The organism is Parapedobacter tibetensis, assembly GCF_024704835.1.
Taxonomy (GTDB): Bacteria; Bacteroidota; Bacteroidia; order Sphingobacteriales; family Sphingobacteriaceae; genus Parapedobacter; species Parapedobacter tibetensis.
In genome coordinates this window covers 57,672-115,342 of record NZ_JAMXBE010000014.1, presented here as the reverse complement: position 1 = coordinate 115,342, position 57,671 = coordinate 57,672, and the positions used below count along the sequence as shown (strand labels likewise).

Annotated in this window: 38 protein-coding genes (2 of these 38 cut by a window edge); 10 read left to right on the top strand and 28 right to left on the bottom strand. The window is 47.6% G+C overall.

Going from position 1 to position 57,671, the window contains the following annotated elements; all coding sequences use genetic code 11:
- The 5 genes from NF543_RS19680 to NF543_RS19660 all read right to left on the bottom strand — a co-directional run.
- Positions 1-154: the 5' portion of a ComEC/Rec2 family competence protein gene (locus NF543_RS19680; protein WP_257669880.1), read on the bottom strand. 1,964 nt of this gene lie to the left of the window's left edge; 154 of the gene's 2,118 nt are visible here — the first part of the coding sequence; its start codon is at positions 152-154; its stop codon lies beyond the left edge, outside the window.
- A gap of 92 nt (positions 155-246) precedes the next feature.
- Positions 247-2,253, bottom strand: coding sequence for a helix-hairpin-helix domain-containing protein (locus NF543_RS19675; RefSeq protein ID WP_257669881.1), 2,007 nt, complete (start codon positions 2,251-2,253; stop codon positions 247-249).
- Between the two features lie 31 nt (positions 2,254-2,284).
- The gene (locus tag NF543_RS19670; protein WP_257669882.1) at positions 2,285-3,079 is read right to left on the bottom strand and encodes a PorV/PorQ family protein; all 795 of its coding nucleotides are present in this window, start codon (positions 3,077-3,079) and stop codon (positions 2,285-2,287) included.
- A gap of 146 nt (positions 3,080-3,225) precedes the next feature.
- Positions 3,226-4,650: a Gfo/Idh/MocA family oxidoreductase gene (locus tag NF543_RS19665; protein WP_257669883.1), complete on the bottom strand. Its 1,425-nt coding sequence runs from the start codon at positions 4,648-4,650 to the stop codon at positions 3,226-3,228.
- A 49-nt stretch (positions 4,651-4,699) separates the two neighbouring features.
- A complete protein-coding gene (locus NF543_RS19660) occupies positions 4,700-5,560 on the bottom strand; it encodes a sugar phosphate isomerase/epimerase family protein (RefSeq protein WP_257669884.1) in 861 nt (286 codons plus the stop codon).
- 156 nt (positions 5,561-5,716) lie between these two features.
- Between NF543_RS19660 and NF543_RS19655 the strand changes: the two genes are divergently transcribed.
- Positions 5,717-6,724, top strand: coding sequence for a LacI family DNA-binding transcriptional regulator (locus tag NF543_RS19655; RefSeq protein ID WP_257669885.1), 1,008 nt, complete (start codon positions 5,717-5,719; stop codon positions 6,722-6,724).
- Positions 6,725-6,940: 216 nt separating this feature from the next.
- Here the strand turns inward: NF543_RS19655 and NF543_RS19650 are convergent, their stop codons facing one another.
- From NF543_RS19650 to NF543_RS19640, 3 genes are all read right to left on the bottom strand, one after another.
- Entirely contained in the window at positions 6,941-9,100 is a 2,160-nt protein-coding gene (locus NF543_RS19650; protein ID WP_257669886.1) for a c-type cytochrome domain-containing protein, read from the bottom strand.
- Positions 9,101-9,109: 9 nt separating this feature from the next.
- Positions 9,110-10,597 (bottom strand): DUF1501 domain-containing protein, encoded by a 1,488-nt coding sequence (locus tag NF543_RS19645; protein ID WP_257669887.1) that lies wholly within the window; start codon positions 10,595-10,597, stop codon positions 9,110-9,112.
- A gap of 69 nt (positions 10,598-10,666) precedes the next feature.
- Positions 10,667-13,015: a PSD1 and planctomycete cytochrome C domain-containing protein gene (locus NF543_RS19640; protein ID WP_257669888.1), complete on the bottom strand. Its 2,349-nt coding sequence runs from the start codon at positions 13,013-13,015 to the stop codon at positions 10,667-10,669.
- Between the two features lie 134 nt (positions 13,016-13,149).
- Between NF543_RS19640 and NF543_RS19635 the strand changes: the two genes are divergently transcribed.
- Genes NF543_RS19635 through NF543_RS19625 form a run of 3 tightly spaced genes read left to right on the top strand, consistent with a single transcriptional unit; the run spans position 13,150 to position 15,815 of the window.
- Positions 13,150-13,533: a RidA family protein gene (locus NF543_RS19635; RefSeq protein WP_257669889.1), complete on the top strand. Its 384-nt coding sequence runs from the start codon at positions 13,150-13,152 to the stop codon at positions 13,531-13,533.
- 15 nt (positions 13,534-13,548) lie between these two features.
- On the top strand, positions 13,549-14,628 hold the full coding sequence (locus NF543_RS19630; protein ID WP_257669890.1) for a dipeptidase: 1,080 nt from the start codon (positions 13,549-13,551) through the stop codon (positions 14,626-14,628).
- A gap of 44 nt (positions 14,629-14,672) precedes the next feature.
- Positions 14,673-15,815, top strand: a complete 1,143-nt coding sequence (locus NF543_RS19625) for a D-TA family PLP-dependent enzyme (protein WP_257669891.1) — start codon at positions 14,673-14,675, stop codon at positions 15,813-15,815.
- A 26-nt stretch (positions 15,816-15,841) separates the two neighbouring features.
- Here the strand turns inward: NF543_RS19625 and NF543_RS19620 are convergent, their stop codons facing one another.
- The 13 genes from NF543_RS19620 to NF543_RS19560 all read right to left on the bottom strand — a co-directional run bounded on the left by NF543_RS19620 (position 15,842) and on the right by NF543_RS19560 (position 40,332).
- Positions 15,842-18,358 carry a glycoside hydrolase family 88 protein gene (locus NF543_RS19620; protein WP_257669892.1) on the bottom strand — a complete coding sequence of 839 codons (2,517 nt, stop codon included), beginning with the start codon at positions 18,356-18,358 and terminating at the stop codon, positions 15,842-15,844.
- The gene (locus NF543_RS19615) at positions 18,355-19,794 is read right to left on the bottom strand and encodes a RagB/SusD family nutrient uptake outer membrane protein (RefSeq protein WP_257669893.1); all 1,440 of its coding nucleotides are present in this window, start codon (positions 19,792-19,794) and stop codon (positions 18,355-18,357) included. The genes NF543_RS19620 and NF543_RS19615 overlap by 4 nt, the downstream gene beginning before the upstream one ends.
- 11 nt (positions 19,795-19,805) lie before the next feature.
- Positions 19,806-23,186, bottom strand: a complete 3,381-nt coding sequence (locus tag NF543_RS19610) for a SusC/RagA family TonB-linked outer membrane protein (RefSeq protein ID WP_257669894.1) — start codon at positions 23,184-23,186, stop codon at positions 19,806-19,808.
- Positions 23,187-23,455: 269 nt separating this feature from the next.
- On the bottom strand, positions 23,456-24,646 hold the full coding sequence (locus NF543_RS19605) for a FecR family protein (protein WP_257669895.1): 1,191 nt from the start codon (positions 24,644-24,646) through the stop codon (positions 23,456-23,458).
- Between the two features lie 73 nt (positions 24,647-24,719).
- On the bottom strand, positions 24,720-25,256 hold the full coding sequence (locus NF543_RS19600) for an RNA polymerase sigma-70 factor (protein WP_257669896.1): 537 nt from the start codon (positions 25,254-25,256) through the stop codon (positions 24,720-24,722).
- Positions 25,257-25,392: 136 nt separating this feature from the next.
- On the bottom strand, positions 25,393-26,673 hold the full coding sequence (locus NF543_RS19595) for an SGNH/GDSL hydrolase family protein (protein ID WP_257669897.1): 1,281 nt from the start codon (positions 26,671-26,673) through the stop codon (positions 25,393-25,395).
- Position 26,674: 1 nt separating this feature from the next.
- A complete protein-coding gene (locus tag NF543_RS19590; RefSeq protein WP_257669898.1) occupies positions 26,675-28,423 on the bottom strand; it encodes a carbohydrate-binding protein in 1,749 nt (582 codons plus the stop codon).
- A gap of 26 nt (positions 28,424-28,449) precedes the next feature.
- A complete protein-coding gene (locus NF543_RS19585; protein WP_257669899.1) occupies positions 28,450-30,231 on the bottom strand; it encodes a carbohydrate-binding protein in 1,782 nt (593 codons plus the stop codon).
- Entirely contained in the window at positions 30,140-33,346 is a 3,207-nt protein-coding gene (locus tag NF543_RS19580) for a glycosyl hydrolase 2 galactose-binding domain-containing protein (RefSeq protein ID WP_257669900.1), read from the bottom strand. The genes NF543_RS19585 and NF543_RS19580 overlap by 92 nt, the downstream gene beginning before the upstream one ends.
- Positions 33,346-34,902: a RagB/SusD family nutrient uptake outer membrane protein gene (locus tag NF543_RS19575; RefSeq protein WP_257669901.1), complete on the bottom strand. Its 1,557-nt coding sequence runs from the start codon at positions 34,900-34,902 to the stop codon at positions 33,346-33,348. Before NF543_RS19575 ends, NF543_RS19580 begins: the two co-directional genes overlap by 1 nt.
- A gap of 22 nt (positions 34,903-34,924) precedes the next feature.
- A complete protein-coding gene (locus tag NF543_RS19570; protein WP_257669902.1) occupies positions 34,925-38,377 on the bottom strand; it encodes a TonB-dependent receptor in 3,453 nt (1,150 codons plus the stop codon).
- A 160-nt stretch (positions 38,378-38,537) separates the two neighbouring features.
- Complete coding sequence (locus NF543_RS19565) at positions 38,538-39,698, bottom strand: FecR domain-containing protein (RefSeq protein ID WP_257669903.1); 1,161 nt, start codon at positions 39,696-39,698, stop codon at positions 38,538-38,540.
- A 91-nt stretch (positions 39,699-39,789) separates the two neighbouring features.
- Positions 39,790-40,332, bottom strand: a complete 543-nt coding sequence (locus NF543_RS19560; protein WP_257669904.1) for an RNA polymerase sigma-70 factor — start codon at positions 40,330-40,332, stop codon at positions 39,790-39,792.
- A 368-nt stretch (positions 40,333-40,700) separates the two neighbouring features.
- Here NF543_RS19560 and NF543_RS19555 point away from each other — a divergent pair, with 368 nt between their 5' ends.
- The 6 genes from NF543_RS19555 (at position 40,701) to NF543_RS19530 (ending at position 47,761) form a co-directional block, all read left to right on the top strand.
- On the top strand, positions 40,701-43,190 hold the full coding sequence (locus tag NF543_RS19555) for a TonB-dependent siderophore receptor (protein WP_257669905.1): 2,490 nt from the start codon (positions 40,701-40,703) through the stop codon (positions 43,188-43,190).
- A gap of 31 nt (positions 43,191-43,221) precedes the next feature.
- Positions 43,222-43,548, top strand: coding sequence for a hypothetical protein (locus tag NF543_RS19550; RefSeq protein WP_257669906.1), 327 nt, complete (start codon positions 43,222-43,224; stop codon positions 43,546-43,548).
- Positions 43,549-43,553: 5 nt separating this feature from the next.
- The gene (locus NF543_RS19545) at positions 43,554-43,853 is read left to right on the top strand and encodes a hypothetical protein (protein WP_257669907.1); all 300 of its coding nucleotides are present in this window, start codon (positions 43,554-43,556) and stop codon (positions 43,851-43,853) included.
- A 5-nt stretch (positions 43,854-43,858) separates the two neighbouring features.
- The gene (locus NF543_RS19540; protein WP_257669908.1) at positions 43,859-45,475 is read left to right on the top strand and encodes a PepSY-associated TM helix domain-containing protein; all 1,617 of its coding nucleotides are present in this window, start codon (positions 43,859-43,861) and stop codon (positions 45,473-45,475) included.
- A 131-nt stretch (positions 45,476-45,606) separates the two neighbouring features.
- A complete protein-coding gene (locus NF543_RS19535) occupies positions 45,607-46,125 on the top strand; it encodes a DinB family protein (protein WP_257669909.1) in 519 nt (172 codons plus the stop codon).
- Positions 46,126-46,294: 169 nt separating this feature from the next.
- Positions 46,295-47,761: an MATE family efflux transporter gene (locus NF543_RS19530; RefSeq protein WP_257669910.1), complete on the top strand. Its 1,467-nt coding sequence runs from the start codon at positions 46,295-46,297 to the stop codon at positions 47,759-47,761.
- Positions 47,762-47,784: 23 nt separating this feature from the next.
- On the opposite strand, the gene NF543_RS19525 is transcribed toward NF543_RS19530, so the two are convergent.
- From NF543_RS19525 to NF543_RS19495, 7 genes are all read right to left on the bottom strand, one after another.
- Complete coding sequence (locus NF543_RS19525) at positions 47,785-48,198, bottom strand: DUF6157 family protein (RefSeq protein WP_257669911.1); 414 nt, start codon at positions 48,196-48,198, stop codon at positions 47,785-47,787.
- Between the two features lie 78 nt (positions 48,199-48,276).
- Positions 48,277-49,731, bottom strand: a complete 1,455-nt coding sequence (locus NF543_RS19520; RefSeq protein WP_257669912.1) for a carbon starvation CstA family protein — start codon at positions 49,729-49,731, stop codon at positions 48,277-48,279.
- Between the two features lie 81 nt (positions 49,732-49,812).
- Positions 49,813-51,459, bottom strand: a complete 1,647-nt coding sequence (locus NF543_RS19515; protein ID WP_257669913.1) for an FAD-dependent oxidoreductase — start codon at positions 51,457-51,459, stop codon at positions 49,813-49,815.
- 35 nt (positions 51,460-51,494) lie between these two features.
- A complete protein-coding gene (locus tag NF543_RS19510; protein ID WP_257669914.1) occupies positions 51,495-53,504 on the bottom strand; it encodes an FAD-dependent oxidoreductase in 2,010 nt (669 codons plus the stop codon).
- 2 nt (positions 53,505-53,506) lie between these two features.
- Positions 53,507-55,030 carry a sulfatase gene (locus NF543_RS19505; protein ID WP_257669915.1) on the bottom strand — a complete coding sequence of 508 codons (1,524 nt, stop codon included), beginning with the start codon at positions 55,028-55,030 and terminating at the stop codon, positions 53,507-53,509.
- A 20-nt stretch (positions 55,031-55,050) separates the two neighbouring features.
- Positions 55,051-56,505 carry a RagB/SusD family nutrient uptake outer membrane protein gene (locus NF543_RS19500; protein ID WP_257669916.1) on the bottom strand — a complete coding sequence of 485 codons (1,455 nt, stop codon included), beginning with the start codon at positions 56,503-56,505 and terminating at the stop codon, positions 55,051-55,053.
- A gap of 11 nt (positions 56,506-56,516) precedes the next feature.
- Positions 56,517-57,671, bottom strand: the final stretch of a protein-coding gene (locus NF543_RS19495) for a TonB-dependent receptor (RefSeq protein ID WP_257669917.1). 2,106 nt of this gene lie beyond the right edge of the window; only the last 1,155 of its 3,261 coding nucleotides appear in the window; its start codon lies beyond the right edge, outside the window; its stop codon occupies positions 56,517-56,519.

Genomic DNA, 57,671 nt, shown 5'->3' with positions numbered 1-57,671 from the left:
AGGCTACCAAAGCGGTTACCAGTATTACCCAAGCTAAGGTATACAATGACTGTTGCGGCACGAACGCATAGGCCGTTCCTATTCCCGTAGCCAATGCCAAGAGGAAACGTACGAAGGGTATATGGCCGCGGTAGATAGGATGCTGCTTTTTCACTGGGCTCGGTTGCTTTTAACCAACAGGTTACTGCAAATTCAATCAGTTCCAGCTAATTTAGGAATTATTTTATATAATCCAAACCTAATGAATTAAAACCGCCACCTCAATTGCACACGAACATCCGACCGCCGATTACCAGCGACGACATCCAATCCACTGCCCACCTCATCCACATCACGATAAACAAAAGTGGCATATCGCATCCAAACATCCGTCTTCCTCCCAAACCGATAACGTAAATTCAAATAAGTACGGATACCTTTATTGTGGTACACTGGAAACGAATATGCATACAACACATCATTCTCGTAGGCATACATGCGCGAATTATAGCTGGGCGTACCAAATATTGCTAAGCGAAAATTACCACTCAGCCTCCCACTCATTGGCTTGTAAATGACATCATGATAGGCCATCCACCCCATTTCCGTGGAATCCCCTTCCTTTTGGTAGTGCGACAATTCCATGCGGCTACGCATGCTCCACGCATCATTCAATTTATACTGCCCACTTACACGCACCTGCTGACGCAACACATCTACGAGGAGATGATGAGGCAGTTCCATTGAGGCGTTTTCCTGACGCTGGCGATAGCGATAGCGCATGGAAACATTAGCTTTCTTATACCAAGTGTATGTAAATTGCGTGAGCAAATCAAGGCCTTGTGAAGGCGCGTCCACCCGATACCGCAACCATGGGAAGCTAAAAAAATCGGCATAACCCACCCATTCTATCTTTCTGCTGGGGTGGTACACCAAGCCCGAGTAAAAACCACGCTCGTTAGATGAACTGCTACCCTCCGCCATGCCCTGATTAAAAAATGAATGGTAGTCGCGTTGATAATTGCGGTAATGTAGGGCCAGGGAAAGGTGAGGGTGCAATGCGGCAATCAATCCGTTGGCAAAGGCAAAGCCACTACCTAAACTATGTGCAGCCTCGCCAAAAAGGTATATCCCCCGCCATGAATGATTGTAGTAAAGACTGGCATTCCATAAGGCATCTCCGCGAAAAGCATATTGGTTGCGCAGCAGCGCTTGTGGGTCGATAGTCGCATCAAGACGAGTTTGATAAGCAGTGGCTCCCACTCGAAGTCGTCTGTATTGGTATTGTACATTGGTCCCATACACCCATTGTTGTACAGCACCTCGGTTGGCAGCCTCTGTAGAAGTACGATGCAGGCCCGTTTGGCCAATGGAGCCTACCACTGCCGTGCTGTCAACCGTATAGGACACCGAACCGTCGAGGCGACGCCAGGAAAGGAATGGTGTTACTGAGAAGTGCCCAAATTCAACAGTAGCCGCCCCACCTCGCAAAAATAACACCTCGTTGGAGGATGTATAAGGGCGCAAGCCGGTAGCCTGTTTGGCCACGTTTGGCACCATGGAGCCTTTGCCAAAGCCCAAACCATTCCACATGGCCAATCCCTGGCCAAACTGCAACGCATAATCGCCTACCACGAGATCCTTTAGCCTACCCTGATTGCGGATGTAAAGACTACCCGAGTAAAAATCAAAACCATATCGCTGTGCACCATCGAAAAACGCTTCACCGGCATCTTTTTTCATGTTAAGCGCCACCTGCAGGTCGCTACCGAAATGATACCGGTAACGGGCGAACAACTGGTGGGGGGTACCCAAGTACCGTGAGCGGGTGGTATCCGTAATAGCGTATCCCTGCCGCTGCTGCAAGGTGCGTCCGTATCGGACCATTAAATCGTGCTCCCCCTCTTCGAGCAATTGGCCTACACCTACATTGGTGAGCGAATGTGGAACGCCTATGGTAATATAAGGCAGAAGTAGTTGAAGTAAGTCCATATCCAGTCCGTCGACGACTTGCAGTTCATAAATCGCGACAAATTTTCCGGAACGATCACGGTGCTCCAGCAGGTTGTCGATAAACAATTGGGGGATGAACTGGAGTTCCTGTAATTCTCTGCCGTCTGTACGGTTGAGGTCTATAGGATGTCTTTGATAGAAATCCAACCGTTCGGCCAATTCCGAGAAATCAAAATCTTCCGCCAACTCTTCGGCTACAAGTTCTGTCAAACGCTCGACAAGCAAATCCGTTTCGGATTGTGCATGTACAGTATATGCCAATAGCAAACAAACCGCTAATATAACATACCGACTAAAATGCATAACATAAACCTATTTGTGGCGATGTACCCAAACGCGGGTGGAAGGTAGCTGCCGCATCAAACATAAAACGCTGCCAATAGATGCCAAAGCCAGCATGCTGCTGCATAGGATTAATGGATAGCCCACCACGTAGGCATACTAGATTAGCTATGCGATATTCTATACCGAAATGCCCGCCTAATGAACGTTCTAATCGATACACCACATCAGAAGAGACGATTACTTGAGCCAGCGGATAGCTGCCGCCGATTCGTATGTAAGTAGGAATGATGCCGTATATATCCTGACCATAATCTGCATTTCCAATATTGGTATATTGGAAACCAATGGTCGCGCCTCGTTCAAAATGATACTGCAATCCCATATCGACAGATAAGGAAGAAACGCTCAAATAATTCGGGATAAAAAGTTGGTGGTAGCCGGCTGACATACCCACGGAAAATCGCGTCCCAAATTGCTTTGCAAAGGAAAACCCTACCTTGGTTTCATCGTATGCCTCTTTCAATCCATACCGATTTGCGGCCAGCCCGAATATTCCCAATCGGGTAGGTACACCAAGTAAAGCGCTTTGCGAGGTGATGTCTGTCGTTAAAAAATGGTGTTGATAGGAAATATTGGCAGTAAGGTATTCTATCCCCGTTAGACCCGCTGGGTTCGCGGTCAGGCTGTAAATCCCCTGGAGGGCTGCACCCGTATACCCCATAGCTTCAAATCTTGGGCCTAGGTAGGTCTGGGCTAAGCTGTCATAGGAGATTAGGAGGAGTATGAGGCACCTTCCAATCATCGAGGTGAAGGTAGGAAAAAAATATAAATTCAAAAAATAAAAAGAACACAGATAACCCAGAATAGGCAGATTTACACTGATTTTTATTGCTTTTAATCCGTGAACATCCGTTTCATCGGTGTTATCTGTGTTCGACTAACCTTATACTATACCTGATAGTATTGCTCCCACCCTTTGCGCGGTGGGGGGCCTACTAGCAGTTCATTGGCCATTTTATTGTTGGTGATCACCTTCTTTTTCCGGTCAAACTCCAGTTTGGTATGGAGTTGTTGTGACAGTACCCCAAGCGAAAACACTTGGCTCAAGGGGCCGGATATTTCAAATGGCGACCTCGTCTTCTCTTCACCCTTACAGGCCTTTAAGAAGTTTGCAAAGTGATTGGAGGGGCTTTCGGGCACCACGGGCAACTTGGAAGCCATATCCAGGGCTTTCTCCTCTGGGATAATGGACAGCGTACTGCCGTGCGACCCACCTTTGAATGTCAGGTCTTTGCCATAGATGATTTTGCCCGGATTCAATTTTACCGGCTCCAACTCGCCCGTGCTCGGCGGGGGGATGTTGGGATCAAGTCCCGAAACGCCATAACCTTCTGGTATGGGGGGCAAGTTGTCCACTCCATCATACCACGTGATATCAAGCGCCGGCATGCCTCTCCGCTTCGGAAATTTAAACACGATAGTGGATGACATAGGGAAGAAAAAGTCGTTGTGTCCCGTGGCCTTCGTGCAATCTACCTCATAAGGTAACCCCAAATCCAAAAACTCATGGGCCGTATCGATGATATGCGCTCCCCAATCGCCCAAGGCTCCCATACCGAAGTCATACCAGCAGCGCCACTGCCCATTGATGAAATCTTTGTTATAACCATGTTGCTCAGCAATGGCGGAATGCCACAAATCCCAATCCAACGTGCCCGGAATCGGTTCCGCAGGCGGGAATGACTTGATATTGGGATCCCACCCATGCCAGCGCCGAGGGGAATTCATGTGCGCCGTAATGGCGGTCACATCCTTGATAATCCCCGCATTCTCCCAAGCCTTAAACTGGAAATAGTTGGCTTCTGAATGCCCTTGGTTCCCCATTTGCGTAACAACTTTCCTGTATTTACGGGCGGCTTTGATAAGCAACTCATTCTCTTGAAAAGTCCGGGCTAAAGGTTTTTCCACATACACATGCTTGCCCAAAGCCATCGCATGCATTGTGATGGGGAAATGTGAATGATCCGGCACACCGATGGAAACGGCATCAATTTCATTACCCATTTTGTCAAACATGGTACGGAAATCCTGGAATCGCGGTACGTCCGGGAATTGTTGCAGCGTTTTGAGGGTATGCTCAGCACCCATATCGACGTCGCAAAGCGCTACGATATTGGCTAACCCCGTAGCATATAAATCGCGGATAATTTCACCACCGCGATTGCCAATTCCTATACAAGCTAAATTAACACGTTCATTGGCAGCCGCCAATTTGGGTTTGGCCATTAACAAACCTGGGGCAACTGCTGCTGCAGCGGATGCCAACATGGCCTGCTTAAGAAAATTCCTTCTTGAATATTCGCTCTTGTTCATTTATAACTCATTTATTAGATTGAAACTAATTGACTAGCAAGATAACAACTTATGCCGAAGCATCCAACACTCCTCTGAAATATCCCGCGGATTCGGCCAATCCGGCCAATGGATCATTCATATCCTTCTCAAATTCGAGGCTGCACATACCGCCATAACCCACTTTCCGCAACATCTTCACAAAGGCCGGGATATCAATTACGCCTCGCCCCAATTCGCATGTACTTCCCTCCTTAGTGGCTGATGTCACATTTTTGAGGTGAATATCGAAAATCCGGGTATGATAGCGCTTTATGTCCGCCACTGGGTCTCGGCCATCGCGCATGTTGTGTCCCATATCAAAACATAATCCCATCCGCTCATCCAAACCTTTCACCAATTCATAAATACTGGTGGCATTAGGGTATAACTTATCTTCGGGACCATGGTTATGGATGGCATAACGGATGTCATATGTTTTTGTTTTATCGGCAATATATCCCAAGTCTTCTTTATTAGGTATTCCTACGATAAGTTTCACCCCTACTCGTTTGGCATATTCGAATGCGTTGTCTATTTCTTCTTTTGATTTTGTCATGTAAATCGGTCCAACGGCATATCCTTTCACATTCGATTGTGCAAGCTTTTCATGAAAAGCCGCTATTTCGGCAGCTGTACTTTTTAATGGCAAATGGAAGTCTTTGATACATAGGTAACGCACGTCCATACGCTTCATCATGGCCAGCGATTCATCCAAACCAAATTTCACAAAGCTATAACCGGCAACACCGAGATTAAATCGGTCGTCACGCTTCCCCTGTTTATGTCCGCGCTGCGGATCAGCCAAGGCAAAGCTATTGGGAACCCCTGCCAGTGTTGCAGCTGTTACTGCAAGTAAGCCTTGCTGTATAAATTTTCTTCTTGTATCCATATTTTTATTTTAGTATTCTGTAATCTATAATTGGCGGTCAGTGATTTCTCGACTCCTTTCACGCAAAGCCCACAAAGACGCTTGCGCTCCCGCCAAGTACGCTAAGGCTTTTCTCTCCGACTTTCTGACTTCCCGACTTTTCCCTATCTTAGCCCAATGGACCACAAGCGAGCAACCCTCAAGGATATTGCGTCGGAATTGAATCTTTCGCCTTCCACGGTTTCCAAGGCATTAAGGGATCACCCAAGTATCGGTGTCATCACCAAGGAACGTGTAAAGAAACTTGCCGAGCAGCTCAATTTTGTGCCCAACCAAACGGCCATCCGTTTCAAACAACAAAAATCCTATACCCTTGGAATCCTCATACCCAGCATGCTCGACCATTTCTATTCAGTAGCCGTAGAGGGCTTTGAAAAATTCGCCTATGGCGAAGGGTATAATGTGCTCATCGGCCAAAGCCACGAAAAGCTGCAACGGGAGAAAGAACTCCTACTCATCATGCAGAGCAACCGTATAGATGGTCTGGTTATCGCCATATCCCGGGAAACGATGGATACCTCGCACATTGATGCCTTTGTCAAATCGGGTATCCCCATCGTTTATTTCATGCGCAAGCCGATCAACGAAGAATTCCATTGCGTTTGCAGCGATGTATATACAGGCGCTATTGAGGCTATTGCCTATTTCGTATCTCGGGGGCACCAACGCATTGCTTTCATCAATGCCTCATCGTACTGGACCACCAGTCGCGATCGTTTCCTAGGGTACCGCGATGGGCTTATCCAACACCACATCCCCTTTGATAAAACCCTGGTACAGGAAAGCGATTTCACTCAAGAAAGCAATTTCCAAGCTACCCGCCAGTTGATGCAACTCGACTCACCTCCCACCGCTATCCTCGCATTTAAGGACCAAGTGATGCTTGATACGCTGAGTTGCTTGCGTCGTGAATTTGCATCAAAGGTCGATTCCGTCGAGTTAATTGGTTATGGCGTCATGCCCGTCATCCAATATTTGGAACGGCCCCCTCTTGCTTCACTCAAAGAACAACCCTATAACATCGGGCAAAAAGCTGGCTCGTTGCTATTAGACCTTATTAACCATCCCCAAGCTCCATATGAACCCCAACTTGTCAAACTCCCATGTAAATTGCAGGTGTTTTGAATGTTTGGTTTATTTTGGCCTTATCAACAATTTTAACACCATTCAACAACAAAGATAGAGAAAGCCCATTTCCGAATCTCCTTCTTTATCAAACTTTACCCCCCAAATAGGTTTACGGAGTAAAAAAATAGCGATTGCTACGTTTTCAAACGATGTACTTGATTTCTCTACACCTATTTTTTTGAACGCAACAGGTTCAGCAACTTGCTAAATTTTCTAGTGAATAATGATTTCATCCACAAAAATCCAACTCGGATGCCCCCCTCCAGGATAGCCATCGGGTATTGAACCAAAGGGTTCTGCCGTCACCCGTAGGTAGCTGACAGTCTTTCCGTCAAATGCAGCATGTATCATCCGTCGCGGTAAAACCTGATCCTGCTTAAGCAGCTCAGGATGGAAACGCCCGAGTAATCGTGCACTTACCGAATCTGCACCCCCCCATATCTCAATGGTTTTCGGTGGATAAATATGGCTACGATAATCTTGCTTGACACTAACCCCAACCGTATCAATACGGATGTCCGTGTCGAAATACATGGAGGTCCCCATTCGTTGGCCATGGAATCCCAGCCATTTGCCATCGGCATGATTGCTGCCTCCGCTCTCCAGATCAAACAATGTAAGTGTCTCCCGCCCCCGGTACTGCGGATGGGGCCGGTCCATCAGCGATACTTGGTGAGGGGTATATCCGGATCGATGGAATGAGCGAACGACCTTCGAACTGGAAAGCCACCCTGTTTTATAGGCCTTCACCTTGATATCAACAGCAGATTTCACCCGATAAGGTGTGTCATAAACCATCGAATGCAGGCTGTCCGGCTCACTTCCATCAACCGTATACCGAAGTTCAACACCTGGTATCGGGTGGCTCAACGCTATTTGTACCTCATCTCGGAAGAAACCACTAGCGGGTGTTATCAACGGCTCATTCAGTGGTAAGACGACATTCCCATCATCCACATAACCCCGTTCGATACGTACTTCCTGATGTTCCTGTTGCAGCCTTTCCAATACATCGGCACCAATACCTGTATTCCAAACATATACCGTACGGAGATCTGGGGCAGACAACAACCTGGTAAGGCCCGTTTCCGTAATGCTTGTGCTGCTTAAACTTATTTTATGCAATTTAAGGAGCTGGCCCAAGAGCTCCCCCCAGGTATCGTCCACAGGGGTATTGTTCAAAATCAGTTCACGTAAGTTGACAAAAGACGCCAGTGTTTCCCTATCTTCCGCAGATAGGGGCATCCCACTTAATGTCAATGAAACTATTTGTCTGTTAATTGGCGACAGTTCCTGCAATGATTGTTTGGTATAGAATGCTTTCCCATAGAATCCCACAGCCAGCGCTGGCGATGCATGTGAGAGGGGTTTAACCGTGCGGTATGGCGTGTTTAATGCCGCTATGGTTTTAGCATCGGCCGCTGGGAAGTCATAACTTTCTTTGGCAGCAGGGCCATAAACCGCTTCAGCAAGGTGGTAGAGCGTGTCGTCCAACGGCATGGCTGATAGTGGCCTATTGAAATCAGCCCCGGAAATAACCCATGCTTTGATCAACGCCAATTCCTCAGGTGTCAATTGTGGCTTCCCTTTTGGCGGCATCCGATGTTCATGGTCCAAATCGAGCAGCAACCGCTGGATGATGAGGCTTTCTTCCGCTGAACCTTTCACCAATAAAGGACCGTTCTCCCCACCTTTTAGTACAGCGCTGGTGTCGGCCAATATCAGTCCGCCTTTAGCCTTGTTCTTGCTATGGCATCCTAGACACTTCGCCTGAAGAATGGGGTATACCAAATCCGGAAACACGACAGCCGTTTCCACATTTAACGTTTTTTGCTCATTCCGACGCAAAGGTTCCAACAAGTAGTCTTCCCCATGGGTGAGGCTCGCACCAAAGTGTCCAACCAATATCAATGCAACCAAGGAGAGGTTTAGCCCCGCCAAAAACGTTCGATCGTACTTACTCTCTTTGTTCCTCATCTGCCAGTGGTACCACAGCAATGCCGTAACCATAAAGCATAGCGCTACGCCCATCCATTTGTGCCACAGGAAACCATTTCCCTCATATCCACCTTCCTTGGAAAGCAAAAGGCCTGCGACCACGGTTATTGCCGCACTCCATGCACTAGCAAAAAGCATAGCATGAACAAATCGCCAAGTGATGGCTTGTTGCAAATTCAATCGGTTACCAAAGCAGGCCAGCAACCAAGCCAATACCAACAGCACAATTGGAAAATGCAGTAATAAGGGATGCATACGCCCAACTAACTGAAATGCGACAGGCACGACTATTCGGCTTTCAAATAGCAAAAAAAAGAGAATAAATACATTAAGGCCTATCAGCAGATTAAGCAGCAGTGATTGGATTGATTTCATCTTAGCCTCTCACACAAGAATATCCTTCACAACTTCACCAAACACATCGGTTAACCTATAACGCCTACCTAAATGGCGGTAGGTGAGTTTTTCATGGTCCAGCCCCAATTGATGCAGGATGGTCGCATGGAAGTCATGTATATGTACAGGATTTTTTACGATGTTATAGCCGAATTCATCTGTTTCGCCGTACACCATGCCGGGTTTTATTCCCCCACCTGCCATCCATACACTGAAACAGCGTGGATGGTGATCCCGTCCATAATTATTATGTTCCAACTTCCCTTGGCAATAATTTGTGCGTCCGAATTCCCCGCCCCATATCACCAACGTTTCATCCAATAAGCCGCGTTGTTTGAGGTCGGTCACCAGTGCTGCTGAAGCCTGGTCTACATCTTTGGCCTGTCCTGCCATCTCCAGCGGGAGGTTGCCATGCTGATCCCAACCCTGATGGTAAAGTTGCACAAAGCGCACACCGTTTTCAGACAGTTTACGTGCAAGCAGGCAATTGGCGGCATAAGTGCCCGGCACGAGGCAATCTGCTCCATATAGTTTGACAATATGGTCTGGTTCTTTCGATAGATCCGTGACTTCAGGCACTGAAGTTTGCATCCGGTAGGCCATCTCATATTGCTGCACCCTTGCCGAGATTTCCGGGTCGCCAAAAGCATCGAATTGCAGCTGGTTTAATTCAGCTAGTTTATCGAGCAACGCCCGGCGACTCACCTTGTCGGTACCGGGCGGATTATTGAGGTATAAAACTGGATCTGGACCGCCCATAAACTGAACGCCTTGATGCACGGAATCCAAGAAACCATTGGTCCACAGCTTGGCGTACACACCTTGTCCGTTTCCCTTTCCTTTGGATACCAACACGCAAAAGGCAGGCAAATTTTGGTTATCGCTACCCAACCCATAACTCAGCCATGCCCCCATGCTCGGTCGGTTGCCCTGTTGGGCGCCGGTCTGGAAAAACGTAATGGCCGGATCGTGATTAATGGCATCGGTATGCAATGAGCGGATGATACAAAGGTCATCTGCAACTTTTCCCATGTATGGGAACAAATCACTTACCCAAGCTCCGCTTTTTCCATATTGGGCAAAATCATAATATGATCCCACCAACGGGAAGCTCGCTTGGCCCGACGTCATACCCGTAAGCCGTTGGCCACCACGGATGGATTCCGGTAAATCTTGGCCCATCATTTCGCGGAGTTTGGGTTTGGGATCAAAGGATTCCAATTGGGAAACGCCTCCGCTTTGGAACAGGTAAATCACCCGCTTTGCCTTCGGAGCGAAATGCGGAAGCCGGCCAGCCATTGCTTCTTTATCCGCCCCGCCACCAGAAAATAAGTCGGGTATCAATAGCGAACCCAAAGCCGCACTTCCAATACCTATACTGAGTCGTGACAAAAATTGCCGCCGGTTTTGGAATAAACGTGCCTGTTTGACTTCTTTCTCAATCAATTCGTCTTTCTTCATGTGCACTTTGCTCATTTGTTTATTTACCTATTTGCTCTTTGCGCAATGCCTTTTGCTGATTTGCTTATTCGCCCTTTACCCTCGTCATATCTTCGTTATGGTTTCCTCCAGATTATACAGCGTATGGACAACAGCCATTAGCGCTGCTTGTTCAACAACGGGCAATGTCTCTTCCTGTGGGGCCTCACCTACTTCCAAAAACGCTTTTGCTTTGGCCGGTGATTCTTTAAAGCGCTTCAATTCTGCCTTATGATACGTTTCTAGCAAGGTTAATTCCTGTTCACTGGCTTCTCGGCTCAAAATCCAGCGGAATGCCGATTCAATATGTTGTCGCGGCGCAGCTTCCGATGATTCCTTTAGTATCCGGCCGGACAGTACACGGGATGCTTCTAGAATCACGGGGTCGTTTAGCATAACCAACGCCTGCAAAGGCGTATTCGTGCGCTGCCGTGTCACCTCACATACGTCCCGGTTGCTGGCATCAAAAATGAGCATATTGGGTGGGGGTACCGTCAATTTAATAAACACATACATCCCTCTCCGGTATAATGCACCGTCATGGTCTTGCACATAGTTGGTCAAGGCACCGCGCCCCGAAGAAGTTACCTCCCAAATGCCATCAGGTTGATAAGGTTTCACGCTTGGACCGCCGATTTCCCGGTTCAGCAGCCCACTGCTGGCAAGTGCCAAATCGCGGATAGACTCCGCTTGTAAACGCAGCCGCTTAGTACGGGCCAAATACGTATTCTCAGGATCTTCTTGTAGGTGCCTTTTTGTGACCTGTGATGACTGGCGATAAGTGGCGCTGAGTACAAATTGTTTCAGCAGTCGTTGGATATTCCAGCCATTATCTCTAAAGTCGGCCGCTAGCCAATCCAACAACTCGGGATGGCTAGGAAGCTCTCCTTGATTACCGAAATCAGCCACGGTAGGTACCAGTCCACGACCAAAAACCATCGCCCATAGTTGGTTCACCAATACCCGAGCAGTAAGGGGATTTTCTTCATTAAAGGCCCACTCGGCTAACCCCAGCCTGTTGGGGGCAAATCGGGCACTGTCAAACGGCAGGATTGACGCTGGAGTACCGGGATACGCACGCTCAGTAGGGGCATCATACAATCCGCGATTCAGGATATATGTCGGTCGTGCCTCATCGCGCTCTCCCATTACCGATACCGATACTGCCGAGGTGTCGTCCCCTTTATTGATAAATTGCAGGATATTTTCTACATCGGTTTGCGTAATGGTAAGTCTCGGGGTCTTCGAGGGGCCCGAATTCACCAATCCTTCGAGCCCTTTCTCCAATGAGTTGTTAAAAAAGGCATACAACTCGAAGTAGTTTTTTTGCGAAAAGGGATCGTACTTATGGTCATGGCATTGTGCACATTCCATTGTGATGCCTAAAATACCTTTGCTGAATGTATTTGTCTTATCGATCGCGTAAGCCACACGATATTCTTCTTCAATTACCCCTCCCTCCTCTGTAATTTTATGATTTCTGTTGAATGCGGAGGCCAATATCTGCTCTTTGGTGGCTTCGGGCAGCATATCCCCTGCCAGTTGCCAAGTCACAAACTCATCATACGGCATGTTTTCATTGAAGGCATGGATAACCCAGTCACGCCATGGCCACTGGGTGCGGATATCATCGTCCTGATAACCATAGGAATCAGCATAACGTGCCACATCCAGCCAATGCATGGCCATGCGCTCGCCGTAGGCTGGAGAAGAAAGCAACTCGTCCACCATTCGTTCGTAAGCTTCTTCAGAATCGTCCGCAAGGAAACGGTCAAGCTGTTCTTCACTGGGAGGAAGCCCGGTAAGATCAAGGCATACCCGACGAAGCAAGTGGTGTTTTTCTGCTTTCGGATTAGGCTTAAAGTCCATCTCCTTCATCTTTGCCAGCACGAATTGATCCAGCTCGTTCACCGGCCAATCTGTACGCCCCACTTCGGGGATTTCAGGTTTCTCGGGAGGAATAAATGCCCAATGTGGTTTATATTCCGCGCCTTGCCGAATCCATCGTTCAATCAGCTTCACCTCATAATTCGTAAGCGTCAAGTTGGATGTTGCCGGGGGCATGCGTAACAATTCATCATCGCTGGTGATGCGCAAATAGACTTCGCTCTGATTCGGATGGCCGGGAACAATAGCATGCATTCCGGCTGTTTTCGACAAGGCCTTATAAGCACCCGCTTCTGTATCGAGCCGTAAATCTGCCTCACGGGAATTGTGGTCCGGCCCATGGCATGCAAAGCATTTATCAGATAATATGGGTCGAATATGGAAATTATAATCCACCATTGGAGGTAATGGCATGGATCCACCTAAGCCAGTCGTCTCGCTTTTTGTGAAAAAATAACCAGAAAGCAGGATGACAAATAAGCAAACCGCTATCAAGGTTAGCCACTTCGGTGAAAGAAGGCGCCTCATAGTTAATTTATAATGGTGTTTTCAAATTTAGTGAAAACATCCCAAATTATTAAACCCATTTAGCAATAGATTTTTGAAACCCGCCTGGTTTTTTTTAACTTTCACAATGTTTACATAATAAACAGTAAATCAACATGAAAAAAACAAAAATTGTCCATCCAGAGCGGGAACTAGGTTTCGTCACTGGGGCATATTCAGATGGTGTACTTATTGATGGTTTTTTATTCGTAAGCGGGCAAGTCGCCATTGATTTTAGGGAATCTAAGTTCGTTTTGGGCACCATTGAGGAAGAAACCCATCTCACCTTGAAAAACATCAAAGCCATATTGGAAGAAGCCGGAATGGCCATGGAGCACGTGGTGAAATGCACCGTTCATCTCAGTGACATCAATGATTTCGACCGCTTCAACAACGTATATAGCCAATATTTTACTGAGCTAAAACCCGCTCGAACAACCGTCCAATCCATATTGGGTAATGGCATTAAAGTGGAAATCGATTGTATCGCAAAAAAATAAACTAAAAGGTACGCCATGTTCATCATCGACGCACATCTGGACCTAGCCATGAATGCCCTGGAATGGAACCGTGATCTGAAAGCGGAGCTCAATACCCTCCGTGACCGTGAATCAAGGATGCATGATAAACCCGACCGCGGAAATGGTGTGGTATCACTACCCGAATTGCGCAAAGGAGGGGTCGGCCTCGTAGTAGCCACGCAGATTGCACGGGCAACGGAAGACCATAAGATATTGCCCGGCTGGTATTCGCCCGAGCAGGCCTGGGCGCAAACGCAAGGGCAACTGGCTTGGTACCAAGCCATGCAGGAGGCAGGTGAGATGCAGCAAATCGTCGATTTAAATTCATTGGAGCATCATATTGCCTTATGGCAAGATGAAACAAGGACGAATGCTTCCAAACCAGTCGGCTTTATCCTCAGCCTTGAAGGTGCTGATTCGCTGGTAAACCTTTCTTATCTTGAAAAAGCATACCAATATGGACTTCGCGCAATCGGCCCCGCACACTATGGCCCGGGAAGGTATGCGCCCGGCACAGGCATGGATGGCCCGCTTACCACACTGGGCATAGACCTGCTCAAGGAAATGGACCAATTGAATATGATATTGGACGTCACCCACCTTACGGATGTGGGATTCTGGCAAGCCATGGAACTATACAAAGGGCCGATATGGGCAAGTCATCACAATTGCCGTGCACTGGTAAATCACCAACGGCAACTTGCTGATGACCAGCTGAAAGCGCTAATCGAACGGGATGCCGTCATCGGCGGTGCATTGGACGCATGGATGCTATCGCCGCAATGGATACGGGGTGAATCAAAGCCTCCGCAACAAGGTGTAAACCTCGAAAGTCTGGTAGACCACTTCGACCATATCTGCCAATTGGCCGGCAATAGCAACCATGTGGCCATTGGAAGTGATTTGGATGGCATGTTTGGCACGGAACAATGTCCGTATGATTTGGAAACTATTGCCGACCTTCAAAAACTGGAGGGGATTTTACATCAAAGGGGGTATTCTGCCGCGGATATTGCCAATATCTTACACGGCAACTGGCTTCGGTTTATCCGGCGGGCATGGTCAAATAAATAATGTTCGACTAAACACCAAGATAGTGAAATTTGTATATTCGCCGTATGATCACTGATACGATGGCGAAAGACGACAAGCAGCATTGGTATACCATCAAAAATGTCGATAACATCGACTCTCCAGCACTCATCGTTTACCCTGATCGGGTAATCGATAACATCCATACACTCAAAACAATGGTTGGTAGTAATGTAGACCGCCTTCGCCCTCACGTCAAGACACATAAAACCACTGAAGCTACCTTGCTACTGATGGATGCTGGCATCTACCAGTTTAAATGTGCCACCATCGCCGAGGCGGAAATGTTGGCCATGTGTCGAGCTCCCGATGTGCTTCTCGCCTACCAACCTGTTGGCCCGAAACTCCACCGCTATATGGACTTGGTGAAAAAATATCCAGACACGGTGTTTTCCTGTTTGGTAGACAACGAGGATGCCGCGACAGCCTTGTCAACAGTGGCTGGAGAAAACGGAATAAACGCTAACGTATATGTAGACCTCAATGTAGGCATGGGTCGAACTGGGATTGCCCCGGGAATCAATGCCCTCCATTTGTGCCAGAAACTGCATCAATTGGATCATATCAAACTATTAGGCCTACATGCCTATGATGGCCACTTGCGCGATCAGGATTTGTCCGCGCGGCGGGCCCGCTGTCAAGAAGCTTTTGTTGCCGTATGGGAAATGGTTGCCGAATTGAAAAACCAAGGTTATCCCCGGCCCACCGTCATCGCTGGTGGTTCGCCCACCTTTCCCATCCATGCTGCTGACGATAGGGTTGTATGTAGTCCCGGCACGTTCATTTTTTGGGACAAGGGTTATGGCGATGGCTTGCCTGAGCAACAGTTCAGCCCTGCAGCACTGGTACTGACCAGGGTGGTTTCTTTGCCCTCCGACACATCCCTATGCCTCGACCTTGGCCATAAATCGATCGCTCCGGAAAACAGTCTTGACCGACGTGTACATTTCCTGAATGCCCCAGACATGAAACCCATTAGCCAAAGCGAAGAGCATCTGGTTGTGGAAGTGCCACAAGGCCATCAGTGGAAAGTGGGCGATGTACTTTATGGCCTGCCCTACCATATTTGCCCTACCGTGGCACTGTACGAGCGCGCAATAACTGTCGCTCATGGTGAGTTTGTCGCATATTGGCCTATTACTGCCCGAAACAGGAAGCTCAACATTTAGAGCTTATTAGCCTCCAGAAATTCGCTTTAATCGATCAATGCAAAAGCACACCAAATCACCGGTGCCTGGCCATGTAAATCCCCAACAATCCGCTTCCGGTCCAAATAGTATTGGCGGTCGCTTTTTGCATTGGTTCCTTCACACACCTCGGTAACCTCACCATTGGCATTGATATAAGAGACCAATTCCAACCACGCTTTTCGTGCTACTCGTCCGTATTCGTCTCCGTCAAGCCACCCTTTCTTCACGCCTGTGATCATCGCATAGGTAAACATAGCAGTCCCTGAAGTTTCGCCCCAAGCTTCCGGATCATCAATCAACTGGCGCCACATGCCATCCGGGGCTTGGTAAGTCTTCAGGGTGTGCATCATTTTGCGGTAGGCATCCATAATGCGGGATCTGTTGGGGTGGTCCTGGCTAAGTACACGCAACAATTCGGTCATGCCAACGGCCATCCATCCGTTTCCCCGACCCCAGAAATAAGGGACATCCGGCGCGTGGTAGAAAAGGCCATTGGGTTGTTGTATTTTATCCAGATACAATACCATTTCCTTTGCTGCACGATCGATGTATGCCGTCTTTCCGGTGGCAAGATAAGCTTGGGATTGTACTGCCGTAATCATAAACATATCGTCTATCCAGATACGTGTTTGCCAGGAAAACCCGCGCTCAGCCCAAACTTTTTCCTCGGGCTTTGCATCGGGAGGCAGTTCCCATTGGGTATCTGCATAAGATAGTCCTAAGTCAAGATAGGACTGCTTCTTCGTATGTTTATACAACTCAAGTGGAACAGCGCCGAACACATTGTTATCCACGTGGTTTTTTGCCGGCTGGAGATGTTTTTCTGTACTCAGCAACGGTATAAACCGCTTTTCCAGCGCATCCAGCAGATTGCCATCCTGAATGGCATTGGCAAACCATAGGCTGCCCAACCAAGTGCATACATCTGGGTAGGTGATTTGCACGGGTGGCTTCGCCGGATGTGGATTGCCATATTGCGAATGCCCGCCTGCAAGGAAGCGGCTGGTCAATAAATTACCAACGGCAGTGGGATCTGCAGATGCAGGGAAATGACTAAAATAGTCGATCTTATCTGCTATGGGCTCCGGATCAGTTTCCGCTCCTTCAAACTGACGGGGGAGTTTAAAAATCTGACCGGTATCGTTTAAAAAATAGAGATTGGAGACCGACTGTTTTCGGCCATGGCCATCTGCCCAAATGCCATAAAACGCAGCATGATGATTTATAGGACGCCTCACATAATTATGGTTCATTTTACTGTTTTGCGTAACTTGCTTAACCTTTCGCCACGACATGCCAGCACCGGCAGATTCCCACATCGCGATTTCCCCACCCGGATTATAGGCCTGTGGCCCACCCTCCGTTGGACCTACAACCCGTATCTTTCCTTGTCCTTCCAGATAGATGGAACCCATATCATAGTTGCTGTTGGATGAAGTGACCACCTCATTAGTCCATCGCTTACCGTCATGAGCAGACAGCACCCAATTCCGGGGATCGTTAGCGGGACCAGCCTGATAGCCTTTGCTGGTAATCGTTAGGATATAAGGGTTCCCATTTCGATCTAGGTCGATATCCAATAGGTAGCTATTTAGCCCGCGATCACTATAGTCATTCACTAATCCATCGTTCTGCTTATTGGTTAAGGGCAAAGTCACCTTTTTATCCGAAGCCGTCTGCCAAGTTTTACCCAAATCAGCCGTTTCGAGGTAGTACAGGTTTGTACGATAATTGAGGCCTTTTCCCGCAGGATGATAATCGAATGCGACACCTATTTTCCCATCCTTTTCGGCACTAACCTGATAATGCCCCTCTTCGATATGGGCAAGCACTTGCCATTCGTTCCAGTCCTTACCGTCGCGGCTGGTATTAAATCCAATTACACGTTGACCGTTTTTGTAACGGGTAAATAGCGCTATAAAGCCTTGGCTCCGAAGATGGTAAATCTGAAAATAGGAGAAGTTTTTGAATGCCCGCCGTTTACCGTCAACCATCTCCGTAGCCTCCACGGGCTCAAAAGTCGCTATGTTATAAGGTTCGGTAGACTTAGAGATATAGGATGGGCGGCTGGTACCATGGGAGGTGGAGAATATCCAGATAGATCCTTCGTCATCGATGGATATCACCGGATTATCATGTGCATCGGTGGTACCCTTATCCAGCACTATCGTTGGATTAGCCACCTTTCCAGACCGATGATCGTAGTAAGAAACATTGTGCAACAAAGTGCTATTCTTATCATCGGTTCCACCAAAACAGAAAAACGTCTTATCCACGGCTGGTGCATAAATTGCAAAGGGGCGATGATTAGCGGGATAAGTCCCTAAGCCTCCGCTGTATTTAAAGACATATTCGTCATTGGAGGGCTGGTTCATATACCAGACCCCCTTAAAACCATTCGCTTTTTGCAGCACATACGTCGCTTCGGCATATTTGATATCAGGATGTACTGTTTTTTGCTGAGTCCACGCATTGGTTATTGTAAATGCCAGCACGATCATGCATAAATTTATTCGCTTCATTGATATCCGGGATTTTGCTTTAACACATTGGGGTTAATATCGATTTGATTTTGCGGAATGGGAAATACCAGCCTATAGGGTTCAATGGATTCGCCCTTGGCCTGCAATACGTCAAGTGCGCGCCCAGTTCTGATCAGATCAAACCAACGGTGATTTTCAAAAGCCAGTTCTATACGCCGTTCCTGTTCGATAGCCAATCTAAAAGATGCTTGGCCAGGTAAATCACCGCTGCTTTTGGGTTCCAGCCCCGCCCGTCCCCTAATATCATTGAGCAAGTCGAATGCCTCACCATCGGCAACATATCCCGTTTCATTCAGCGCTTCGGCACGCATAAGCAGTACATCGGCATAACGGAGTATCGGCCAGTTGTTATCTGCATCGGACACAGCAAACAAATTGGGATCCAGGTACTTTTTAATGTACCGAACCGGTACAAATGTGCCGCCGTCCATGTAGCCTTCCGCCATTGACACCTCTTTTCGTCCATCATTAGGCTCATAGGAACTTGACATATCAGCAGTAGGTTGATTTTGCCCTTGTCCTGCACCGATGACAGACACAATTGATCCTGATCCCCTTGGGGCAAACCTGTTATTGAACGGCGACCCAGCGCCAAAGCCACCCTTTTTATACTGTATCTCAAAAAGCGATTCCTTATGATTCTTATTTCCGATATCGAAGATATCCGCATAATTGTTCAGCAATTCATACTGTCCGCTGGTAATCACTTCTTGGGCCTTTGCAGCCGATTCCTCCCATTGTTGTAAGGTCAAATAGACTTTAGCCAACAGTCCTTTCGCTGCGCCAAACGTTGCACGCCCCACGTCCGCATTTCCGTAGGTTGCGGGTAAAGCGACTTCGGCTTCAGATAAGTCTACTATGATCTGGTTATAAATATCAGCTATGGGCTTTCGGTCATAATCATATCCTTCTTGCACGTCCGTAATCTCCTTGGTGACCAATGGCACATCACCAAAGGTACGCACGAGATTAAAGTACTGCAATGCCCTTAAAAATTTAACTTCCGCTACATAACGGGATTTCAATGCCTCGTCCATGGTTACATTCCCTATCCGGTCGATCACTACATTACAGGCTAAGATTCCTTGGTAATGAGCGTTCCACATGGTACTTACGATTCCATTGTTAGTCAACGTCGTAAAATCATCTATCTGCGTGATATCAATTCCAGATTGTGCATCCAGAATCTCCGTATTATCCGAAGCTACCTCTCCAACAGCATATAACGCCTGACCGTATTCTCCATTGTGGCGCAGGGAGACGTAGGCAGCATTGACGGCATTCAGCATATCCTCCTGTGTCTTATAATAATTGGCATTATTGGTCTCAGAAATGGGTGCCAAATCAAGGAAGCCAGTTTTGCATGCTGCTATGCCCATTCCAACCATGATGTATATTATCAATCTTGTTTTCATCTTATCGTTTTTTAAAACCCAACATTCAATCCAAACGTAAACACTTTGGCAATGGGATAACCTCCATAATCCACGCCAGGTGTCAAGGGATCTATACCTCTTATGCTCGCTTCTGGGTTATAGCCTGAATAATCTGAGATGGTAAGCAAATTCTGGACATTCATATAAATCCGAACACTGGCCAAATGCCATCTATTGGCGCTTGCCGTAGGAACGTTATAGCCAAAAGAGATGCTCTTAAGACGGACAAACGAACCATCTTCAATGTGTGTAGAAGAAATGTTAGCGCTTGCATTGCTCGTACTGTATCGCGATAAATCCCTATTTACACGTGGCGTTTTACCATCTCCGGGGTCTTCCGCGGATCTCCAGCGGTTGTTCAATTCACGTAAGGCGTTTGCCGTACCGGCAAAATTCGCATAAAACCGCCGTCCAAGGTTCATGATTTCATTTCCATGTACCCCTTGAATCAAAAAGCTCAATTCAAAGCCTTTATATGCAAAATTGTTGGTGACGCCATAAATAAAATCAGGCTGCGTATTTCCGAGAATCGTTCGGTCATCGACACTAAGTTGGCCGTCACCGTTGACGTCCTCAAAGCGGAATTGCCCCGGCGCTGAGTTCGAGAAACTCGGGTATTGTGCTACTTCTTGGGGCGTTTGGAAAATACCTGCCACGTTATAACCATAGAAGCTGCCCAAAGGCTTTCCGATTGCCGTGATGTGGCTATTGGATAATTGGTAATTGCCAAATATCGGCTCTCCACTTGGACCAAGCTCCAATACAGCGTTCCGGTTTAAGGAGAAATTCAAATCGGTGTTCCAACTGAAAGCACCTGTGAAGTTCCGCGAGCTGACACCAAATTCCCAGCCTTGGTTGCGTACACGCCCGATATTCTGCCTTGCGGAGGTGTATCCCGTCAGCGATGGCACAGGCACATCTAATAATAAGTCAGATGTAATCTTATGATAGTAATCGGTTGTCAAGGAAAGCCTTCCATTCCATAACCCGACTTCAAGCCCTACGTCAAACTGCTTGTTTCTCTCCCACCCCAGTTCATCATTACCAATACTGCTTGGCGATATGGCGTTTACCAAATTGCCTCCGTTGCTTCCAAACACATAGTTTGCTATGGATAAACGGCCAATATGGTCATAATTTCCAATGAAGTTGTTGCCCGTATAGCCGAAACTGGCCCTGAGTTTGAGCTCATTGATGACCTCAATTCCTTGCATAAAAGATTCTTGGGAAATCCGCCAACCGCCGGAAACGGATGGAAATACCCCCCATTTGCGGTTAGCCCCAAAACGGGAGGAGCCGTCCTGACGAATGGTAGCCGTGAGCAGGTATTTATCGTTATAGCTATAGTTGACCCTGCCTAGAAGCGAAAGCAACGACCATTCCAAGGCGGAAGTGGATGCGGAGGATACCACACCGGCATTCAAGGTCCGCACCAAATCATTAGGAAAGTTAGTAGCCGCAATGGATGCCATGTCTGCACGAACTTTTTGTGCTGTGAAACCTCCCAAAACGTCGACACGGTGCTTTCCAAAGTCGTTGGTATAGTTCAACGTATGCTCGATCAACCAATTATATGACGCTTGTGAATTGTAGGTTGCATTAGGAATCACCGGTGGCGGATTTCCATCTGATCCAACGGTAGACGGATTGAAGGTATTGTTCTTTTCATTCTGTAGGTCTGTACCCACCAAAAGTTTGTATTTCAAATTATCCAGGAAAGCGTATTCTGCGAATGCTGTCCCCAGCAGCCTAAAATCGGTATTGTTATGTTCACGCTCAAGCGCAACCTTAACTGGATTTTCCAGGCTGCTAAAACCATTACCTAGACCTATTGCCGTATTATAGCCTCCATCTTCGTTATGAACCGGCATAACAGGCGGCATCATCACCGCTGTCAACACCACCGCTCCACCGCTGAAATGCCCTTCAGCGCTTACTGGATTGCGAACGGAATAGCTCGGCGAAAGATTTAATCCCACACGGAACTTATCCGATGCCTTTGCTTCCAGATTTACCCGGAAAGCGTATCGGCTGAAGTCCGAATTGATAATAATTCCATCCTGTTTATAATAACCTGCACTTGTCATGTAGTTTATTCGGTCATTGCCGCCGGAAAACGTAAGCTGTAAATTATGCGTTGGGGCCGTTCTGAATAGCTCTCGTTGCCAATTTGTGTTATGCGCAAGCGCTTCAGGATCTTGAAGTACCGGCAGGATTTGATAGATAGCGCCCCGTTCCGAATTTGGCGCACTAGGGTCGCCTCCGGTATCGATCCAAGCGTTGTTCCTAGAGTCAATGATATAACTGGCGTATTCTTGGGCATTCATCACATCCATGTACTTTGTAGTCTGTTGAAAGCCCGTAAACATGTCCAAATCGACCTTCATCTTTCCGGCCATACCGCTTTTGGTCGTTACGATAATAACCCCATTGCTGCCCCTGGAGCCATAAATCGCTGTGGCAGAAGCATCTTTTAATACTTCAATGGACTCGATATCGTTCGTATTGATGGAATTCAGCGGGTTACTTTCTTGGTTGTAGTTTGCTGTGATCGGAAAACCATCAATAACATAAAGCGGTTCATTTCCTGCACCAATGGAACCTGTGCCCCTTACCTTCACGGAAATCCCCCCTCCAGGTGCTCCTGTAGTTTGCGAAACCTGTACCCCCGGCATTCTCGCGGTCAACGCCCCGTCCAAACTTGGTGTGGGAGTATCCTTTATTTGTTTTGCATTTACCGATGAAATAGCACCGGTCAAATCTCTACGTCTTTGCGTGCCATAGCCAACTACCACCACCTCGTCCAAATCACTTACCATCGCTTTCATGGCCACATCAACGCGATTAGCATGGCCAATCGTTCGCTCCGTAGGTTCAAATCCGATGATGGTAAATGCAAGGATCATCCCGTCTTCCGGTACTTGGAGCCGGTACCGGCCATCTGTATTTGTTTTAGTCGCTGCCGGAGACTCTTTTACTATGACAGTGACTCCTTCCAACGGCTTACCATCCTCGTCCGTGACCCGTCCTTCAATGGTGCGTTGCTGGTTTACCTCCAAGCGAGGAGGTCTATTATTCCTAGTGACAGACTGAATAATGATAATATTGTCTTTCAACTTCCATTGCAGCGGTAAATCGCCTAGCAACAATTCCATCGCTTCTTCCAACGAAGCGTTCACCAGGTTCACATTCAACCGTACCTTGGCTTGCTCCTTCACACTAAAAAACACCTCATAACCACTTTGCTCGTGTACTTTTTCCATTGCCTTGGACAGCGTGATGCCACGTTCCTTAATGGTAATGTATTGAGCATAGCTTCCTGCTGTGGCGTTCAATATGGCCACCATGGTTAGTAATACTGCTAACTTCATTATCAGTATCCATCTATAGGTTAAAGGAAATCGCAAATAATATCCTTTAACACATGCCTTAAAATCCATATGTTTGCATTGTTTGGGTTAAATCATTTATGTTACTCAACTGCGTCAGCAGTACATATACGGAGTTGCCCAAGCATCAGCCGGGTAGTGTGACCGCACTATCCGGCTTTATCAGGAACCCCCTTTCGATTGTAAATTAGTCGGGTGGTTTCATCATAATTTATCTTTTAAATTGGTTAAATAATTTGGTTGTTTTGCCGTCATTCAGGCAATACGATTACCTTATGACCGATGCTCGTTTTCTCGAGTTTGAAATTCACTCCCCCTTCTTTCAACAGGTCCAATACGGTCGATAACGTCCGGTCTCGATTAATAATTCCATAAAAATATTTCTCTGGCATGGTATCCCTAAACTCGACCTCGATGTCATACCATCGACTCAATTGGTTCATCACTTCGCGCAACTCAGTTTCCTCAAACCGAAATTTTCCTGATTTCCATCCTGTGGCCAAGGCGACATCCACATGATGCGTTTCAAAGCCTGTTTGAGAAAGCACTGCTTCCTGACCGGGAGTTAACAACACTTCACGGTCAGCATCATGGGCAAATACATTCACTTTGCCACTGATCAAGGTAGTTTTTGTGGCCGAATCATCTGCATAGGCAGAAACATTGAATTTAGTTCCCAATACCGTGATATCCTGACCTCTGCTCTTCACGATAAATGGTATTCGTGAGCGTGTATTTTTGGATTTCTGGACATTCAGGCTTGCTAATTGCGCAACTTCGAAATAAGCCTCCCCCTCCAATGTCACGACACGTTTTTGATCGTCGAACCGCGCCGGATAACGCAATGTAGTGGCCGCATTGAGCCATACCTTGGTGCCATCGGACAACGTGACTTGGTAGGTTCCACCCTTAGGGGTGGATATAGATATGAGACTGTGTCCGACCACTGGCGGATGCGGGTCATCTTCCAGGTTTTCGGACTTGCTGACGTCCGGACTTAAAACGAAAGATCCATCTTGGTAAGTAATTCCATCCCCAAAGATGATACCCGATTGCTCCGTGCTTAAATCAATGCTCCGACCATCGGCTAGCGTCAATACCGCTTTCTGACCCCCAGGCAATACGTCATATTGATGCACGATGTTTTGTTGTGGACTAAAATTTAATACGTCTTTGACCACATACCACGTCACACTCGAAACAACAACTAATGCTGCAGCGGCCTTCCAAATGTGTTGGACATAACCTTTATGAGGTTTGGTTTGATTAATGACTGCTTGCTTAACCAGATTCAAATTTGCCTGCACTTCCTTGTCATCTAACTTGGTTTCCTGGCGCGAAACGTTATCTAAATACCAGCTTTCCAAGATAGCACGCTCATCATCGGAGAGTTTACCAACCCGATGTTTTTCCAAAAGTTTACGAACCTGTTCTTTATCCATATATCCTTAAGACGACCAAGGGTATTAAAGGGAGTACTAGAAAAATTACTTTTTTTAAATGACGCTTGCCTATCTAAAAGAAGAAGGACAAGCTTAACAATGAACCGATTTTCAGCCGGATTATGCGAAGCGCATTATGCACCTGCTTTTTCACCGTCTTTTCGGAAATGTTCAATTGTTGACCAATTTGTTTATAACTAAGATCAAGTTCACGATTGAGTTCATATACTTGTCTGACACGCGGGGAAAGTTTGGCTTTTTCAGATTCAATAATGGTCAATAGCTCTTTTTCACGGATATAATCTTCGGTGATCCATGCGCCCTGATTGACAAAATCGCGGATGGTATCCGCATACCGTTCAGCCACTTGCTGGTGGCTTATGTAATCCAGCACTTTATTTCTTACCGTTTTGTATAAGTATGCAGATAAAGAATCGGTAATCTCTAGGCTGTTTCGCCTATTCCATATCATCAAAAATACATCCTGTACCACATCATTACAAGCCTCCGTATCTCCCAACACCTTATGTGCATGACGATATAGCAACTCGGCGTAACGATCGTAAATTTCCGTAAACGCATCATGATCTCCCTTGTTCAATAAGGACATCAACGCCGAATCCTTATAAGCGTGATATAAACCAGTAATTTTCAATACATCGATATAATTGGATCTTCATACAATAGTAAAAAAAAAATCCGGTTCCAACCGCCTGTTAAGGAATTTTCATCGTTTAAGTTCTTGCCTATAAAGCTATTTCCCCAAGACAAAGCACATACCCAATATAACAATCATAACTCCGGTAACCGTCCCAATCAGCTATTTCATGATTGCCTTGTTTCAGGATATCCATTTTATCAAACCGCTCATCCGAGATACGGAAAGTCACCGTATGTTGTCCCGTCGACATATCCAATTTGTAAAAATATTGGGGACGATAATACGTGCAGTGTTTGTCAAATCGCTTTTTTTGTTCCGCCAATTGACCGTCAATATAAATATCAATCTGTCCCGTACCCGGCCCCACGATATCATAAAGGCCTACCAACCGGCCGACGAATTTCAACGTTATCGCAGGCCTATCTGCTGCCCTTCCCCTGAGCAACCCGGGGAATCCTTCCACCAAATAGGTTTTTAACACGGAATCCTTGGTGGTAACCATTTCCCATTTACGCTCCTTAATCAGGTCGTTTGCAGCAATCATTTTTGCGTCTTCCCAATTGGATGCATCGAACGCATCTCGCAATCGATCGGCTCCTAGATTCCCAACTGCTTGCATTGCCGTGAGCGCCTTCTTCAATACTTCGGCGTACAACCGATGGCCGGTTTCGGCATACGGGTGCACGCCATCTTTTGAAAACACGGTTTTTCCTGGATGTTCATCGGGAATACCCCGAAAAAGAAGTTCCTTTTGACTATACAACCGGATGACCTCTTCTCCCAAAAATACAGAGGGTATTCCGTAATGGTCGGCAATAGCTTCCATGGCTTGCATGGTTTTCGTCAATTTCCCCTCAACGAGCGCCGGGGCCATATCTGCCATCATCGTATATACAAAGCAGATGTCGGTTTGCGGATCGGCCTTCCAGATTTGCCTTACAATTCCTTCCATCGTACGGTGGACAGTTTCTGGTGCACGCCCATTGTCGTTTACGGCAAACTCCACGAATATCAGATCGGGATGATGCACCAGCACATCTTTCTTTAGGCGAAATACGCCCAAGTCGGAACCTGTACCTCCAATCCCTGCATTGACTTGGTCGATTTTGGTCCCTGTGAAATGTTGCTGCAACCACGCCATCGTCTGGTCTCGCCACCCACTACCCGCAGCCGTTATACTTCCCCCCAAAAAAGCAACGGTCACGGAATCTATTGCTTCAAGCTTGGCAAAAAAATTGGGTAATCCGGAACGGGATTCCTGTAATTTCAAAGGACCGTCTACTTCAATGGGTTTACCCACGCCCACCATAAAAAAACCATGGCAAATAAATAGAATAGCCCATTTTATTTTCAAGGAATGCTTCATATCAATGAAACCTAAAATAATCGACATTGCCCACGCCGGAGCCGCCAGCAAAAACGATATATACATCATGGATTCCTGTCACACTGCTCATCGGTGCTTGTTGCTCTTCCATGGCATCATAAGCCCCGGTACCCGTGGTTGTAAGCTCACTAATCAATGTTCCTATTGGACTGCCAAGGCGAACCTGAATCCGTTTACCAGCGTTGGCATCGGTAACACCGAACCGCACGGTAAACTGATCGAAACCAAAACCTAAATTTACGTTGGTAAACTTCACCCAATCGCCATTGTCGCAAGAACGAATATGCATACCATATTTGGTAATACCTTGCATATCCTGATGGCTCTCGGCATGGAGGTAGCGGTCATTTGAACCGGGCAGTAAGCAGGATGGCGACATCCCTGTTTCGGGAATATTAAATCCCGGAGGCCCCCAATTGCCAACAATGGGTTCAAAGCTGACAGGTGAAGCGTAAGCCATACTCGAATCGGCCATTGCATAAGTCCACCCACTTAATTTAGGATCGCCTTGCAACGGAAAAGCATCCTTAAGCTGGTAATGGTATCCGCCCGTATTAGCGATGCCACCTGCATAATTATAATACAGATTATGCTCGATCACCGGATTAACCACATCTCCCGTTTTGAGGTAGGCTCCTCCGGCGCTATCCACAGGGTAACTGGAGATAATAATGTTGTTCGTGAAGGCATTGCCGGTCATCGTTGCTGTCGCACGAATCGCATAATTTAAAACAGACAACTTACCTGTAGAACCCAAGTCGATGATATTATCGGTAATCTGATTATTGTATCCGCCATGTACCAGAATCGGTTGCCGCCCTGAACCAGCCAAAATATTACCTTTTACCGAGACATTCGAGGTATGGTCGTCGAGGTAAATCGCGCGCACATAATTTTCGAAGGGCCCATAATCACGTATAAAGTTGTTTTCGATAAAAATACTATCGGATAATATCGTCCGATCGTTGGTATAGATGGCTGCGCCATCACGTGCAGTGGTACACGTATTTAGTAGTACATTATTTTTCACAACGGTGCCTGAAATGTTATCACCGCTTTGCAAAGACCAAACCCCGATACCGTATCCGGTTGTATTGCGTATCACATTGTTCAATATCTTCGTGCCCGGCACGGTACCTTGCGTGTTGATGCCTGCGCGGTCCCACCCCGGTGTCGGCACATTGCCGTCTTCGACAATATTGTTTCGAATGGTGTTATACGCAGCGGGGCCGTAGGCTGTGTTAAAGTAGGGTGCGGCATTATTCCAGCCAGCCCCTCCGTGCACGCCAATTCCCCGGCTGGTATAGTTGCGCACTAGCAGGCCATCGATGGTAATGTGGTTACCCCCCAAAATATCGATGATATCTTGAATGCCTCCACCATCAATAATGGCCGAATTGATGGCATCACCGGGATAGGTTTGCCAAGTCTGGCCGTTGTCGTTCAAATCCAAAATGAACGTCTCCGTTCGAGCATATATTCCAGCCCTCAAATACGTTATTTTCTTCGATGAAACCCGCATGGTGTCCCGGGCGCGTTCCAATGTCTTAAATGGACACCTGATAGACCCGTCATGGTTATCATCACCGTCAGGTGACACGAAAAATGCATTTTTATTATGCGTCATCTTCGTACTATTCATCTCGAAATCGTCGGCATTAAGCAAAAGATGCTTTTCCGAACACGAATAGCCTATTAAGGCAAATGAAATTAGCATGAGTGTTTTCATAATTAGTTAATAATGGTTAGTTAGTATTAGTGGATTTTAAAATAATCGAAATTACCAATAGCCTTTCCGCCTTGGAAAACCATATACAGGTCATATATTCCCGGTTTAAGGTCTACCGTGGCCGCCTGCTCTTCATATTCCGTATAGCTCCCGGTAGGCTTGATTTTCAGCGTAGCCGCAACCTTTCCGTTGGGCTCATCGATCCTTAATGTGATGGTACCGTTTGCACCAGAAGCTGAAGCAAGCCTCACAGTGAATGTTTTGCCAGGATGATGGATGGCGACCTGACGGAAACCAACCCAGTCTCCATCATCACACGCGCTTACAGCCATTGCCGGAAATGCATCGAACCCATTTCCCAAATGAATATTTGAAAACTGATCTACGTTTTCCGCATCAGCGACAATGGCGGCTATTCCATTTTTGCTGACGCCCGATAAGGTATCACAGCTCTCTGCATGGAGATAAAGCGCATTATCGCCGAGCAATAAACAAGATGGCGCGGTACCCGCTTCGGGCAGCAGATAGCCCGGAGGGCCCCATTTGCGCTTCAACGGTTGGAATGCCGTGGGCTGCTTGTAAATCGCACTGGAATCCGCCACTTGGTAATCCCAGCCAGCGATCTGCGGATTTGCCGTAAGCGGATGCGTATCTTTGATGAGGTAATACTGCCCGCCCGTATTGACGACGCCCGTTGAATAGTTATAGTAGAGGTTGTTCTTAACTTCCGGATTGGTGATGTCGCCGAATTTGCGGTAAGCGCCGCCCGAACGGTCCTCCGGGTAGGATGAGAGGATAACGTTTCCGGTAAACCAATTATTTAGCATCGGACGGTTGCGATGAGCCGCATAATTCAATACGCATGGTTTTCCGCTGTTTCCCACATCGATGATGTTCCCCGTTACCACATTATTGCTGCCGCCATGGATGAGTACTGGCTGGGTTCCCTTACCGGTAAGGATGTTTCCACAGACTGTGGTGTTTGAAGCCCAATCATCCAAATAAACAGCGCGCAATTCATGTTCATAGTCGCCATAATCCCTCACAAAATTATTTTCCACCATGATGGCTTTAGAGGCTGCTGTCCGGTCACAGATGTAAATCGCCGCTCCGTCCTTTGCTCGAGTGCAGGTATTAAGCACCGCATTTCCGCTCACCAGCGTGCCCGAAATGTCATCGCCTTCCTGCAATGCCCATACGCCAATTCCGTAACCAGTCGTATTGCGCACCACATTATGGAGAATATGGCTGTTTGGTGTCGTGCCTTGGGTATTGATCGCCGCCCTGTCCCAGCCCGGCGACGGCACGTTCCCATTTTCAACGATGTTGTTCCGGATCACGTTGTGCGCGGCAGTGGGATAATCCTCATGGAAATGAGGTTTTGCGTTTTTCCAACCCTTTCCACCATGAACACCAATGCCTCTGCTGCTGTAATTGCGTATGGTAAGCCCTTCAACAGTAATATGGCTTCCGCCGAGTATCAACAGGATATCATCCAAACCACTTCCGTCCAGGATCGCTGAATTTACGGGGTCTGATGGATATATCTTCCAGGTGCTCCCGCTGTCTTCTTCGGTAAGGATAAAAGGCTCCTTACGTTGGTACACCCCCACGCGGAGATAAACCATACGGATTGAAGACCTGCGGATTGTCTGCCTCGCCCGTTCAAGTGTCTTGAAGGGCTTTCCTAACGTGCCGTCGTTCCTGTCATCTCCATCAGGTGATACAACAACCGCATCTTGGGCAACCAACCGATGTGGCAAATAAATGGCCGAGATCGACCAAAAAATCAATATAATAGTTTTCATATACGCTAATAGATTCCATTTTTATTTCAATAATTCGGCTGCTAACTGCCGGGTTGTCGCGAACCCTTCCATGCAGGGCTAACTGACATATCCGTATTTTTCCTTTTCCAAATGGCTGTTCAGCCACTGCCATTGCATGGTCAGGCGCTTTACCCCCACCCCAGGATGCATCTCCTGTTTTTAAAATCGCACTCCAACCTTCCGCCACCAGCATGGCTTCCAAGAATGGCCTGATTACTTTTTTATTGGCATCATACCAAAAGCGGAAATCCAGCGGCTGGTTTTGCTTCACCATGGGATGCCCAGTTTGCGGAGAAACAAAATAATAGCTACCCATGCTGCACGGCTTGATCCATATGGAATCCGCACCCACGTTATAGACTCCTTGCGGTATCGTTAAAAAAACCAGGCGCTTTCCCTTTATGACTTGGGCTTCTATACGATCCTTATCATTGATATAGTCGTTGATATCGTCGATGACCAATACATCGGCCTTTCCCATTTCGTTGACAACGGTGCAGTCCATCTCATCCGATAGCTGCATGCCAGTTCCATTCCGATTCGCCAACCATACTGCTGCTTTCGCGGGTGCAGCGGCAGGATACAGCGCGATCGTTTCCGAGCGCTCGTGAACGGGGTTGTCCGAATCGTCGAACAGTGCAATTCGCAACGTTGCCTCTTTTCGCCGTTTAACCGTTGGCAATGCAACCTGCCAATAGCCTTGGAAGCTGCTGGCGTTCGCCTGTATTTCGGCGGTGGATTGGGCGGCACTCAACACCTTGCCATCCAGTTCCAACTGATACCTGATGTTGTAACCGGCTGGCGCCTCGCCAAGGTCATTCACAATCCAAGCCTCCACGGGAATGGTATCGCCTGAAAATGCTTGGAACCGGTCGGTACGCAGCTGGACGGCCAGTGGTGTGAGCGCTTCCCGATAAGCATACCAAGCCTTTTTGGGTTTGCGGTCCACGTCCATGATGGCTTTCATCCATCCGGAAGGAAATGCGTCAATAAACAGATGAATCGCAAAGCTCACCATCCGATTATCGCGCCGAAATGCTTCCGTCGTCAGGCGGGAAATGGTTTCCTGATGGGATTGGCTGGCCTCCACCCAATCTGCTAGACCGGTGCCGGTATTGAACCACATGTAATGGAAACGTCCAGTCTGCGCAGCGGGGATTTTTGAAGGTGACCAATCCTTTTCTTCTTCTTCGGTTTGCGGCAACCAGGATGCCGGATAGTATTTCCGCATGGTTTCTACTGATTCGAGTCCCTCCGAGCCGAATTCGCCGCAGGCATAGTACCAATCGGGTTTGACGGGAATCCAATGTCCCTTGAAGAGTTCGCCCAATCCCAACCCGTGGCCGTTGTACCATCCGTTATAGCAGTGGTTATCCGGAAGCCCGGGCGATGGTGGATCATAATCCCCATCCCCAGCTTTGATTACACGATCTGGATTAGCCATCAGGACTGCCTCATCAGCCGCCCGGAAAAACCGTGCATACTCATCATAGGTATTCAAGTGCCGATGCGGATTGCCTTCGGCGTTCGGAAATCGCTCGTTGATATAGGTGACCATGATGTTGCAGGGGTGCTTCCTGACCAGCCGCTCCATTTCTTCGGCCTGCCGTACCGCCTCGAGCCATTGGTTACGCCGCAACACGCCGAATAGCGGAAGGTCTGTCTGCGTCATCAGCCCCAGTTGATCGCAATAGCAATATATTTCATCCTGCACCGGCATTTGGGTCATCCGGATAAAATTCATATGCGTCAATTTCGCCAGCAAGATGTCATCAATCAGCCGGTCGTCATCGCCATTCATCACGGCCTGCTGGAACGCCCCCATCGTATTCGCTCCGCGTAATCGGATGGGTTTCCCGTCTAAATACAGCATGCCCTTAACCGCGCTTACCGTATCCATTTCGAAATGCCGCATACCGAATTGCTGCGCCTTTGAATCGACCACTTCATCATGCTCATCCAGCAATTCGAGTTGCAGCTGATATAGCCAGGGGGTATCATTGTTCCACCGCCGCGCGTTTGGAATGACTACCCGGAACTTCAGGAAATTGGGTCCCTGCCCCATGAGTAGGTCTTTCTCCAAATGGTCTGTCTTCTTAGCCAGGTCGCCTACACCAGGTACATGTACCGTACGCGGCTGATAAACTTGATCGCGAAGCACCTCCTGCTCGAAATTCTGACCGAACACCGCGTAACGAACTCGTATTGTTTTTTTTGTTTGCCGACTATTGTTTACCTCCAGCCATATCTCGGCGGTATCTGTTGTTCCCAACGGCCTTACAAATACATCGTGTATGTGAAGATGACTTCTCCCTTCGATATGCACTTGCTGATAGATCCCCATCCCTGGAGGGCAGTGATGCCATCCTCGCTTGGGCTCATCATAGCCCGGTCCCGTAGCCGCATAAAGCTTGTCGCCCCCACCCTGCATCGGCACATCGTTTTCCACTTTGACGAGCAATACGTTCTCACCCTCAACCAAAGCATCGGCGATGTCAAATTCAAACGGTGCAAACACACCTTCATGCGCTCCGATGAACTGCTTATTGACAAAGACCTGGGCCTTGTAATCCACACCGTTGAAATGGATGTATACCGCATCTTTCTGGCGCATTTCCGGAGATATCCGAAAGATGGTTCGATAATACGTCACCGATTTACCAAGCGGCTCCCCGAAATGCGGTATCGACACCGGTTGCCATGCACCCCCACCCTGAAGCACGTTCAAAAAATCCTTCCTGTCGTCCGTCGTTTCCTTGCGCCACTGGAACGAATCGAGACTCATGCTGACCCGGTATTGCTTAAGGTCAGGAGCCAGTTGCTTCATAAACGGAAGAAAATGCGCGCGCATCGTATCCAAGGCCTGCGCCAACTCCGCTTCGTTATCCAATCGATCCATTGGCTGAAACATGGCTGACGGATGATGAACCGTGGGAAGCTGCTTCTCCGGTAAAGTCGGTGGTTGAGGCGTGACCAACAAGTGCGTCCTTACCGCTGGAACTTTGTTTCCGATTTCCGCAAAGCGATCTCCTTGCTGTGCTACCACGGCGAATAATTGCAGGTAACACAACAATCCACATACGTACTTTCGCATTACCAACCCAGATTTTGGGTTAATGCGGGGTTTACCGAAAGCTCCCGTTGCGGGATTGGAAACAGTAGGTGCCGTTCATCGAGGTTTTGTGCAGCCAATGCATAGTACTGCCTGTTTTCCGGAGCCTCCGCCATGATGTAATCCGCAAAATCCTTCATGGTCTCCAAATAAATACCCCATCGAATCAGGTCATACCGCCGAATCGCTTCCAAGCACAATTCCCGTGCACGTTCATCTTGGATAAACGCAAGAAACGCCTCCTTGCTCAGCCCCGGAGGCACATCAGCCACTTCACTAGGCGTATCCAACGCTTTTCCATACGCTCTTCGCCGCACTCGGTTCACCGCATCGTAAGCCAAGTTCGTCGGGCCGTTGAGGTGGTTTTCCGCTTCAGCAAACATGAGCAATACATCCGAATATCGGATTACGGCAAAGTTCTGGGGCGTATTATTGGGATGTTTTGGAGTCAGGGTCTCATACTCCCGGCGCCACTTACCTACATTCCTTTCCCATACATCCAGGTTAGGCACTTTAACGGCATTACTGGTTCCGGAAAACACATAAGGCGCGCAGTTCCAATCCCTTCTCGTATCTACAGAATCATATAAATAAAACAATTTTGGCGACACGTTTACCGAACCATAGCACTGCCCAATCTCTCGATCCTGGCAAGTGATGCCGATATTGTTGCCGATACGCCCCGTCTCTCGATAGGTATCCAAACCGTTTCCGAAAAATTCGATTTCATAAATACTTTCTTTCACATCATAAATGTCCTGGGCATAATTGATAAATACCTGGGCGTAGTCGGGATTCAGCTCATGTTCACCGGATTCCACCACTTTTGTGGCCCAATCCAGCGCTTCCTGATACCGGGCTTCGTCATTTAACGGATATCCGGCCATGTGCAGGTTCACCCGCGCAAGCATCGCCTGAACCGCAGTTTTCGTGATCCGGCCAGCATATCCAAGCGAGGTGACCGTTTGTTCCTGAAGCAGTGCTTCCGCCGCCGTCATATCGGCAACAATCTGGGTGTACACCTCCTGTAAAGACGCCTTTGGAATTTGCAGGTTTTCATTTGAGACAGTGGGTTCGATCATCAAAGGCACTCCCCCAAAATTCAAGGCAAGAATAAAGTAATAATGTGCCCGGAGGAAAAGGGTCTCCCCTCGAATCAAATTGCGACTGCTATCGCTCATTTGGGGTTTATCTATGTTCGCCAGCAACACATTGGCCCTACCAATCCCCTCATAGCATACGCGCCAGAAATTATTGATATCGTTATGAGAAGCATCGTAGTTGTTCACGGTTATTCCCTGTGTGCCCCTGCCCTTTTGAAAAGATTCATCGGTACTGGAGTTGTAGGTCCATGTCATCCGATCTCCGTAAACCTCAGATGCACCAAGGCGATCATATACGCCGTTCAACGCAAATTGCAATTGCTCTTCGGTGGTAAAATAGTACGATTGTGTCAAGAAGTCACTCGGCTGCGTATCCAACAGGCTATTACAAGATACCGTCAGTAGGCCAATAATAAAGATTAACACTTTTTTCATAACGCTATGATAATGCAGTTAATTAAAATGATGCGTTCAGCCCGAACGTGATCGTGCGGGCGATTGGATAAGCCGAATAGTCGAATCCAGGAGTGAGATTCGAATTGCGTGTTGAAACCTCGGGATCCGGCCCGGAATAGTTGGTCCAGGTATAGAGGTTCTGAGCAGAAACGGACAACCTCAAGCCACTCATTCTCCACCTCGAAAGCAATCCAGCCGGCAAATGATAACCAATGGAAACCGTTTTCAAGCGGAGGAAAGATCCGTCTTCCAATACACGCGAAGAATAAAACTGTGGCCCTTGCCCCCCCTGCCTGAACAACGTGTTGCTTGGGTTATCGGGCGTCCAGCGGTCGGCGTAATGTGCATACTGATTGATTTGTTTCGTTGACGTTCCGTTTCCTTCAAAAATCAACCGGTTAGCATTGTAGATTTCATTGCCATAGGACCACTGGAAGAAGACATTCAAGTCAACGTTTTTATAAGTAAAGTTGTTTGAAAATCCGCCCGCATGCAACGGAATTGCCCGACCAAGCACTGTCCGATCAATGTCGTTGACCACGCCATCTCCGGTCAAATCACGGTAACGGATATCTCCTGGCTGGATTTGATTACGAGGATTGCCGTTATTGGGCACATCATCTTTCAATACATATTTGCCATTGTCGTCTTGATTGAAGTCGCTATACTGGTATACACCGTCCCATACGTATCCGAAAAATTGAGCCAGCGGCTGTCCAACTTGGGCCACATACAAAGGCCCATTCGAATAGCTGCCTGCAAACGAAACGCGTGAGAGCAGCTCGTGCTGATTTTCCGCCAATGCCAATACCTCGTTGCGGTTGAAGGCAATATTAAAATTGGAACTCCAAGAGAAGTTGGGTCGCTGGATATTGACGGTATTGAGCGTCAGTTCAAGCCCCTCATTGCGCATTTCTCCCATATTCTTGAAGCTTCTGATATAACCCGTTACGTACGGAACTTCAGCATTCAGCAGCAAATCCCGGGTAATTTTGCGATAAACCTCCGCCGTTAACAAAATCCGATTATCAAACAATCCCAAATCATATCCGAAATTCGTCTGGACACTCGTTTCCCAGCGTAACTTCTCGGTGCCCAGGGCACCCAATGCCACACCCCTTGTAGGTGCCCCATTATTGAAGCTGTATCCGCTCACCATCGGAAAAGAAAGGGTCGATAAATAGGGGAAATCACCCACCCGATTGTTTCCGGAATGCCCGTAGCTGATGCGTAATTTTGATTCCGAAATGAACGCGATGTCGCTCATAAAACCTTCACGCTTCATCTGCCAAGCCAACGCACCGGAGGGAAAGTAAGCCCAACGATTGCTCGATGCGAATTTAGATGAGCCATCGGACCTAATGGAGGCGGTGAGCAGATATCTGCCATCAAAATCATAATTCGCCCTTGCTAAAAACGACGCCAATGCCCATTCCGAACCGGATTTAGAAAAAGTGATGTTGGGTGCCTCATCCAACCCATTTACGCCCAATGATTCATTAGGTACCATGGTGGCAGACAACCCCTCACCCGCCGATTGACTGCCCTGCATGGTAAAGCCCCCCAACAAATCCAACTTATGCTTTTCGGCAAACTTTTTACTGAATGTCAACGTGTTTTCATTCAGCCAGCCATTTGAATTGCCATTGCCGACCCGACCATTCACCCCATTGGAGCGATATGGATTTCCAGAGCTCGTACGCGAATTGTAGAAATTCTCCTCCAAGCGGAAATTTCGTGTAATACCCCCACTGATCTTCAAGGTCAAATACGGAAGTATCCGGTATTGAAAAAAGCCGTTCGCGGTGAGGTTCCGCTGTTTATTCAACCGATGCTCATTTTCTAAAGATGTTATCGGATTGACAAGCACTTCTCCTGGATTTTGGCTTTCATCAATAATATCGAAAAAATCCTCCACCAGATTTCCGGAGGTCAAGCCTCGCGTAGGCCTGTATGCCAAAACGTTATATATATAACTATTCGTATGGCCGGCTGGATGTTCTGAAAAAACGGCACCGGTCGCTTTCGTTTCACTATAATTGGCATTCAGTGTCACATTTAATTTCTCGTTGACCTTTTGCTCCAGGATCACCCTGCCTTGATACCGTTTGAAACCCGTCGCAATGATAATCCCATTCTGATCCATCAGATTGGTAGATAGCGAGTACTTCGTCTTATCCGTGCCACCACGCAGGGATAGATCATGATTTTGAAAAAGCCCCGTACGGAAAAGCTGTCGCTGAAAATCCGCGCTTTCCGCTGTCTGATAGTAATCAATGCTCCGCGTGCTATCCACATAGATATGCGATCTGGCGGGGTCAACTTCAAGTTGATAACGTACAAATTCATAGCTATCCATCATTTCAGAAAACTTTGTATGCCGTTGGCTACCCAAATTCATGCTGTAACTCAATACCGGTGTACCTATTTTGCCTGTTTTAGTGGTAATAATGATCACACCGTTTGCACCGCGAGCACCATATATAGCCGTGGCAGAGGCGTCTTTCAATATATCGATTGAAGCGATGTCCGAAGGGTTCAATATGGTATTGTCAGGATTTTCTACCGGAAACCCATCGATCACAAACAACGGGGAGTTGTCTTGTGTGATCGATCCAGCACCCCGGATGACGATCGTGCTCAACCTACCGGGCTGCCCGTCTGTGCTAGAGACGGCTACCCCCGCCACACGTCCAGCCAATGCGTCTTCCATCGATGCAACAGGTGCTTTCGCAAAATCGTCCATATTAACCTGCCCTACCGCACCGGTAATATCTTTACGCCTGATTTCACCATATCCAATAACCACCACTTCAGTTAAATCTTCACCTTCGGCAAGCCGCATCACAATGTTTATTTGCTCGCCAGTGACACCGATTGATAACGGTTTATACCCTAGCATCGAAAACTGGAGGCTATCACCTACTAGCGCAGCAATCCTGAATTTGCCTTGATCATTCGTAGCCGTCGCAAGCTGCTTTCCCGTTACCCGCACAGATGCACCCGCCAGCGGTTGGCCTGCCTCATCACGGACACTGCCTTCTACATAATTTTGCTGAGCAACAGTCGGTTCGACCACTTTCACATGGGGTTTAGCCTTGATGACTACGGTACCGTCATAGATGGAATAAGCCAAGGGATAGGAAGCTACGGCGCTTTCCATCACGGTTTCCAGTGAGGCCTGTTTGACGGATAAGGTAACCCGCCAATTCGGGTCCAACAGATTTTCCTCATAGATAAATCGATACCCAGTTTGCTGTTTGATTGCCGCAAACAACTCCGTTAGGCTCGCATTCTTCAAGGTCAAATCTACGGTCTGTGCGTCAGTTTTTGCTTGCACGCCGATGCATAAAATGCTCACGAAAATCGCTGCAAGTTTCATGATTATTAGATATTTCATCAACAAGCGCCGGACACCCTTCCCTTGGTATTGTCCGATAGAAATTTTTTCCATAATTTTGGAAAGATTAAGGGTTATTCAATTGGTTCTATTCATACATTTTACGGCCAATACCTTTATCGGTTTCCGGAGGTAGTGGCTTACCTTCGGATTTTTTATGGTAATGGACGTTTAGCTTACCTGTATCATTTCATGTTCCGTTTCCTCCTTTTCCTCAGTTTACAATCAATTTTCTTCCTTGGATATCAAACTGCGTTCCGCTTAAATCTTGCAATAAGGCACAGACGCCGCCCAATGTGGCGCTGCGTTTGATTCCACCGATATATTTTTTATCGCCTATATTGGCCTTTACGACCAGTTCTACATCATACCACCGTGCTACTTCATCCAGGATTTCACGCAATGTTTTTTTGTTGAAATAAAAGTAGCCATCTCGCCAAGCAAGCGCTTCTTCCAAATCGGCAGCCGATACCCGCATACTTTGCGCACTGCTTACGACTTCGGTTCCAGAAAGCACAATGCGTTGTTCGTTGTCGTTACTTACCTTAATTTTTCCCTCAGTGAGGATGGTTTTGACATATCCTTTTTTCCGGTGACTGTTTATATTGAAAGCCGTACCTAGGGCTTCGACTTCTAGGTGATCTGTTTCTACGATGAAAGGGCGTTTGGAATCTTTAGCCACTTCAAAATACGCTTCGCCATCCATTCGGATACGGCGTTCGTGGCTGTCGAACGTCGCCGGAAAATCGAGCGTCGAATTGGCATTGACCCAAACCTTGGTACCATCATCCAACACCAACTTATAAGTACCTCCTTTGGGCACAAAGAGTTGATGGCTGACCGAGGTCTGGGAGCCTCTTGCATCATCATGCTGATAAGTCAGCGCACCGTCCTGAATTTTTATCACGGCAGACGCATCAACCATTTGCTCCTGTTGCTCCTCCGCCAATACGACCCGTTTTCCGTCCGACAATGTCAAAATAGCCTTTTGGTTGCCCGGAAGTACGTCATTTTTATGTCCATACACTTTGTCTTGGATAATGCCTGTTTGCTGAACGGATTGAATGGCCCACCATCCCAAAACCGCAAATACCAAGACCGCCGCAGCCAGACCGATCCATTTGAATCGATTTTTTCTGCTTCGTCTTTCATGATATTTTTGCAAAATATGCCCCCAATCGGCCGCTTTGGGAATTTGTGCGAGCGCTGACAATCCTTCATCCACGGTCCGGTCATCGCTGTACGTTTCCATGAGCTGCCGGACAAACGGATCACGTAAGGCCCAATCGTTCAATTCCGCCTCGTCCGCTTCACTGAGTGTGCCCTGCACATATTCCGATATGAGCCTAGCCAGTTCTAAATATGTATTGTCCATAATTGGTGTATTCCCACTATTGGTATACTCCTAAGGAACATGAAAATGGAAAATGGGTGAAAGGCGGATCGATTTTTTTTTAATCGAATGCTTACCGCAGGAGAATAGGTATGAGCAGAATCATTGTTTGCTGGGATATTTTATTACGAAGTAATGCGATTGCCCGTTGTTTTTGGGTTTTGATGGTATTTATGCTTACACCTATCGCATCAGCGATTTCTTGGTTTTTCTTCCCTTCAAAATATGCCATTTTGCACACTTCAGCACAGCCCTTTGGTAATGTCTCCAATGCCGCATGGAGTTCGCCTAAAATTTCGGCATGGATCATCGCGTGGGTAATCTCGGCCTCCTCCATAACCTGAGGCTGGTTTTGCCGATGTATACGGTCAATGATGCTATGCCGCCTAATGCTATTGAGGGCGGCATGCTTTACGGTGCTATACAAATAACTTTTGATGGCGTGGGTATCCTGCTTGATATTGCATCTATTTTCCATCAGCACCACAAAAGCATCTTGAACCAAATCCCGTGAAGTCTCACGGCAGGACACTATACGGTAGGCAAACTCGCATAATCTGATGTAGTACCTGTCAAACAACTCCTCAACAGTGAAAGTCTCTGGCTTATTTTTCATTGCCTTATTTCAATAATTGTATAATGTCACTGCCGCTATGGCAATTACGTTATGTAGTTATTATAATTGAAATCGAAATATTTCCCCAACCGATATTTTCTTTTTAGGGGGCTACATGCTATACAGCAACTATAATTGGTTATTTATCCGAGCGATTTATTATTTTAAATTCGCCACGAGCTACTAAGTTACAAATGTTCCGAAAATAAAGCGCTTACCATTCACCTAAATTCGCAAACCATTAAGTTCGATTAACCGATTTAAAAAACAACGCTGCCGACGCGTATCCAGCAGACCACACGCTCTAAACAACAACGATTAAAAACATAATTATTTGTAATTAATCTAAATAATAATATTTTTGCAAGATGAATATCCCTACACAAAAAAAGAAACACAATTATACAGCATTATCGCTTTATTTCTATTTAATTATCCTTTGCCTATTAAACTTCAACACAGCTGTATATGCGCTGCAAGTTGATTCCTCCACCCCCATCGCCCATAACGAGCATACATCATGGGCCGATGTTGGGGAGATTGAGGGTACGGTGCTGACTATCGATGGACAACCCGCAGCCAAGATTACCATCAGGATAGATGGCAAGGCAGCCGCGCAAACTGATGAAAAAGGACGTTTTTCCCTGGCATCCATACCGGAAGGCCTACATACGGTGACCGCGAGTATGGTGGGTGTGCGTCCCGTCAGCCAGCAGGTAAACGTATCTTCAACAGGGACTACATACCTTACCCTTACACTCAACGCAGATGCACAGCAATTGCAGGAAGTGACAATCAATGCGCAAGGCACCAACAAATTTGCCCAAAAAGAAACGGCCTATGTGGCGCGCATGCCGCTCAAAAACCTAGAAAACCCACAAGTATACAACAGCATTCCCTCCGTACTCCTGAAAGAACAAGTAATCATCCGCTTGGATGATGCGCTGAAAAACGCCCCCGGCATCACCCAACTCTGGGAATCTACCGGACGTGGTGGTGATGGTGCCGGTTATTTTTCGCTAAGGGGTTTTGCGGTACAGCCTACAATGATAAATGGGCTGCCTAGCCTTACCAATGGTAGCCCAGATCCTGCCAACATTGAGCGAATCGAGGTGATCAAGGGGCCATCCGGTACACTGTTCGGGAGCAGCCTGATTTCCTACGGCGGACTCATTAACATCATCACCAAAAAACCATATCATGGATTCGGGGCCGAGGTTTCCTATGTGGCTGGTAGCTATGGCCTGAACCGGGTTACGGCCGATGTGAATGCCGCGCTCAGCACGATAAAAGACATTGCACTACGGATCAACACCGCCTGGCATTCCGAAAGCAGCTTCCAGGATGCCGGTTTTAGAAAATCGCTTTTTATTGCCCCTACGTTGTCTTATCAAGTGAACGAACGGCTTTCTTTCCTGATGAGCGCGGAATTTTACCAAGGCGAACGCACCAACCCGCTCATGATTTTCTTTAACCGCAGCCGGCCGTTGGCCGCGGAAAATATGCAGGAATTGGGGTATGATCATAAAGCATCATTCACGAATAATGACCTTTCTTTCAAAAACCCCACGTTCAATCTTCAAGGGCAAATGAATTACCAGCTCGCTGACGGATGGGTTTCTCAGACCGTGCTATCGAGAAGCTCGTCAAAATCGGATGGCTACTATTCTTACATCTGGGATTTGGCAGATGGGGAAGGTACCTATCAGCGTTATTTCAGCATGCAAAACGCGGATCTGCTCGGTACAGACATTCAGCAAAATTTCATCGGGGACTTTAAAATCGGTAACCTCCGTAACCGTTTGGTGGCCGGGGTAGACTATTTCCACAGGAGCTATGTGAATAATAGCTCGGGTTATGTGATCGCGGATAGCATCATCATATCGGAGCCGGGCACTGGCAGTATATCCAAGTCTAGGGTTGATGCGGCATTGGCTGGGACCACGGCAAATAAAAGCAAAACCGAGGAAGAGGTGCTCAGTGCCTACTTTTCGGACGTGCTGAATATCACACCTTCGTTGCTGGTGATGGCTAGCCTAAGGTTAGACTATTTCAATAACCAAGGGAATGTAGCTACGGATGAGGACGATTTTGATCAGGTTGCACTTTCCCCAAAGTTTGGCGTCGTATACCAGCCTGTGCAAGATAAGCTTGCCTTGTTCGCCAATTACATGAACGGGTTTTCCAATGTCGGTCCACAAGAGGAGACCATAGATGGAGTTTCTATACCACGCACTTTCAGGCCAGAACACGCCAACCAGTGGGAAACTGGGGTTAAATTAACGTTGTTGGATGAGAAAATAGCAGCTACTGTCAGCTATTACGATATCCGGGTATCGGATGTGGTGCGCCAAGAAGTGATAGAAAATTCCGATCCTGAACCCGATATTATCTATATCCAAGATGGCGAGAACTACAGCAAAGGGATTGAAACAGCGTTCACCCTAAATCCAGCTCCCGGCCTGAACCTGATTATGGGATATAGCTATAACGACAGCAAGGTCGTGAAAACGAATGATGAAAACATTGTAGGGAGGAGGCCCGAGGCAGCCGGCCCAGAACATCTCGCCAATGCTTGGATAAGCTATCGGGTAAACGAAGGCCAATTAAGTGGTCTTGGTTTTGGTTTTGGTGGAAATTATGTAAGCGAAAACAAGATTATGAACCGTTCAAACACCGGTGTGTTCGCCTTGCCCGCTTACACCGTGATGAATGCGTCGGCTTCCTATGGCACCGGCTCATACGAGCTATCACTTAAGTTGGATAATCTTACGAATAAGGAATATTATAACGGCTGGTCGACTGCAAATCCACAAATGCCCCGCAGGCTACTTGCTTCAGTTACCTTTAGATTTTAACTATTACGCTATCATATATGATAAACCGACCATGATAACGACAATCACCATCCTCATCTTTCTCGGGTTCTTTCTACTTTATCATACTTCACAGAAAGCCGTCTTATCTTCTTCATTGAAAATAGCGGCTTGGATACATACTTATCCAAAATCGGGAAAGCGGATGGGATTATCGCTATTGGCGGCAGCAATCCTGCTTTGCCTGGTTTATCTTGGAATCGGAGCCGGCTTGTTCTCCTTTTTCGTCATCTTGATGACCATGGGGAGCCTGATTGTCATCTTGACCCCATTGAGGTTAATCAATTGGAAAGTATTGATTTTCATTTTCTTATTGTCATTAATTATTGAATTAATTTAACCGTCGTGCCAGCAAACAGAAAATACCTGACAACTTCTTGGACACAGCGTTTTGCTAAAATCACTGCCGGTTTTGCAGGTGGGTACCTGGTAGCCACTTCCTTCTTCATTGCTTTGTCCTTTTGGGTCAATCATGTCAATGTGTTGATGACCCTGCTTTACGCGGGCTTTATCCTTTGGGCTTTCCTAATGGTCTTTGCTTTCCTTGCCAAAAATGGCTGGAAGGTATGGGGACTCTACCTGCTCATCACGTTGGTATTTTCCATCATTATTTACTTGGGGCGGACATATCACCCCATAAGCTAGTCCATATGAACAACAGAATCTACAATATCCTGTTCAATACCCACACCATCAGTGGCATCGTTATCAGCGTGGCCTTGTATGTAATCTTCTTTGCCGGGTCTTTTTCCTTTTTCCGATCGGAAATAGCCGGCTGGGAAAGAAACGAGCCCGTGGAAGCGCAAATGTTCGAAAACATGGATTTTGATGGCCTGATAGACACCCTTGGCCAGCGGTATAGCACCTATGGTAGAGACATCACCATACGCCATATCAACAAGGAGCAACGGGTGACCATTGATATGACGGGATCCAAGGATTCTCTTGCTTCGGAGGAAGCCAAACTACGGAAATACTTCTTTATCAATGTATTGGATTTCAATGAATACGAATATCAAAAATCTTATTCACTTGCGGAATTTCTGTATCGCCTGCACTTTTTTGCCCAATTGAACTTTTATGGTACATCCGGTTACCTATTGGCCGGTCTGGTAGCTTTTTTCTTCCTATTTGCCATCATCACCGGGGTATGGGTACACTGGAATAAGATCATATCGAATTTTTACCTTCTCAGGCCGAGAGCGAAGTTGAAGACCTTATGGACCGATGCCCATACAGCATTAGGCGTACTAGGCTTGCCCTACCAGTTCATCTTTGCGGTAACAGGGATTTACCTGATTGTGGGCACCGCAGTGATGGCACCGCCCGTGGTATCCCTGCTATATAACAACAATACAGAAAAACTATACAACGACATGGGGTTTGCCATATCGACCTACCCTTTGGCCAACAAAAAATTGGACACGAGCATAAATATCAATGCATTTATTGAAAGGACTAAAGCTGAATGGGGGGATTTTGAGCTACGGTCCGTGGCATTGTTCAATTATGGAGATGCTCATATGCATGTTTCCGTTGAGGGAGGCCCCTTGGAGAAATTCAAATTTGCTGGCAAAGGCCACATCACCTACCAAGCGACCACCGGAGCGGTCGTTTCTCAGAAAAGCCCTTATGAAGGGACTTCCTATCTTGATGGGGCCACCGAGGTTCTCCGTAAATTACATTTCGGGGATTATGGCGGCTTGGGTTTACGGATCATCTATTTCATCCTCGGGATTGTCTCCTGCTTCGTAATTATCTCTGGCGTGATGATATGGTTGGTCGCCAGAGACAAGAAGAGCACCCCTAATGGCCAGCGGCGGTTCAATGCTTGGGTCGTGTGGATTTATCTGTCCGTATGTCTAAGCATGTACCCTGTTACTGCCCTCACTTTTCTGGTGGCTAAAGTATTCCCTCCCGAATTAGATTCCCATCGGATGGTCTTTATCTTTCGTGTTTTTTTCTACAGCTGGCTTGCGTTATCAGTCTTGCTTGCGGCTAGGCGCGATAATTTCCTTATCAACAAATACACACTCCTTGGCGGATCCATCATTGGCTTGCTGGTTCCCATTGCCAATGGCATAACAACGGGAAACTGGATATGGAAAACTTTCGTGGACAACCATTATCAGGTATTCGTTGTAGATGCTTTTTGGTTAGCCTTATCCACCACTACCCTGGTGATTGCCTTAAAGCTAAAGCGAAAAGTCCGTGATAAGGAGGCTGTTCATCAAGTGTCCAAATCCAGTGAATCAGTTGTTGGATAAGATAGTTCCGTACTTGTCTCGATTCCCCATTTAGAATGTCGTGTCTACACCCCATGGGTGTCCATTTGTTACACTATTTTTGCATATTTACTGGAGCATAGCCCAGTATTACGCAAGAAGAAACAATTATTATGACACAACAAGAAATCATCACCTCCTTCCATTCGGCAACCCAGGAGCTGCTCCGGTTACTTTCATCTCTTGACGATCAAAAACTGAATGAACAACCTTTTGAAGGCAGCTGGACAGCTGCGCAAGTGGGGGAACATCTCTTGAAATCCTATAGCGTAGCGGAAACGCTCAATGGAACTACCAAACCTACCGAACGAGCGCCGGATGAAAAATTGGGAGCCCTCCGCGAGATGTTTCTAAATTTTGGCATCAAAATGAAGTCACCAGATTTTATCTTGCCTAGGAATGGTTTCATCGCCAAGAAAGCGCTATTGGATGGTTTGCAGCAAAGGTTGGAACAACTCCATCAAGTTATCAACCGGAAAGCAATGGTCGAAACCTGCCTGGATTTTGAACTGCCCGGATCAGGGGCCCTTACGCGACTGGAATGGATTGGCTTTGTAGCCGTACATACCCAGCGGCACAATCACCAATTAAAAAAAATAATTGAAGTAGTTGGCAATAATCCTATCGTATAAAACGTCGGATAATGATGGAGTCGTTATTCCTTGCTGATGCTACCATGCAATCAATGGCAGACGCTCCGAAACGGCCAAGGAAGAAATACGTCATTTGCACTAATTACACCTCATAGGTGTATATTTGACATACCATTTTTGTGTTATAATCCGATAAAACAACAAAAAAATGACACACATACCGGAAGAAAATTCGATGCAGAATACGGATCAGTCGACCAATACCCCAGAAGAAGCAACGTCCAATACACTTCGTTCGTTTTGGATTGATTTGAAAGACGCCATCCGAGGCACCGAAGCTGATTATACACAGATTAGCCTTGGCAAGGCTATTTTCTTGCTTGCCATACCAATGATTCTGGAACTCATTATGGAGGCCGCCTTTGCCGTAGTGGATATTTACTTTGTGGGTAAACTTGGGTCTTCGGCCGTATCGACTGTGGGGCTTACGGAAACTTATTTATACCTGCTCTATGCAGTAGCCATGGGGCTATCCACGGCGGTTACCGCTATTGTTGCGAGACGGATTGGCGAAAAAAACAAGGAAGACGCTGGCATCGCAGCCATACAATCTATATTTATAGCTGTACTCGCTTCACTGCCATTTGCCCTGGCCGGTATCTTTTTTGCCAAGGATTTACTGGTACTCATGGGGGCCGATGATTGGAGCATTGCGTATGGATATCGTTATACCCAATGGATGTTGGGAGGCAATGTGGTTGTTGTACTGCTGTTTTTGCTCAATGCCGTTTTCCGGGGTGCAGGGGATGCCGCCATTGCCATGCGGGTCCTGTGGATTGCCAATGGGTTGAATATCCTGCTGGATCCACTGCTCATTTTTGGATGGGGCCCAATCCCCGCGCTGGGCATCGAGGGTGCCGCCATAGCGACCAACATCGGTCGTGGGGTTGGCGTCTTCATACAATGTTGGATCCTTTTCAAAGGAGGAAAGCATATTCGAGCAAAACTTTCTCAGCTTCGTTGGAACGCCAAGATTTTTTTCGGTATCATCCGAACATCCCTTGGCGGTATTGGGCAGATGCTAGTGATGATGACATCATGGATATTCCTTATGCGCATCCTTGCCGATATAGGAAGCGAAGCCGTGGCGGGAGCTACCATAGCACTGCGTATCATGATGTTCACCATGATGCCCGCTTGGGGCTTATCCAACGCTGCTGCTGCACTGGTTGGGCAAAACCTTGGTGCCGGGCAGCCCGAGCGAGCAGAATCATCAGTGTGGAAAATCGGCCTCTATAACATGATTTTCCTAGTAGGTGTCTCGTTCATCTATTTTTTCTACAACGAATCATTGATGCGGATATTCACACAAGACGCCCAGGTGATCGCCATCGGCAGCGAATGGTTGCGCATCCTCTCTTATTCATTTTTCGTTTACGGCTGGTGGATGGTATCCGTGCAGGCATTCAACGGTGCGGGAGATACCCAAACACCAACGAAGATCAATCTGGTGTTTTTCTGGCTTATCCAAATACCCCTATCGTATTTTTTGGCCATCACGCTTGGATGGGAGCACTCAGGCGTATTTTGGGGTGTGTTTGTTTCGGAAACCGCTGTAGGGTTGTTTACCCTATGGCTCTTTAAGCGCGGTAGCTGGAAAACCGTGAAGGTGTAATAACACCTCTTCACCATCGCTGTTCATCTGCTTGTCTTCATCGCTTTGACAACCTTGATGTGCTTGTCGTTTAAAAATCGTCCATATGCTTCCGTTTCGCATCCATATAAAGCAATTTTTCCTTCTTCATTGTGATGAACACCCCATCCATAGCGTTTAGTCAATGGTGAAGCCCTAAGACAAGCTTGTCCTTTTGAAAAATAGATTGCCTTTGCTTCGTCAAGCTCATCTTTTGTGAGGTCTTTACGCTGTGCATAAACCTGAAACAGTACCTCGTCCGAGGTATATTGATACGGGTTTTTGCTTATCAGTTCAAATTGAATGTTTGCTATGGATTTTGTATCTCCCTTGGTTTGTGGAATCTCACCGACCATCGTTGGGCAATCGTCGGCCACCACTATAAACATATTGTAGTAGTTTGTGCTATGTACCTTCATCTATCAATTATTTTTACTCAAAAATAAACAATCCTTATGACAACCCTATGTCAGGGGCATGCGGAAATATTACCGATATTATGAGATTTTTACCGGAGTAATGACCTTACGCTTACGATAAACATGGAAGAATGTCAATAAGAGCAGCCCTGTGCTGACCAATAAACCGCAGGCATAGGAAAGACCATGAGGAAGGGACAACCCTTCCGGGGCAACCAGTATGTAGGAAACCACCACGTTGGTCATGAATACCGCGGGAACCAATGCAATCCAATAATATCGGCCTTGTCCAATAAGGTATGCCGTGATCGTCCACAACACCACGGTAGCAAGCGTCTGGTTGGTCCAGGCAAAATATCGCCAAATGACCCCAAAATCCATCAAGCTAATGGCAAAAGCAATCCCAAACAAGGGCAGGGCTAACATAAGCCGGTTTTTCATCGCCCGTTGGCGAAGTTGGAAGATATCGGCAAGCAACAGCCTCGCACTTCGGAAAGCCGTATCACCGGATGTGATGGGGGCCACTACCACACCGACGATTGCCAATATGCCCCCTAATCTTCCCAAAACTCCTGTACAGATTTCGTTTACCGCCATCGCTGCATTCCCCGATCGTTCATCCATGAACACATTAAGCTCACGGATGCCACCGAAATAACTCATGCTCACCGCTGCCCATATCATCGCTACCACGCCTTCCGTCACCATGGTCCCGTAGAATACGCTCCTCCCCTGTCCTTCATGTTGGAGGCACCGTGCAATAAGGGGCGACTGTGTAGCATGGAAGCCCGATATGGCCCCGCAGGCAATGGTAATGAACAGCATCGGGAATACTGGGAACTTCTCTGGATGGATATGACGGTTCGTCGCGAACGCATCCCATGACAATTCAGGAACAGGTAACTCACGATACACCATCGCCGCACCAAGAGCCACTGTCATTAGCAAGAAAACAGCCCCAAATACCGGGTATAGTCTACCGATGATCTTATCAATGGGCAAGATGGTCGACAATATGTAATAGAATAGAATAATCGATGACCAAACGGTAACGGTTAACCAGCTAACATCTACCAAGTTGGCCAGAATCTGCGCCGGCCCGATAAAAAACACCGTCCCAACCATGATCAGCAGCACAAAGGTTAACACGCGCATGAACTGCATCAACGGTCTCCCCAAATACTTTCCCGTGATCTCCGTGAAGCTCTTTCCACCGTTGCGTAGGGATAGCATGCCGGAAAAATAATCATGTACTCCCCCTGCAATGAGCGTACCCAGTGCAATCCATAGGAAGGCAGCGGGGCCCCACATTGCTCCAGCTACCGCGCCAAAAATTGGCCCCAAACCTGCTATGTTTAGGAATTGGATCAAGAATGATTTCCATCGTGGCAAGGGCACATAGTCTACCCCATCAGGCATGGAAATGGCTGGGGTGGGACGCGTCCGTTCGATGGTAAAAATGCGTTCGCAGATAACCCCATACGTATAATAACCCAACACCAGGATCCCGACACAAACAAAGAATGTAATCATTTAGTTTTTAAATTGGAAATTGCAATAAAGCATGTTAAAGCCCGTAAAGCTACGAATTCTTTTTGTTGACAAATAACGCAATTAATCCTTGGATAACACCTGCTTCTCCTTCACCAATAGCTCTTCCAATGCGCCGTATTCCACATCCTGTACATCGATATCACCGTCAATGGCCAATACCGCAGCTAGTGCTGCACTTTGGCCAAGAATCATGAACACCGGTTCCATCCGGATGGAGCCAAAGGCGATATGTGAACTTGAAACACACACGGGTACCAACAGATTGGTACATGCCTCCTTTTTAGGGAGCAGCGCCCCATATGAAATCTGGTAAGGGCCTTTTTTTGGTGAAACCCCGATATCCCCTTCGTTTTGTACAAAGCCGTCATCCTTGACATAGCGTTGTACATTGTGTGAATCTAATGTATAAGACCCCATCCCCACAGGGTCATCAATGACGCGCTCACTGAATGTATCATGCTCGGTCATTACATATTGCCCCACCATACGGCGTGCCTCACGGATATACAGCTGATGCGGCCAGTTACCGTTGTCCGTAAATTCATCTTTGGCCAACCCCCACTGCGCCATCTCTTCCCGTACGGCTTGGGGCACCTTCGGGTCATTGGCCAGAAAATACATCAGGCCCTTCTGATAATTTTCATGTTCCTTGATGATTTCCTTTCTTCTATCGTAATCCGCTTCCGGATAGTAGTAGTTCATACCAATGAAATCCGTACTGAACGGGCCATGGTTGTTGGTATCCGTCTTCCGATTCGGGATAATATCAAATTTGTTGAATGTCTCGCGCCAACCGGAGGCAAACACCCTCGCCAAGAGTTCATAGTTTTCCGGATTGTAATTATCCGGTTTCGGGAAGGCTACCCGGTTGTCCGGGTGATTGCTCAGGCACATCCGGAAACAGTAAGCCTGCAAGCGGTGGTCGCCCACTCCATATGCTCCCGGATGCTCGGCAGAAACGCCATAAAGCAGTCCACTGCTGGAATCACCGGGAGTTTTATACGGGCTGATGTCCGATTTGAACCAATGCCCATGGTGCAGTACCCCTGTTTGCACACCGTTCCATTGCTCCCCATATACGCTGTTGGCCTCACGCCCCACATGATAGTCTACACCAGCCGCAGCCATCAAGTCGCCCTCATAAGTCGCATCGATAAAGACTTTACCCCTATATGTTCTGTTACTTAAGGTTGTAATGGATATAATTCGGCCGTTTCCCTTTTTTACTCCCGCGGCCCGGTCCAGCCATTCATCACGGTGTACCTCAATGCCGTATTCGGTTACATAATCGGTAAAGACCTTTTCCGCCACGTGCGGTTCGAATATCCACATGGTGCGGGCAGCCCCGTCGATCGCTGGTGTCCCTTGGCCTTTATTGCCATAGTTTTCACGCTTTTCCCATTGCCAAGCGGTGCTGTCTTGATAATGGAGATATACGCGGTGGTAAAAATCCCGGGCAAGGCCGCCGATGACCGATTTATCGCCCGTATCCGTAAAGCCGAGACCGCCAGATGATAGGCCGCCCAAATGCGTATCGGGCGAAACCACAATAACGGACTTTCCCGATTTTTTGGCCTGTACTGCCGCCGAGATAGCAGCGGACGTCCCGCCATATATGATGAGGTCTGCCTCATAAGCATTCGGGTCGGGCATGCTGCACGCCAGTTGGCAGCATATAACGAAAAGGGGGGAGATGTATCTAACCATCTTAGTTGTATATATCATCGTGTCTCTGGAATTTCTTAGAGCGCTTGATCATCACTAGGAACCAAAATAACGGCATTCGCTGCAACAACGCCATCCGCACCTTTTGTGCTGATTTCAACAAAAGCGGGTTCACTACCTTTAACAATCGTATAACTGCCTAGGGATACCCAGGTACTAGATGTTTGTCCCTTGATTTCCACGGTCGACAAATCTAATATGTTCTCCGAAACGCGTTTTCCGTCAAAAACCCGGTAACTAACCTTCGTGGCACTTTCAGCATGCTTGGGGAAGTAGGTGTAAAGCTGATAGCGACCCGGTTTCAGGCTCTTCGCAATAAACGTTGCGCTGCTGAGTCCGTCTTTGCCATCGGCCTCTACATAAGTACGTCCATACCCCTTGCTTCGGCCTTTTTTCCAATTTCCGGCAAACTGTACCGCATCGCTATCCGTGCTGTTAATGAGCACGTCTGGCTCACGGCCATCCGCTTTGGGATTGGCCGCCAAGGTCGCTTTTATATCGTTCACATCCACTGCTTGCACATCAATACCCTGATCAATGGCGTGGCAGGCGGCCACGGCCGCAGATTGTCCCAGCACCATGAAAACCGGCTCCATCCGGATAGACCCAAAGGCGATGTGGCTGGCAGAAAGGCAAACCGGCACCAATAAATTAGTCACTTCACCACGCTTCGGAACGATGGCACGATACGAAATCGGAAACGGCGGGAACCCTCCAACCTCTACATTCCCTTCGTTCTTTACCATACCATTTACCACCAATCGGTCGCAGTTATGCGAATCCATCGTATACGCCGCAAAGCCCACTTCATCGTCTACCACTTCCCTACCCTGGCAATGGTGCTGAGTCATTACTACCTCACCGATCATACGCCGCGCCTCGCGCACGTAGAGCTGAGGACTCCAATGGTTGTTGCTGACATACTCGTCTTTCGGATATCCCCATTGCTGCATCTCATCGCGGATGAACCTTGGCACGGACGGGTCGTTGCCCACGAAATACAGCAACCCCTTGGTATAGTCCTCGTGCGCTTTTATAATCTCCTGCCGCCGCTCGTAATCGGCCTCCGGATAGTCCCAATTCATACCGATCATGTCGGTCGAAAACCCATTACGGTTGTTAATGTCTGTTTTGCCGTTGGGCATCAGGCTCCAGATGAAGACATCATTCAATCCCTTCCATGGCTGGATTTCCTTCTGCCGCCTCAACAATTCATAGCGATCGGGATCGTAATTGGCAGGTTTGGTAATCGGAATACGATTTTCCGAAACATTGGTTAAGGCAATGCGATAGTTATATGCTTGCACCTTTCGATCTCCGGTACCGTCAGGTAATAATTCGCCATCGCGTATTCCCCATAGCAGACCGCTGCTGGGATCGCCACGTTTCACATAGGGATCTATACCATCCGGAAACTGATGGCCCGTCATCAGTTGCACACCATTTAACGTTTCCCCATATACACTGTTATCTTCTCGTCCCACATGGTAGGATGCACCGGCTTTGGCCATCAAGTCGCCCTCATAGGTGCAGTCCATGAAGACTTTGGCTTTCACGGACATCGACTGCACGCCCATTTTTTCCGTAGATTGGAGGGTAATGCCGTCGAGTCTCGTCCCCTCCTTCGTCACGTCCATGATGACTTGTCCATAAACAACATCCGCATCGCACTGTTCCATATACTGCTTGAAAATCGCTTCGGCTATTTTCGGTTCAAATATCCACTGCTCAAAGGTACCATAGTGTGTACCGGTTTTCCGATAGAAGTCCAGCGCCAAACCGCGTACCACGTATTTGTTGCCGATATCGGTCTGCCCAAGCCCACCGGAGCTTAATCCGCCGAGCCTGTGGCCCGACTCGATCAATACGACAGATTTGCCGGCTTTGGAAGCGGTATATGCCGCCACTACACCGGCAGAGGTACCGCCATATATGCAGAGGTCATATAACGCGTTTTTGACCTGCGCTATGCACGACGCATAGACGAAAACAAATAGAACTACCTGTACAAAAATTTTCTTCATCATGTTCATAAGTGAATAGTTGTTGTTTTAGTATTCCAGTGATTATGCAATGCTTGGCTCAATGCGTTCACCACGTCCTTATAGCGGGGGTACGTGGCCACATTCGTATTTTCATCGGGGTCGACTTCATGGTCGTACAGCTCATGGATGACACGACCCGTCGATGGCACCCGCCACTCCACTAACCGATACCGTTCCGTACGGATACTCCGGCCCATGACCTGTTCGTCATCCACGTGTTTTGGATATTGGCTGAGTGCGAAGTCTTTGGACCAAGGTGCATTCGGATTGTCTAATAACGGAGCGAAATTTTCTCCTTCCAATGAAGCCGGCGCTTCCAGTCCGCAGATATCCGCCAGCGTCGGATAGATATCCACAAATTCAACCAGTTCATCGCTGACCGCACCGGCGGCTTTCTGCCCCGGTTTTGCCACAATAAGCGGTGCCCTCACTGAAGTCTCATAATTGGTATGTTTGGTCGTCCACATATTATGTTCACCCACCTGAAAACCATGATCGCCCAACAGCACGATAACGGTATTGTCCCGCAAACCTAGGCGGTCGAGCTCTGCCAGTATGTTGCCTACTTGGGCGTCCACATAGCTAATGCAGGCAAGGTATCCATGCAGCAATTCCCGCTGTTGTGTTGCTGTTAGTTCTGCTTCATAGGGTATGTGTTTATAATCCTCATACAACCGCAGGTCCGCATACTTTTGCAATGCAAACTCAGGAGCATTTTTCGGCGCATATCGGTTATTGGGTAGGACGATGTCGGCTGCCCGGTATAAATCCCAATATTCCTTCGGTGCGATAAATGGTAGGTGAGGTTTATAAAACCCGACCGCTAAGAAAAACCGCTCGTCTTTCAGTTCATTCAACACTTTTATGGCTTGTACTGCCGTCTCTCCATCCGCCAGGGCACTGTCCGGTATCGTCGGTGCCTCGGTAGCGAATCCCCTGGGAATGTTGCTATAATCCATAGTGTCGCCCGCCTTAGCCATTTCGTCCAACTTTCGCTGGCGCAGCGCTTCACCTTTCGGTCCGTATACGGATTTCGTGGGCAGCCACAGCGGACTGCTCCAGGAAGCTGTATCGTCCATATTGCCGAAAGCACGCGGATCGCTTGGTATCAGATGGAAAATCTTATACAGTCCCTGGCTCTGCCACCCATTGTTTTTAAACAACTGAGGCAGCGTTACCGCATCAGGCGCATGCTCGCGGATATGCGTGGTCAGATTATATACATTCAGCTCATCGGGCCGCAATCCGGTAAGCAGTGAAGCCCTCGACGGGTTGCATAATGCAATTTGGCAGTAGGCACGGTTAAACACCGTGCCCGTAGCTGCCAATTGATCGATATGCGGAGTCTTTACCATGGTGTCCCCGTAACACCCTAATTGCGGTCTCAGATCGTCTACCATGAGAAAAAGAACATTGTAGTCTGTCCGGCTCGCTTTCGCGGTGTCTGTTGATTGCCCATATAGGTTGAAAAACAGGCTAAGACTACCCACTAAAAACAACGATCGCATCGTTAATAACCCACAACACATCAATACCCGGGGTTTTGATCGCCCTGACCAATCGCCGGATTATTGTTGATCTCATTTTCCGGGATAGGCCATAGCAAACGTTCATCAATCAAGTTTTTTCCTACTGCTGCAAATGCCTCCTTTGCTTTCCCTGTCCGTTTCAGATCCCACCAACGTCGCCGTTCGATTAGAAATTCGTATGCCCGCTCCTGTAAAACAACATCCACAAATGCGGTTTCACTCATACCGGCCGCATAGTCTACAGGAGAAGGTGTAGCAGGATTATGACCATAAGCTCTCCGCTTAATCATGTTAAGCCGTTCCAAGGCAAGTGCCGACGGCCCACCTTCCGCGCGACAAGCGGCTTCAGCATAAAACAATAGCGCCTCTGCATAACGGTATATCGGCACGCTATACGTGCTTAGGCCACTATTATTCGTAATGAACTTTTTGAAAAGGACTGGGGTTGTAGCCGGTAAGGGCACCCATTCGCCAGCAGCGTTTTGGACGTGCGTATAAAGGTTGAACGGTTTGCGTAAATCGTTTTCATCCCAAGCCTCGCCAATGAAGGAGTTCATGTTTGGTAGCCAAGCAAAATATCCAGTACTGCTGTAATTGTAAGGTATGTTATTACCCATATGGAGGAAATTGGTGATTTCGGATGGAATCGTTTCTGAATGATGCACGGACATGATATCCTCCGAGCTGGTATTTGACCCGAAAATCCGATAAAAGTCGTCCGGCTGCTGCACATTCACCAGCTGGTACTTTCCACTGGTGATCACCTCATCCGCCTTCGCAGCCGCCGCTTCCCAGTTGCCAATGGTTAAGTACACATGCGCCAACAGCATTTTTGCGGCCGATTTGGACGCTTGCCCCGTTCCGCTGACCGTTTCAAGCAGCCCTTCCTCTGCGGCCATTGCATCGGCGATAATGAGTTCATAGACTTCATTTTCCGGCCTGCGGGGCGATTCCAGATCGGATAGATCCGTACTTTCTCTTGTCTTGATCGGAACCGCTCCAAAGCCCCTCACCAGTTCAAAATAGGCAAGAGCCCGCAAAAAGTGCGCTTCAGCAAGGATGCGGGTTCGTGCCCCCTCATTCATTTGAGCGATCTGAGGCACATTATCTAACACCGCATTTGCCCGATTGATCCCCTGATATAACCGTGTCCATTGATTGGATGCCCTGCCAATATTTTGCTGATCCAGCAGCTGGTGCATATTGGAAATCGGGGCCTGTGATCCCCTTCCGTTCAGGAAATCACCGTGCAACTCGCTCAATATATAGTTGTCAATACCGTAAAATTCTTTACTCAACGCATTATACGCACCATTCAACGCACCTTGCGCATCGGCTTCATTTTTATAGTAATTATTTCTTGCAACAAAGTCCTTTGGAATTTCGTCCAGCATATCTTGACAAGACGTCAATGATATCATAAGGGTGACTATCGCTATACCTATACTTTTCATTTCAACTCGCTTTAAAGGGTTAATCTTAAACCAATTGCATATACTTTGGCGTTCGGGTAGCCACTTTGGTCGTGTCCCATCCGGAGGCGGTCGTCGATTTCTTGCGTATCGTCTCCCCGCGTATTCATTTCGGGGTCGAGGCCGGTATAGTCTGTAAAGGTAAACAGGTTGGTTCCCGACACATAAATCTGAGCGGCATTGCACCAGGCCATGCTCCACTTCTTCACAGGGAAATCATAACCTAAGCTGATGGTTTTCACCCGCAGGTAGCTGCCGTTCTCAATAAACCGGTCTGAGATGTCCACGCCGGTGGCAGCGCTGATTTTCGGGTACTTGGCATTCGGATCCGGATTTTCGGCTGTCCAATAATTCCCGATGATGTCCTTGAACTGGTTGCTGCCGCGCTGGAAGGAATTCAGATGCGTGCCGTTGGTTGCGTTGAAAATCTCATTGCCTTGGACCCCTTCCAGGAAAATGTTCAGATTGACCCCCTTATAAGAAAGGCTGGAATTAACGCTATATATCCAATCCGGGATAGGGTTACCCAGAATCACCCGGTCCTGAGCATTCACCACCCCGTCGCCATTCATGTCTCTATACTTGATGAACCCGTTTTCATCAAGCCCGTCTTCCAGGTAGCCGAAGAGTGAACCCAACGGTTCCCCTTCACGGGCAATGTTGGTGCTGGACCATACCGCGGCTTGGCCAGCGCTGTAAATGTCGCTTCCGCCAGCAAGCTTCATCACCCGGTTTTTGTTGGAAGACACCATGGCAGCCATGTTCCATTTCCATTCACCGGTGAGGATATCCCCATTAACGCCCAATTCAATCCCTTGGTTTCTGATCTCCCCTACGTTCTGGAAGATGGATTCGAATCCTACGGAAGGCGGCAACGGAACCGAAGCCAACAGATCCGTTGTATATTTCCAATAATAGTCGGCAGTTACGTTCAACCGGCTATTCCAGAAGCTGATATCGATACCAACGTCTGTCTGTGCCGTCGTTTCCCATTTCAGGTCGTCATTAGCGATACCGGAAGGGACATAGCCGACAATTTCCTCATTATTTCCGTAAATTATCCGCGCAGCGCTCATCTGATCCAGTGACTGGTAAGGATCCAATGCGGTATTCCCCGTCACCCCATAACTTGCCCGCAATTTCAAGTC

Excerpts from the sequence above, each read along its gene's own strand:
- NF543_RS19670 (WP_257669882.1), bottom strand. The coding sequence starts at position 3,079 with ATGATTGGAAGGTGCCTCATACTCCTCCTAATCTCCTATGACAGCTTA.
- NF543_RS19665 (WP_257669883.1), bottom strand. The coding sequence starts at position 4,650 with ATGAACAAGAGCGAATATTCAAGAAGGAATTTTCTTAAGCAGGCCATG.
- NF543_RS19660 (WP_257669884.1), bottom strand. The coding sequence starts at position 5,560 with ATGGATACAAGAAGAAAATTTATACAGCAAGGCTTACTTGCAGTAACA.
- NF543_RS19655 (WP_257669885.1), top strand. The coding sequence starts at position 5,717 with ATGGACCACAAGCGAGCAACCCTCAAGGATATTGCGTCGGAATTGAAT.
- NF543_RS19650 (WP_257669886.1), bottom strand. The coding sequence starts at position 9,100 with ATGAAATCAATCCAATCACTGCTGCTTAATCTGCTGATAGGCCTTAAT.
- NF543_RS19645 (WP_257669887.1), bottom strand. The coding sequence starts at position 10,597 with ATGAGCAAAGTGCACATGAAGAAAGACGAATTGATTGAGAAAGAAGTC.
- NF543_RS19640 (WP_257669888.1), bottom strand. The coding sequence starts at position 13,015 with ATGAGGCGCCTTCTTTCACCGAAGTGGCTAACCTTGATAGCGGTTTGC.
- NF543_RS19635 (WP_257669889.1), top strand. The coding sequence starts at position 13,150 with ATGAAAAAAACAAAAATTGTCCATCCAGAGCGGGAACTAGGTTTCGTC.
- NF543_RS19630 (WP_257669890.1), top strand. The coding sequence starts at position 13,549 with ATGTTCATCATCGACGCACATCTGGACCTAGCCATGAATGCCCTGGAA.
- NF543_RS19625 (WP_257669891.1), top strand. The coding sequence starts at position 14,673 with ATGATCACTGATACGATGGCGAAAGACGACAAGCAGCATTGGTATACC.
- NF543_RS19620 (WP_257669892.1), bottom strand. The coding sequence starts at position 18,358 with ATGAAGCGAATAAATTTATGCATGATCGTGCTGGCATTTACAATAACC.
- NF543_RS19615 (WP_257669893.1), bottom strand. The coding sequence starts at position 19,794 with ATGAAAACAAGATTGATAATATACATCATGGTTGGAATGGGCATAGCA.
- NF543_RS19610 (WP_257669894.1), bottom strand. The coding sequence starts at position 23,186 with ATGAAGTTAGCAGTATTACTAACCATGGTGGCCATATTGAACGCCACA.
- NF543_RS19605 (WP_257669895.1), bottom strand. The coding sequence starts at position 24,646 with ATGGATAAAGAACAGGTTCGTAAACTTTTGGAAAAACATCGGGTTGGT.
- NF543_RS19600 (WP_257669896.1), bottom strand. The coding sequence starts at position 25,256 with ATGTCCTTATTGAACAAGGGAGATCATGATGCGTTTACGGAAATTTAC.
- NF543_RS19595 (WP_257669897.1), bottom strand. The coding sequence starts at position 26,673 with ATGAAGCATTCCTTGAAAATAAAATGGGCTATTCTATTTATTTGCCAT.
- NF543_RS19590 (WP_257669898.1), bottom strand. The coding sequence starts at position 28,423 with ATGAAAACACTCATGCTAATTTCATTTGCCTTAATAGGCTATTCGTGT.
- NF543_RS19585 (WP_257669899.1), bottom strand. The coding sequence starts at position 30,231 with ATGAAAACTATTATATTGATTTTTTGGTCGATCTCGGCCATTTATTTG.
- NF543_RS19580 (WP_257669900.1), bottom strand. The coding sequence starts at position 33,346 with ATGCGAAAGTACGTATGTGGATTGTTGTGTTACCTGCAATTATTCGCC.
- NF543_RS19575 (WP_257669901.1), bottom strand. The coding sequence starts at position 34,902 with ATGAAAAAAGTGTTAATCTTTATTATTGGCCTACTGACGGTATCTTGT.
- NF543_RS19570 (WP_257669902.1), bottom strand. The coding sequence starts at position 38,377 with ATGGAAAAAATTTCTATCGGACAATACCAAGGGAAGGGTGTCCGGCGC.
- NF543_RS19565 (WP_257669903.1), bottom strand. The coding sequence starts at position 39,698 with ATGGACAATACATATTTAGAACTGGCTAGGCTCATATCGGAATATGTG.
- NF543_RS19560 (WP_257669904.1), bottom strand. The coding sequence starts at position 40,332 with ATGAAAAATAAGCCAGAGACTTTCACTGTTGAGGAGTTGTTTGACAGG.
- NF543_RS19555 (WP_257669905.1), top strand. The coding sequence starts at position 40,701 with ATGAATATCCCTACACAAAAAAAGAAACACAATTATACAGCATTATCG.
- NF543_RS19550 (WP_257669906.1), top strand. The coding sequence starts at position 43,222 with ATGATAACGACAATCACCATCCTCATCTTTCTCGGGTTCTTTCTACTT.
- NF543_RS19540 (WP_257669908.1), top strand. The coding sequence starts at position 43,859 with ATGAACAACAGAATCTACAATATCCTGTTCAATACCCACACCATCAGT.
- NF543_RS19535 (WP_257669909.1), top strand. The coding sequence starts at position 45,607 with ATGACACAACAAGAAATCATCACCTCCTTCCATTCGGCAACCCAGGAG.
- NF543_RS19530 (WP_257669910.1), top strand. The coding sequence starts at position 46,295 with ATGACACACATACCGGAAGAAAATTCGATGCAGAATACGGATCAGTCG.
- NF543_RS19525 (WP_257669911.1), bottom strand. The coding sequence starts at position 48,198 with ATGAAGGTACATAGCACAAACTACTACAATATGTTTATAGTGGTGGCC.
- NF543_RS19520 (WP_257669912.1), bottom strand. The coding sequence starts at position 49,731 with ATGATTACATTCTTTGTTTGTGTCGGGATCCTGGTGTTGGGTTATTAT.
- NF543_RS19515 (WP_257669913.1), bottom strand. The coding sequence starts at position 51,459 with ATGGTTAGATACATCTCCCCCCTTTTCGTTATATGCTGCCAACTGGCG.
- NF543_RS19510 (WP_257669914.1), bottom strand. The coding sequence starts at position 53,504 with ATGATGAAGAAAATTTTTGTACAGGTAGTTCTATTTGTTTTCGTCTAT.
- NF543_RS19505 (WP_257669915.1), bottom strand. The coding sequence starts at position 55,030 with ATGCGATCGTTGTTTTTAGTGGGTAGTCTTAGCCTGTTTTTCAACCTA.
- NF543_RS19500 (WP_257669916.1), bottom strand. The coding sequence starts at position 56,505 with ATGAAAAGTATAGGTATAGCGATAGTCACCCTTATGATATCATTGACG.